We start from the raw sequence: 57,671 nt of genomic DNA on the forward strand, positions 1-57,671 counted from the left end.
AAAGGCGGTCGCGAAAAGATCAAGCTGGAGTCCACTGCGGGCACCGGCCATTTCTACACCACGAACAAAAACAAGCGCACCACTCCCGGTAAGCTCGAGTTCATGAAATATGACCCGAAGGCCCGGAAGCATGTGCTCTACAAGGAAACCAAGCTCAAGTGATTTGAGCTGACCTGGTTTGCCTCGATGAAAAACCCGCCTCTGGCGGGTTTTTCGTTTTGCGGGACACGCAGCGCGCTCATCGCGACGCGGCGCTTCAGAATTTCATGCTTGAGACATCGGCGCGCCAGCGGCATCAGGCTCTGATCCCTCGCCCCCTTCCGCCAGCTTCGGAGCCTCCCCCGAAGCGCCGCGCAGTGGCGCCCGCAACACTTCCAGCCTGACGCCGACATGGCCAAGCCGTTTGCGCAGCGCCTCCTGCTTTTCAGCCGAACACACGCCGACGCCGCGCCCCTCGACCACGATCACCACGCCACCCGGTGGAATCAGCGTTAGCGCAACGTCCAGCATCAAGTCCAGCGCACGCCCCGTTTCACAGCATTCCTTTTCAAGGCCACCGGGCACCAGTGCGCGTCGTTCGGCGGCGCAGAAGACAAGCCGGTCAACACCGCCCCATCGCCTCTCGACCTGACTCACGACCGACTCCAACTCGCCGAAGCGACCAAAATCAAGGGGAAGCATGAACTCCGCCCCGATGCCGCGCGCAAGCCCGGCGGTAAACGCCCTGACCTTTTCGTCCAGATAAGTCAGACCGAAACGCCCGCCTTGCTTCACCAGCGTTTGAATGAAATGCCCGGCGGGCGTGTCATCACGCTCCAGCCCGACCACCAGCGTGCGAAGCGCGGTCGGCGATGCGCGCGGAGGCAGATCTTGCGGAATCACGCCAAGCCTCGCCGCAACGCGAAAAATCCCGGTTCCGCCCACCCCAAACCGGCGAAGTGACGCCGGTCACCTGCAAATCGCCTTGATTCGCGCAAGACGGACAATCCAATACAAATCAGCATCTTGCACCCCTTCACGACGCACGCCGGCAGCGGAAACGGCGTTTCCTGCCGATCCACGATTGCAGACTAGTCCGGATTGTGCGGCGCAGCAAGAAAATCAGGTGTGCATGTGAAGAAAACCCACGGACTCGGCAGCGACAACAAAAACTGAGACTCCAATAAGCGGCGCCTATGATGTAACTCAAAAGCTTGATCGCGATTGCGATTTAGGGTTTACCCTATGTTCGGGTTTACCCCAATTTGATGACAGTTTCACCGCGGCGCTTCCCGGCCGGAGCCCCGAAAAGGAGACATTCAAATGCGTGCAAATGCACCAAGGCTGCAACTGATCGCCCCGTTGTCCGGCGTGCTGATTCCAATCGAGTCCGTTCCGGATCCGGTATTCGCCGAGAAGATGGTCGGAGATGGCATCTCGATCGATCCGACGTCGAATGAATTGCTCGCGCCGCTCGCCGGAACCGTGATCCAGCTCCATCGTGCGGGCCATGCGCTGACGATCCGCAGCGCGGAAGGCGTCGAGGTGCTGCTGCACATCGGCCTCGATACGGTCACGCTGAAAGGCGAAGGCTTTGCACCGCAAGTGAAGGAAGGCGATTCTGTCACTCAGGGACAGTCGCTGATCCGCTTCGATGCCGATCTTGTCGGCCGCAAGGCGCGTGGCCTGCTGACGCAGATGGTGATCGCAAACGGCGACAAGGTGGCCCGCATGAAGCCCGCCACCGGAAAGGTCGAGGCAGGCAAGAGCGAGGTGCTCATGCTGGATCTCGCGGGCAGCAGCGCCGCCCACACGACGAGTGCCGGCAGCGTTGATCTGGTCGCGCCACTCTCGGGCGTGCTCTTCCCGCTCGACAAGGTGCCGGACCCGGTGTTTGCGCAAAAGATGGTGGGCGACGGCGTTTCGCTCGACCCCACCAGCGGCGAACTGCTCTCCCCCGTCGCCGGTACCGTCACCAACATCCACAATGCCCATCACGCCCTGACGATCACGACCGCGGAAGGTCTCGAAGTGCTGGTGCACATCGGCATCGACACCGTGATGCTCAAGGGCGAAGGCTTCACTCCGCGCGTCAAGCAAGGCGACACGGTGGCGGTCGGCCAAGCGCTGATTTCGTTTGACGCTGACCGCGTCGCGCGCAAGGCCGCGAGCCTGCTGACCCAGATCGTGATCGCCAACGGCGACAAGGTCGCCGCCATGTACGCCAAGTCCGGCGCTGTCGAGGCTGGCCGCGATGTCGTGCTGTCGGTCCAGCTGGTTGGTAGCGAAGTGGCCGACGCCACGGCCGGCGGCAATGTGGAACTCGCCGGTCCGGTCAGCCTGCCCAACCCGTCCGGCTTGCACGCGCGCCCGGCCGCGGTGCTGGCGGCCGAAGCCAAGAAATACAAGTCCGATGTGCGCATCATGCGCGGCGCCGCCGAGGTCAACGCCAAATCGGTGGTCGCCATCATGGGCTTTGCGACAATGCAAGGGGATGCAATTTCCGTCAAAGCCACCGGCCCGGATGCCCGCGAAGCAGCCGCCGCCGTAGCCAAACTCCTGGCGGAAGGCTGCGGCGAGAAAGCCGGTGACGCGCCGGCACCGGCTGCCGCGCCCAAGGTCATTGCCCCGACCCGCGCCACGCCCACCGACCCCGATGAGCTCGCCGGCGTATCCGCCTCCCCGGGTCTGGCGGTCGGCCGCATCGTGCAGTACAGGCAGCAAGTCATCGAGGTCACGGAAAAGGGTGATTCGCCGCAGCGCGAACGTACGCGACTCGACGGCGCCCTGCATGAAGGCCGCGCAGCAATCGAAGCGCTAAAAGCCAATCTGAGCGACCGCTCGAAGGCGCAGATTCTCGATGCCCACATCGAACTGCTGGAAGACCCGGAACTGATCGACCTGGCGATCGAGGGCGTTTCCGCCGGCAAGAGCGCGGGCTATGCCTGGCGCGAAGCCTTCACCCGCTACGCCGCCCAACTAGAAGGGCTGGACAATGCGCTGCTTCGCGAGCGCGCCAACGACATCCGTGACGTCGGCCGCCGCGTGCTCGCGCTGCTCGCAGGCGTCACCCAGGCCAAGATCGATGTCCCGGCGGGCTCGATCCTGATTGCCGAAGAACTGACGCCTTCCGACACGGCGCAACTGGATCGCACCAAGGTGCTGGGCTTCTGCACCACCACCGGCGGTGCGACCAGCCATGTCGCGATCCTGGCCCGTTCGCTCGGCATCCCGGCCGTCTGCGGCATCGACGAAGCGGTGCTGGATCTGGCCGATGGCACGCAGGTCGTGCTGGATGGATCGCGCGGCACGCTGCGCAAGAACCCGAGCGAAGCGCAACTGGCCGATGCCGAGGCCCGCATGGCCCGCCAGGCTGCCAAGCGCGAGGCTGAACAGGCGGCCGCCCACAAAGCCGCCCAGACGGCCGATGGCGTGCGTATCGAGGTCGTCGCCAACGTGCGTAACGCCAAGGATGCACAGGAAGGCGTGGCCAACGGCGCAGAAGGCGTCGGCCTGCTGCGTTCCGAGTTCCTGTTCGACGACCGCGACACCGCGCCGGACGAAGAAGAGCAGGCTGCCGCGTACATTGCCGTGGCAGAAGCGCTCGGCACCGAGCGTCCGCTGGTCGTCCGCACGCTGGACGTCGGCGGCGACAAGCCCCTGCCCTACCTGCCGCTGGGCAAGGAAGACAACCCCTTCCTCGGCCTGCGCGGCGTGCGTGTGAGCCTTGACCGCCCGGACATGTTCCGCACGCAGCTGCGCGCGATCCTTCGCACGGCGCCGCTGGCCAAGCTGCACATCATGTTCCCGATGATCGCAACGCTTGAAGAGCTGCGCGAGGCCAAGGCGATCCTCGCCGAAGAGCAGGCCGCGACCGGACACACCGATGTGCAGGTCGGCGTGATGATCGAGGTGCCGTCGGCCGCCGTGATGGCCGAACAGTTCGCCCGTGAAGCGGACTTCTTCTCGATCGGCACCAACGATCTCACCCAATACACGCTGGCCATGGACCGCGGCCATCCCAAACTCGCCAAGAAGGCCGACGGCCTGAATCCGGCGGTGCTGCGCATGATCGCGCTGACCTGCGAAGGCGCGAAGAAGCACGGCAAGTGGGTGGGCGTCTGCGGCGGCATGGCTTCGGACCCGATGGCCGTGCCCGTGCTGATCGGTCTGGGCGTGACAGAACTGTCCGCCTCCGTACCGGCCATCCCCGCCATTAAAGCCACCGTCGCCCGCGTGACGATGCCGGAATGCGAAGCGCTTGCACAGGAAGTGCTGGCGCTCGGAACCGCTGCAGAAGTGCGCGCGCGGCTTGCCAAGTTTGCTGATTAAACCAAGTCCCTTGAGGAGTCATACAACCATGTTTGCAAATGCCTTTGCTGGCCTGCAGAAGATCGGCAAGTCGCTGATGCTTCCAGTGGCCGTCCTGCCGGTGGCAGGTCTGCTGTTGGGTCTCGGCGCGACCGATTTCCACACCACCAACTCCGTCTTCCTGGCGATCCTGTCGCTGATGAAGAATTCCGGCGACGTGATCTTCGGCAACCTGCCGCTGATATTCGCCATCGGCGTTGCGCTGGGCTTTACCGAAAACGATGGCGTTGCAGCCATCGCCGCGACCATCGGCTACCTGGTCATGACTGTCACGCTCGGCGTGATGGCCGGCATCATGGGCATCAAGCCGGACACGATCATGGGCCTGCCCTCGATCCAGACCGGTGTGTTCGGCGGCATTCTCGCCGGCGGCCTGGCGGCATACATGTTCAACCGCTACTTCCGCATCGCGCTGCCGGCGTACCTCGGCTTCTTCGCGGGCAAGCGCTTCGTGCCGATCGTCACCGCGATTTCGGCGATCGCGCTGGGCGCCGTGCTGTCCTTCGTGTGGCCCCCGATCGGTGGCGCCATCAAGGCCTTCTCGCACTGGGCCGCGGTCAGCGATCCGCGTACCGCCGCAACCGTGTATGGCTTTGTCGAGCGTCTGCTGATTCCGTTCGGCCTGCATCACATCTGGAACGTGCCGTTCTTCTTCGAAATGGGCAGCTTCCTCGACCCGAGCACCGGCAAGATGGTGAGCGGCGACATCAACCGCTTCTTCGCGGGTGACCCGACCGCAGGCGTGCTGGCTGGCGCCTTCTTCTTCAAGATGTTCGGTCTGCCGGCTGCCGCAATCGCGATCTGGCATACCGCCAAGCCGGAGAACAAGCTGGCCGTGGGCGGCATGATGGTTTCGGCCGCACTGACCTCCTTCCTGACCGGTATCACCGAGCCGATCGAGTTCGCCTTCCTGTTCGTTGCACCGGTGCTGTACTTCATCCACGCGCTGCTCGCCGCTTCGTGCCAGTTCGTTGCCAACACGCTCAGCATGCACATGGGCTTCACCTTCTCGCAGGGCGGCATCGACTTCCTGATGTTCAACCTGATTGGCAACAAGTCGCAGGGTGCCTGGTACGTCTTCATCCTCGGCCCGATCTACGCCGCGATCTACTACTCGGTGTTCCGCTTCGTCATCGTCAAGTTCAACCTGAAGACGCCGGGTCGTGAAGACGCCGCCGAAGAAGGCGCCACGCAAGCCATGGGCGAAGGCAAGGGCGGCAAGGCGCGTGACCTCGTGATCGCTTTCGGCGGCCGCGCCAACATCAAGAGCCTGGACGCTTGCATCACCCGTCTGCGTATCGCCGTGGCCGACCCGTCGCGTGTCGATCAGGCCCGCCTGAAGGCGCTCGGTGCATCGGGCGTCGTGGTTGTTGGCAACGGCATCCAGGCCATCTTTGGCCCGCTGTCTGAAAACATGAAGGGCGACATGGAGGACTACCTGAAGTCCACCGGCGCCGAGGCTGATCTTGCGGCGCCGGTTGCAACCGTCGCCACCGCCGCCCCGGCTGGTGCCAGCGCCCAGCAGAAGGCTCGTGCGGAGAAGATCCGCGCAGCCCTTGGCGGTGCAGCAAACGTGAAGGCGCTCGAAGCGCTGGCTGCGACGCGCCTGCGCGTCGAGCTCGCCGACTCGGGCAAGGTGGATGCCGCAGCGCTGAAGAACGCTGGCGTGCAGGCCACGATGCCGGTCGAAGGCGGTGCGATGCACCTGATCGTCGGCCTCGAAGCCGACGCGCTGGCCGCCGCGCTACGCTGATTCAAAGTTTCCTTTGTAGTTTCGAGGGCGCCTGCGGGCGCCCTTTTTGCGTGAATGCGCCGAAAGAAACGTCCTCGTCGGTTACGCCCGCAAAGATGTCGCCCTGGAGTCAACTCCTGCGGCGGAGGTGGCGCGGCCGCTGGCCCGCAACAGCTCAGCGTTGATCACCTGCCGCCATTGCAAGGCCACCGCGGCCTGGCTGCATTTGCGAGCCACAAAGGCACGCCCGGCGGCTGCGCGCTCTTTGCGTCCCTCCGCATCAAGGAGATAGTCCGCGACGGCGCCATCGAAACCGTTGAGAAAGCCGAACTCCGAGAAGACCTTGTAGCTGCTGATCGCATCGGCCACAACCGACAGCCCCTCATGAAGGGCGGTGGCGACCCGATTGCCGCTCTTGCACCGGGTGAAAGGATTGTCGGCAACGGGAATCAGGGCAACATCATGGAGGCGCAATGCCTCGAGAAAGGTCGTGCGATCCCAGTCCAGGTAATGGTGCGGTATCGACCAGTCCCGGAACAACGCTTGGTACTTCGGCGGATGGTTGCTGATCACCGAGAGCGAGACCGGGCAGCGTTCGCTGACACGATGTATCTGGTCGCGAACCGCAGCCAGATCGCCCATTCCACCTTCGGCAAAGCCCACCCCGTGATTGCCAAACCAAACCAGGGGGAGATGTCCGCGATCACGCCAGTACCCTACCCACCGCGCATGCTGGAGAAGCTTCCGCTTCGCGGGCCACCGCCGTGGATTCAGGTGTCGGCGCGCCCAGCTCTCTCCGGGCATGAGATCCGCATCGCCCTCGACCGCATCGCCCACCACGCTTACCGGCTGTTCAAACCCTTGCTCCCGGGTCACTTGCGCAAGCGCCTCGGTGGCACAGACAAGGTGATCCGCCATGGCCAGCAGTTTGCGCAGCCGATTGACCTGTGCTTCCCAATCGGGATTATTGGTGGGGTTGTAGAACTGGTTGTCGCAGTTATCGACAACGATGCGAACACCCTGCTGCTTTAGCCGCGCAACGGCAACGAGCATGGCATCCGGCGGGAGGCTATTGCGAACCGTCCCGAAGACCGACCACGCCTGGACGATTACACTGCAATAGCGCGCTTCGCATGCAGGATCATAGAGCTCCACTTCAACGCCGTCGCGTTGCAGCGCCGCCAAGGGAGTCAAGCAGCGCATGCGTACACCCGCTTTGAGCGGATCAATCGATTGGGGCCACCAGCCAACGACCTTATGGGTCGTCGCCGGAATCTCGCAGGTTACGGGCATCGATAGCATTCAGGGGGGTTTGCCATAGCGCTGAAATATCGTCGAAGAGGCAGCGCCAAACCATCGCGTACGCCACATGAACCCCAATTAGTTACAGAGATTGACAAAGTCTGGACAAGATTCGCGGCTGCTCCACTTGCCAAACCAGCACGTTGTCAGCGCACCATTTCAAAAACGCGGATCGAAGCAAAGCCATGACATCGCCGACCTCTCTCGATCGACTCGACGCCCAGATACGCTTCATTCTCGAGATCGACAAGCTCAAGGCGGTGCTTCGCCAGAGCTGGCTGCTGGATGGTGAGCGGCGCGAGAACTCGGCCGAGCACAGCTGGCATGTGGCGATGATGGCGCTGGTGCTGGCCGAACATGCGAATGCGCCGGTGGATGCCACGCGGGCCGCGATGATGCTGATGCTGCATGATGTGGTCGAGATCGACGCCGGCGACACCTTCGCCTACGACGTCGCCGCACACGCAGACAAGGCCGAACGTGAAGGCGCCGCTGCCGACCGCATATTCGGTCTGCTGCCCGCTGACACCGCTGCGCCGCTACGCGCGTTGTGGGATGAATTCGAAGCCGCAGAGACCATCGACGCGCGATTTGCCAACGCGCTCGACCGGTTGATGCCGATGTTGCACAACCTGCATACCGAAGGTCGCGCCTGGCAGGCCAACGGCGTTACCGCGGACAAGGTGTTCGCTCGGAATCAGGTCATCGCAGCGGGGTCGGTGCGACTATGGGAATACGCCAAAACAGTGATCGACGCCGCCGTCGCCAAGGGCTACTTGCCGCAAGCGCCTTCGTCGCTCGGCGACTGAACGCCGCTGTCAGCGCGCTTCGATTTCGCGTACCACCAGTTTCGCCAGGTCGCGTAGCAGATTGAGGTCTTCCGGCTCGAGTCGGCGCGGCTTGCGATCGATCAGGCACAGCGTGCCGATGCGGTGCCCGCTGCTCAACTCGAGCGGCATGCCGGCATAGAAGCGGATTTTCGGATCGCCTGTGACCAGCGGATTGTCGGCGAAACGTGCATCTTCAAGCGCGTCAGGAATGACCAAGGGTTCGGCCTGGAGAATGGCATGGCCGCAGAAGGAAATGTCTCGACCCGTCTCGCATGCGTCCAGCCCCTGGCGGGATTTGAACCATTGCCGGTTGGTATCCACCAGACTGACCAGCGCGATCGGCACCCGAAAAGCCGATGCGCAGAAACCCGTAATGGCGTCGAATTGCTCTTCCGGCTCGGTATCGAGAATAAGCAGATCGTGCAAAGCCTGAACACGCGCTGCTTCGTCGGAAGGAAAAGCCGGTGTCCGCATGAAGTCTCTCCTTTCAATCAGTCGCAATGCCTTCGCACCCTCACGTTAACGACGTCAGGCGCCCTGACTTGACCGCCAGCCGGATGTCGTTGCGGCCAATATGCCGATCATCGCGGCGCGCACTCGGTGTGGCCAGTTGCCCATGGCCTTGCGAACTGCCATGATCCCGCAGTTTCGCCGTTGCTGCACGGCGTTCCGCGATCAGCGGATCGCATCAGATCGCGCGCCGAGCGCGGCCCGCGCATGCAATTCCCTATGGACGCTGCGAGGGCGCTAGACAGATTCTTCAACCGACTTGAACGCGCTGCGCGCCGGATTGCACTGCATTGCCCTTCGAACCGAACGCCTCGACACCAAGCGCAGCCAGCCTCGGCGCCGCTCCCCACCGCCGCATCGGCGTCCGCCTGTTGGACCGCGCCCTGCTCGGCATCCTCCGCGTGCTCAGCGGACGCCGCGCGGCAAGGTTGGCACTGCGATTCGGATGGCGGATCTATCGTTCGGGCAGTCGCTCAGACGCTCGCAACCGTTCGCGCTTCATCCTGCGATCAGCGTATTACCGCAGCACCACCAAGACCTGGTTCGCACGCCTGAACGCCGACCCAATGCTGCGTACCTTCGTTCGACTGCAGCCCGAACTTGCGGAGAAATTGCACCGCCCCTACGCCCGCGCCGACCACCCGGCGACGACGCGCCTTCAGGCGCTGGACGAGCATTACCGCATCTGCCGCGAACAGAGGTGGGCACCATTGCTGGCGCAAGTCGGGCGCGGCCCGGTCACGCTGGCGACCTGGCAGGGCAAGGATGAGGTGCCGCTCGTCCTGACGTTGACGGTACCCGGGCAGTTTGCCAAGGAAGGTGAGATGGCCGTGCACCTGATGCGCAATGATGTCCGCCAATGCACCGTTCTCGTTTCTCTGCGCGGCGACGGATCCGGCCGCTGGCTTGATATCGCCTGCCTTCAGGGCCCCGCCGGCGGCGAAGGCGGAGAGGGTCGCGATGCGATGCGCGAAATCACCAAAGCGTGCCATGGCCTGCGCCCCCGCTCGCTGCTGCTCGAAGTCGCCCGCCTGATCGCTGGTCTTGCCGGCTGCAGCAACATTGTCGGCGTTGGCAACGCACGCCACATCTACCGCAACGCGCGCAAACGCCGCGACATCGCCTTCGACTACGACGCCTTCTGGGCCGAGTCTGGCGGAGAGCGCCGCAACGATGGGGACTGGAACCTGCCCTTGGCGGCTGCCGTCAAACCGATGGAGGACGTGCCGTCGAAAAAGCGGGCCGAAGTCGTTCGCCGCCGTCAGATGCAGGCCGCCATCCTCGCGCAAGCGAGCCACTGCTTGGCGCCAAGCGCGGGATAGCCATACCCGCTTCGGCTTGGGAATTGGGCGGTGCGGCAGGCGCGTGCCGTACCCGTTTCTACGCGGCCGATGCGTCCTTCAAATTGGCGCAAGCCTTGGCAAAAGGCTTCGCGCAGGGAGCCACCAATGCGGTTTTCCTGCGATTCCATCCATTCCCAAACCCGTAAGGACGTCGCAAGGCGAGTGCATGCGGCAGCCCGCTTCGCACAAGGGTCCTTAGCCAATGCACCTTGACGGGTGCCGCTGGTTTCCGGAACAGGTGGTTTCGCTGCCGCCGACGTAGCCGCTGGACATTTCACGTCAACGAAAGGGAAGGCTTGCGCGAACGGCCATCACTGTATATGCTTACAGCACCCAATCAGTAGCCGCCCCCGACCGGAGAATCGCCATGTCCCGCTTCAATCGAGCCCTGCCTGCATCGCTATTCCGTGCGCCACTGCGCGCCTGCGAAACAGCACTCAGTCTGCGATCGCTCGCGATGCTCGACGTGGTTCGCCGCCGTGGCCGCACCTGGGGCCTGCTTGCGACTTACGAAGAAGGCCGACTCGGCCTGCATTGATTCGAAGCGACGCAGCGGGCGCTCAGCCCGGCGCCGATCGGACCTCTTCCCGCGCCGATAGCACACCTTTTTCAAGATGCATGATCGCCTGCGCGTGCTCGGCGGCGCGCTGGTCGTGGGTCACCATCACGATGGTCTTGCCGGTATCGCGATTGAGGCCCTGCAACAGGTGAAGAATCTCGGTCGCGGATTCGCGATCCAGATCGCCGGTCGGTTCGTCGGCGACGATCACGGTCGGGTCGGTAATCAGCGCACGTGCAATCGCGACCCGTTGCTGCTGGCCACCCGACAGTTCCGACGGGTAGTGATCCATGCGATCCGACAAACCCACCATTTCCAGCGCCGTTTCCACATGCGCGCGCCGCGCGGCGCGCGACAGGCTGGTCAGCATCAGCGGCAGTTCCACGTTCTCGTAGGCGGTCAGGACCGGCATCAGGTTGTAGAACTGGAAGATGAATCCGACGTGCTCCGCACGCCAATCTGCCAATTGCCGCTCTGACAGCTCGCCGATCTCGACGCCGTCTACCTTGAGCGATCCGCCATCGATCGAGTCGATGCCCGCGATCAGGTTCAGCAGAGTACTCTTGCCCGAACCCGAAGGGCCCATCAATGCCAGGAACTCGCCTGCTGCGATGTCCAGGCTGATGCCGTCGAGTACGGGGATCGTCTGGCTTCCGCGGCGATAGGCTTTGTAGACCTCGCGGACGGAGATCAGCGGCCGCCTGGGGTCGGGAGTCGCGCTCACTTGCTGCTGACCTCGACGCGTGCGCCATCCTTCAGTGTGTCGGCTGGCTTGCGCACAACCCGATCGCCCGCCTTGAGTACTGAAACCTCGACCTGATCACCAATCGCCGCACCGCGCGTTACTGCGACACGGTGCGCGAGATCCTGATCAATCCGGAAGACAGCGGACGCAGCGCCTTCACCGACCAGCGCATCCTTATGCACGACCACACGCGGGTTGCGTTCGTTGGCCCCCATCGCCCGCGACAGGAAGGCAACCTTGGCGCTCATTTCCGGGAGGATGCGTTCGTCGCGATCCAGAAAACGGATCTTGGTCATCACGCTGGCCTTGGAGCGATCCACCGTCGGCACGATACGGATCACTTCGCCGCGAAACCGCATGTCCGGGAAAGCGTCGAGCTGGATCTCGCAGGGCTGCCCGATGCGGACCTTGCCGAGCACGCTTTCTGACACATCGGCCTCGACCTCAAGCGTGGCCATGTCCGCCATCGTCACGACCGCGCCCTTGCTGTCGGCGGCGGCCGAGAAGGTCGTGACGATATCGCCGACGTTGGCGCTCTTGGTCAGCACGACGCCATCGAACGGCGCGCGGATGTTGGTCTGATCGAGCGAAACATTGGCCGCCCGCGCGCCGGCTTCGGCCGCGCGAATCGCCGCCTCGGCACTGGTGACCGCAGCCCGGGCGCGCTTGGCACGCGCTTCAGCCTCGTCAAGCGCCGATACCGATACGTAGTTGCGATCCGCCAGGTCCCGCGCACGGCGTAGCAGCCGTTCTGCTTCGAACAACTCGGCCTGCGCCTGCACCTGGCTCGCGCGCGCCACACCCACATTGGCCTCGGCCTGGCGTGCCTGCGCTTCGACGTCCTTGCTCTCGATCCGCGCCAGCACCTCACCCGCCTTCACCACCGAGCCTTCGCGCACACCCAGCCATTCGAGCCGACCGCTCGCCTTGGAGCCGACGGCCGCCTTGCGCTGTGCAACCACATAGCCGGTCGCGTTCAGCAAGGTCACACCCTGGTAGGGATAGGCGGCTGCGACGGTGAGCACCTCCACCGTCGCTGGCGCCAGGGCACGTTTGGCGATGCCCGCACCAACCAGCAACACGGCTGCGAGCCCAGCGTAAAGCCACCCGCGCCCGCGACTGCGACGTGCGCCCCCGGCACCCTTGTCAAGGCGGAGCGGCGCTTTCTTCTCGATACCGGATTCGCTCATGGACCTCTCCAGACGTATCCGGCGATTCTAGCGGAAGCCAAGAAATGCGACGGCACCTAATCCGCTTTCACCACGTTGCGATGGCGCCGCTCAAATGGACTGCTTATGCCGATCGCGATACACTCCGCCCGTCATTGGGGAGTAGCCGCCCTTCGCACGAAGGGGCCTGCGTCAACACACTTGGCCAACCCGGCCATGGCGCAGGCGGTTCCCGTACTTGGCAAGACCTTTGACCACGTTGCTGCCGGACTGGCCGGGGCGCGCGTGGTCATTGGAAACGCCGGCCAGGGAGTTCAAATTGGAAGCATTCCTCATTTCCACCGGTATCGTCGCGCTCGCGGAAATCGGCGACAAAACGCAATTGCTCGCCTTCGTCCTCGCCGCAAAATTCCGTCGCCCACTGCCCATCGTTCTGGGCATTCTTGTCGCAACGCTGGCTAACCATGCCTGCGCCGGCGCGCTCGGCGCCTGGATCACCTCAATGGTCAGCCCGGAAGTGATGCGCTGGGTGCTCGGCGTATCCTTCATTGGCATGGCGGCTTGGACGCTGATCCCCGACAAGCTCGACGACGAGGATACGAAACTCGCGCGCTTTGGCGTCTTCGGCACCACAATCGTTGCCTTCTTCCTCGCCGAGATGGGTGACAAAACACAGATCGCCACCGTCGCGCTCGCGGCACAGTACAAATCGGTATTCGCGGTGGTCGCGGGCACCACGCTGGGCATGATGATCGCCAACGTACCGGCGGTGATCCTCGGCGACCGCATCGCGAACAAGATCCCGGTGCGCGTGGTGCACGGCATCGCGGCGGCAATCTTTGCGGTACTTGGCATCGCCACCCTGCTCGGCGCCGGCGAACGTCTCGGCTTCTGATCTGAACGCCATTGGCGGGCACGAGCTACATCCGCCCGCCAATACAACGGAGAGTGACATGGGCATCGAACGCAAACCGATCAATCGCGGCGGCATCCGCTCGGCGGGCTACGACCGTTCCGCACGGGCGCTCGAAATCGAATTCGACAACGGTTCGATCATCCAGCACAGAGGCGTCGGCGAAGAGATCGCCCGACACTTCCTGAGCAGCAGCTCGCCGGCGAGCTACTACAAGGACACGATTCAGGAAGAGTTCTCGCAGCGCCGCATCAAGTGACACTCACTTTCGATTACCAGAGGCGCGGATCAAGCCGGTAGTAGGCGCTCAGTTGCTGGTACAGGCCGGGGTGCAGCGCGGCCATTTCGCGAGGCCGCTCGAAAAACACTTCGCTGGCGACGGCAAAGAATTCACCCGGATTGGTCGCCCCGTAGTCGTCGAGCAGCGAGGTTTCACCTTCTGCGGCGCGCGCACGCAGCTGCTCGAATTCCGCACCGAGTACCTGCGCCCAGCCTGCGTACATGCGACTCACCGGCAACTCGGGCGTGCCGTTGGCCGCACCGGTTTCCTGGTCGAGCTGGTGCGCAAACTCGTGGAAGACGACGTTACGGCCGTCATCGTCGATCGCAGCGCCATCGAGGGTGTCCTGCCAGGACAGCACGACCTGACCGAGGGACCAGGATTCGCCGGCCAGCACCTGCCGTTGCTCGCGCTGCAGACCGAACGGATCGGTTGTCTTCTTCGTGACGGCAAACGCGCCGGGATAGACGAGCACGCGCTGCAGCTTCGGGTAGCAATAGTCGTCGCCATGATTGAGGATCAGCAGGCAGGCTTGCGCCGCGATCGTCACCCGGATCTCGTCGTCGATCTCCAGCCCGGCGCAACCGACAAACGCCTTCTCCGCAATGAAGACCTTGATCCGCTCCTTGAGACGAAGTTGCAGATCTGCCGGCAACCTGCGGAAATAGGGCACGCGCCGGCGCAGGATGTCGCGCCAGGCATCCGGACACGGTGCCCGCAGCACGGCGCGCCGACGCCAGGCGACACGCTGCGGCTCGAAGAACATCCAGCTTGCGAACACCAGGGCGGCGAGGGTAATAATCAGCAGGGGCACGCGATACCTCGCCGGGTCGGCTGTGTGACCTCTCCTATTTCGGTACGGGGTGAGGGATTTCAATCGTTCCGCAGAAAACAAAGGGCGGCCCGCAGACCGCCCGCAAGTGATCAATCCCAGCCAGATCAGAGGAATCGGTCGAGCAGGCGCCGACTATGCCGATCCAGCGCCATCGGGTCGCGGATCAGGAACTGGATGCCGTGTGCATCCGCCACCAGCATCGTGGCGCCGGAGAGCCGGCGGATGTCTTCCTCGCCGCGCAGTACGAAACTCGTCTCGCCGCGGTCGGTGTCGACCGTCCACGTCGAGGGCGTTGCGAAACTCGACACCTTGATCAGGCGGCGGATCTCCGGCACGAACTCGCGCGCCGCCAGTTCGCGCTCAATTTCTGCCCGCGGCCCTTCGGGCAAGGCTGACAGGTGGCTGATCCAGGCCAGTTCATGACCGTCCTGACTGACGAGCGAGATACCATCGTCAGGTGCCGCAATCGGGAAGGCGCGCACCGGCACCATGTTCTCGTGCCGCTGCCCTTGCGTGTCGATGAACACAAGACGCCCGAAGGCGTTACGTTCGATTTGCCAGTCGATCATTCGCCAGCTCCTTCCAGCAGCTTCTCGGCGTTGCGGGCCTGCGCCTGGTACAGCCGCCAGTAGGCGCCCTGCTTCGCCATCAGTTCGTCGTGATGGCCCACCTCGACGATCTGGCCGCGGTCCATCACCACCAGGCGGTCGGCCTTGCGCAGCGTCGACAAGCGATGCGCAATCGCTATCGTCGTGCGGCCCTGCACCAGGTTGTCGAGCGCGCGCTGGATTTCCTTCTCGGTTTCGGTATCCACCGACGAAGTCGCCTCGTCGAGTATCAGCATGCGCGGGTTGATCAGCAGCGCACGTGCAATCGAAATCCGCTGACGCTCACCCCCGGAAAGCCCCTGCCCGCGCTCGCCGACCAGCGAGTCGTAGCCCTGCGGCAGCCGCAGGATGAACTCGTGCGCGTGCGCCGCGCGCGCCGCGGCGATAATCTCGTCCCGCGTCGCCCCCGGCTTGCCGTAGGCAATGTTCTCGGCAATCGTGCCAAAGAACAGGAAGGGCTCCTGCAGCACCAGGCCGATGTTGCGGCGGTACTCGGCAACCGGCAGCGAGCGCGTATCCACACCATCCACCTTGATCGACCCCTCGCTCACATCGTAGAAGCGGCAGATCAGGTTCACCAGCGTGCTCTTGCCCGAACCGCTGTGGCCGACGAGCCCGATCATCTCGCCCGGCTTGATCGTCAGCGATAGCCCACGGATCACCGAACGATTGCCGTAGCGGAAGCCGATGTCGCGCATCTCGATTTCGCCGCGTACGGTTTCAAGATGCACCGGATTGGTCGGTTCCGGCACGTTGGAGACATGGTCCAGCACATCGAAGATGCGCTTGGCGCCCGCCGCTGCTTTTTGCGTCACCGAGACGATGCGGCTCATCGAATCGAGGCGGCCGTAGAACCGGCCGATGTAAGCGAGGAAGGCCGTCAGCGTACCGACCGTGATTTCGCTCTTGGAGACCTGCCAGATACCGAAGGCCCACACCACCAGTAGACCAATCTCGGTCAGCAGCGACACGGTCGGCGAAAACAGCGACCAGGTCTTGTTCAACCGATCGTTGATCAGCAGGTTGTGGCGGTTGGCTTCGCGGAAGCGCTTGGCTTCGCGGTGCTCTTGCGCAAAGGCCTTGACGACGCGGATACCGGGAATCGTGTCGGCAAGGATGTTCGTTACTTCGCCCCACACCCGGTCGATCTTCTCGAAACCGGTGCGCAAACGATCGCGCACCAGGTGAATCATCCAGCCAATGAAAGGCAAAGGCAGCAGCGTCACCAGCGCGAGCGCGGGATTGATGCTGAACAGGATCACCGCCGTCATGGTGATCATCAGCACATCGGTAATGAAGTCGAGCGCATGCAGCGACAGGAATACGCTGATGCGATCCGACTCGGAGCCGATACGCGAGATCAGGTCGCCGGTGCGTTTGCCACCAAAGTACTCCAGCGAAAGCTGCAGCAAATGCTCGAAGGTTGTCGTCCGCAAATCAGCACTGATTCGTTCGGACGCCAGCGCGAGGATGTAGGTCTTGGCCCAACCCAATGACCAGGACACCAGCGCCGCAGCAAATAGCCCGCCGAGATACCACGCCACCTTGGTCGGTTCGATGTGCTGACCGTTCTGGAACGGAATCAGCACTTCGTCCATCAGCGGCATGTAGAGATAGGGCGAAACCAGCGTCGCCGCGGTCGCACCCAGCATCAGCAGGAAACCCGCGAGCAATTGGCCCTGATAAGGGCGCGCGAATCGCCACAAGCGGAACAGCGTCCAGGTCGAAGGCGGCGTGTGCAGCTCTCGGGTGCAGATCGGGCACTCGTCCTCGTCCGGCGGCAACGGCGCCTTGCAGGTCGGGCACAGATCCTCGCCTTCCTTTTCCACCGGGCGGCCAGTCAGCAGCAGCTGAAGCTGGGCCTCGAACTGGTCGATCAAGCGCAAAGCGGCAACGTTCTGGCCAAGCGTGTATCGCCAGCACGCCAGCAGGGACTTTTCGTCTCGAAGTTCGAGCGTACCGACCCCGGCATGATCGAAATGAACCAGGCTGAGGCCCGCCCGCAAAGGCCACGCCTGCCATGCGTTGCTGCCGGGCGCGCGCGCGATCAATCGGCGCTCGGTTACCGCCAGCACGCCGCTTGCAAAATGCAGGCGCGCATCAAGGTCAACCTCAAGTGCTGCGAGAACGTTCTCTTCCCGTTCGAGGCGCGCTGCAAGTTCGCCGCGCCAGGCCTCCGGAATAGCCAGTCTCGCACTCGCCGCGGCAAGGGGTTCGGTCGTCATCGGGTGCTGTTTCGTCTTGTTTTGGTGATTGGAGTGGAAGCTGCGATGCAATCGTCACAGGCGAAACGGCCAGAACGCGCGGGCCGGAATGCGGGTTGACCGGATGAACGAATCGGCTGGACGGGAGAGAATCGCGCAATTGCGATATTCTGGCGGGTCTGGGCTTCCGGCCTCGCACAAAGGCAAGGAAGTATACCGCATCGCCCCATTGGCCCAAGCCTGCGCGCTGGCAGGCCTGAAGGCGGAACACGAAGCACCCGCGACCCGGGGAAAAGGCTCCGGCGGCTGAACTGTCCGGACCAAACGACTGGAACATGAAGAAGAAAGACATCACGTTTCTTCGCGTCACGCATCTGCGCGGACCGAATATCTGGACCTACCGCCCGGTCATCGAAGCCTGGCTCGACATCGGTGCGTTCGAGGAGCTGCCGACAAACAAGCTGCCCGGTTTCACCGAGCGCCTGACTGGCTGGCTGCCCGCCCTGAGGGAGCACCGCTGCGGTGTCGGGGAGCCGGGTGGCTTCCTGCAACGCCTTGAGGAAGGCACCTGGATCGGCCATGTGCTCGAACATGTCGTGCTCGAGCTCCAGATGCGTGCCGGCATGCAAACCGGGTTCGGGAAGACGCGAGAAACCGCGGAAGGCAGCGGTATCTACAAGATGGCCTTCCGCACCCGCAACGAACAGGTCGGGCGTGCCGCGCTCGAAGCCGGGCGCGAGTTGGTCATGGCCGCGGTTGAGGATCGTCCCTACGATCTGCCCGTGACGATCGAACGTCTGACGGACATGGTCGACTCGCTATGCCTCGGCCCAAGCACCGCCTGCATCGTCGATGCCGCTACCGCACGCAAGATCCCTTCGATCCGCCTGAACGACGGCAACTTGGTCCAGCTCGGCTACGGTGCGCGCCAGCGACGCATCTGGACGGCCGAAACCGACCGCACCTCGGCGATCGCGGAGAGCATCTCCAGCGATAAGGATCTGACCAAGAGTCTGCTCGCCTCCTGCGGCGTGCCGGTGCCGGAAGGCCGCATCGTCGAGAACGCGGCCGATGCCTGGGAAGCCGCCGAGGACATTGGCCTGCCGGTGGTCGTCAAACCGGTCGATGGCAACCATGGCCGCGGCGTATCACTGGACCTCTCGCGGCGCGAGGATGTCGAACAGGCCTTCGAATTTGCATTGCGCCACGGCAGTGAAGTGCTGGTGGAACGCTTCGTGCGCGGATCGGAGCACCGCCTTCTGGTGGTCGGCGACAAGGTGGTGGCGGTCGCCCGCGGTGAAGAAGCGTGGATTACCGGCGACGGCGAAGCCAACATTCTTGAACTGGTGGAAACGCAGATCAATTCCGATCCACGCCGCGGCACCACCGAAGATTTCCCGCTCAACCGGCTCAATCTCGAGTCGGATACCGCGATTCGCAATGACCTTGCGCGCCAGGGACTCACGCCGGAATCCGTTCCGACAAAGGGCCAGCGCGTGCTGATCCAGCGCAACGGCAATGTCGCGTTTGATTGCACCGGTGAGTTGCACCCTGAGTTGGCAAGCGTCGTCACGCTCGCTGCAAAAGTGGTCGGACTGGACATTGCCGGCGTCGACATGGTCGCCGAAGACATCTCCAAGCCACTCGCCGCACAGGACGTTGCGGTGGTCGAAGTCAACGCCGGCCCCGGGCTGCTGATGCATCTGAAACCCGCCAACGGCGAACCCCGCCCGGTGGGCGCCGCCATCGTCACCCACCTTTTCGGTGAAACCGACCCCGGAAGAATTCCGCTGGTCGGCATCACTGGCAATCGCGGCACCACGCAGATCGCCCGCCTGGTCGCGTGGCTGGTGCGACTTTCCGGCCGCCATGTCGGGCTCGCCTGCGCCGACGGCCTCTTCCTCGACCGCCGTCAGGTCGATCGCCGTCGAGGCGTCAACTTTGACGCCGGGCAGCGACTGCTGATGAACCGCAACGTCGACGCTGCGGTCTTCGAGCACAACCCCGACATGATCCTGCGCGAAGGCCTGCCCTACGACCGTTGCACGGTAGGCGTGGTGACCGATTCGACCGGACTGGAAACGCTCGACGAGTTCTACATCAATGACATAGATCGCCTGAATGCGGTCTTGCGCACCCAGGTCGACGTCGTGCTGTCCGACGGACACGCCGTCCTCAATGCCGACGACGAACATGTCGTCGAAATGGCCTCGCTCTGCGACGGCTCGGTCATCTTCTACGGCACCTCGGTGGAGCAGCCCGCGATCATCGCGCATCGCGCCAAGGGGGGCCGCGCCGTGTTCGCGCGCGAGGGCCGCGTCTACCTCGCCGAAGGCATGCAGGAAGAACGGCTGGACGAACTCGCGATGCTGGCCACCGGCTCCTCCGGTTCGCTGCCGATCGAAAGCATCCTTGCTGCGGTAGGCGCTGCGTGGGCCCTCGGCATCTCGCCGGATCTGATCGGCGCCGGCATCGAGACTTTCGAGGCGGAACAAACCGCCGCGCGCGCCCGCACACATTGATAGACAGTCCCGAAGACGACTGGAACAGCTACAGGAAGACTGTTTGATGGAAGTTTCCCGCATCCGCGCCCTCAGAGGCCCCAACCTGTGGAGCCGCCACACCTCGATCGAGGCCATCGTGGCCTGCACCGAGAGTGAGTGCGAGATCGATACGATCCCCGGCTTCGAAGCCCGCCTGCGCGCGCGTTTTCCTGACCTTGGGCAGTTGCAGCCGCGCGGCCACACCGAGTCGGTTGCGATGGCACATGTGCTCGAAGGTGCGGCGCTCGGCCTGCAAGCACAGGCAGGTTGCCCGGTGACCTTCAGCCGCTGCCATTCGACGCTGGAAAAGGGCGTCTTCCAGGTGGTGGTCGAATACAGCGAGGAGCCGGTCGGCCGCCTCGCACTCGAACTCGCGGAAGAACTGATCCGCTCCGCACTCGAAGACATCCCCTTCGATCTCGCGGCCGCCCTCGCGCGCCTGCGCGAGGTGGACGAAGACGTACGTCTGGGGCCCTCCACCGGTTCGATCGTGCAAGCCGCCGTCGCGCGTGGCATTCCTTTCCGCCGGCTGACCGAAGGCAGCCTGGTGCAGTTTGGATGGGGATCGAAGCAGCGCCGCATCCAGGCCGCCGAGATGGATAGCACCAGTGCCATCGCGGAATCGATCGCACAGGACAAGGAACTCACCAAGCGTCTGCTGCTGGCTGCCGGTGTTCCCGTACCAGTCGGCCGGCCGGTCGTCGACATCGAAGACGCCTGGGTCGCGGCCCAGGAAATCGGCCTGCCCGTGGTCGTCAAGCCGCAGGACGGCAACCAGGGCAAGGGCGTCACCGTCAACATCACCAGCCGTGAGCAGCTGGAGATGGCCTACAAGGTGGCTTGCGAATTTCGCGACGACATCATGGTCGAGCGCTACCTGCCCGGCTACGACTACCGCCTGCTGGTCGTGGGCGACAAGCTCGTGGCGGCCGCACGACGCGATCCGCCATTCGTGATCGGCGACGGCGTGCACACCGTGCGCCAGCTGGTTGAGCAGGTGAACGCCGACCCGCGCCGCGGCGACGGTCATGCCACCTCGCTGACGAAGATCCGCTTTGACGAAATCGCGATCGCGCGCCTTGAAATGCAGGGCCTCACGGCGGATTCCGTGCCGCCGAAAGGCAAGCGTGTCGTGCTGCGCAATAACGCCAACCTGTCGACCGGCGGCACCGCCACCGACGTGACCGACGACGTGCACCCGGAAGTGGCCGCACGCGCCGTGGCCGCCGCACAAATGGTCGGGCTGGATATCTGCGGCGTCGACGTGGTTTGCGACAGCGTGCTCAAGCCGCTGGAAGAACAAGGCGGCGGCATGGTCGAAGTGAACGCCGCGCCGGGCCTGCGGATGCACCTGAACCCCTCGTTCGGCAAGGGCCGAGCGGTGGGCGAGGCGATCATCGGCAGCATGTTCCCGAACGGCGAAGACGGCCGCATTCCGGTCGTCGCGGTCACCGGCACCAACGGCAAGACCACCACCGTGCGCCTGATCGCCCATCTCTTCATGGCGAACGGCCAGACGGTCGGCATGACCAATACCGACGGCGTGTATATCCAGGGTCGTCGCATCGACACCGGCGACTGCTCGGGCCCGAAGAGCGCACGAAATGTGCTGCTCAACCCGCTGGTCGACGCCGCAGTGTTCGAAACCGCCCGCGGTGGCGTGCTGCGCGAAGGCCTCGCCTTCGACCGCTGCCAGGTCGCGGTGGTCACGAACATCGGCCTCGGCGATCACCTGGGCTTGAACTTCATCACTACCGTCGATGAACTGGCGGTACTCAAGCGCGTCATCGTGCAGAACGTCGCGGACGACGGCACCGCTGTGCTGAATGCAGCCGATCCGATCGTCGCGGCGATGGCCGACAACTGCAGCGGCAAGATCACCTTCTTCGCTGCCGACCGCCACCTGCCGGTGATGGCCGCGCATCGCGCCCAGGGCAACCGGGTGGTGTACGTCGATGGCGATACCATTGTGGCCGCGGAGGGCATGGTCAAACACCGCGTGCCGCTTGCCGAGATCCCGATCACCCGCAACGGCACGATCAGCTTCCAGGTCGAGAACGTCATGGCCGCGGTCGCGGCTGGATGGGCGGCCGGTCTCGATTGGGACGTGATTCGCAAGGGGCTCGCGACTTTCCGCAACGATTCCGACAACGCGCCGGGTCGCTTCAATGTCTTCGACTACCGCGGAGCCACCGTGATCGCCGACTACGGCCACAATCCTGACGCCATGAGCGCGCTGGTGCGGGCCGTCGAAGCCATGCCGGCCAGGCGTCGCAGCGTGGTCATCAGCGGTGCCGGCGACCGTCGCGACGAGGACATCACTCAACAGACCGAAATTCTTGGCGCGGCGTTTGACGATGTCCTGCTCTATCAGGATGCGTGCCAGCGGGGTCGTGAAGATGGTGAAGTCATCGCGTTGCTGCGCAAGGGCCTTGAGGGTGCTGCGCGGACCAGCCATGTCGATGAGATCACCGGGGAGTTCATCGCAATCGACAAGGCGCTCGCGCGACTTGAAACCGGTGACCTTTGCCTGATCCTGGTGGACCAGGTTGAAGAGGCATTGGCCCACATCGCGAAGCGGATTGCCGAAGGCTGACGCGCGCGCTCTTCGCCCGCGAATGCCCCGCTCCGACGGGGCATTCTTGCTTCTGACGCACGACTTGAGCTGACATGCCGACCATTCGCCGCCTGCCTGAACTCCTGATCAATCAGATCGCCGCAGGCGAGGTGGTCGAACGCCCCGCGTCGGTCCTCAAGGAAGTGCTGGAGAACAGCCTGGATGCCGGCTCGCGAGCCATCGAAGTCCAACTCCAGCAAGGCGGCGTCAAGCAGATCCGCATTGCGGATGATGGCTGTGGCATCGACAAGGACGAACTAGCCATCGCGCTGGAACGCCACGCCACCAGCAAAATCGCATCGCTGGACGACCTCGAATGTGTGGCGACGATGGGCTTTCGTGGCGAGGCGCTCGCCTCGATCGCATCGGTCGCGCGCGTCACGCTCACCAGCCGGGCCCTGGGTTCGGCACACGCTTGGCGTATTCACGCCGGCGAATCCGCCCCGGCGCCTGCCGCACTCAATGGCGGCACGGTGGTGGAGGTTAGCGATCTGTACTGGAACGTGCCGGCACGCCGCAAGTTCCTCAAGAGCGAAGGCACCGAATTCGGGCATTGCGACGATGCCTTCCGGCGCATCGCGCTGGCACGGCCTGAAGTCGCCTTCCAGCTGCAGCACAATGGCCGCATGAGCTTGCGGCTGACGCCAGGCGACATGCGCCGCCGCTGTGGCGACATTCTCGGCGAGGAATTCCTGCAACATGCCCGTGAGATCGACGTGGCGGCCGCCGGGCTTCGAGTGACGGGCTTTGCCGCCTTGCCGGCTTACGCACGCGCCAGCCGTGATGCGCAATACTTCTTCGTCAACGGCCGTTTCGTGCGCGACAAGCTGATCCAGCATGCGCTGCGCGAGGCCTACGCCGACATCCTGCACGGCAGCAAGCATCCGGCTTTCGCGCTGTTCCTCGAACTCGATCCCGCTGGCGTCGATGTGAACGTGCATCCGGCGAAGACCGAGGTGCGCTTCCGGGAAGCGCGCGCGATCCATCAGTTCGTCTATCACGCGGTAAGTCGCGGCCTCGCGGCAACCATCAGCGCAGTCGCCAGCGCAAGGCCGGAAACCGCCGATCCCATCGTCACGTATCCCGCCGCACCGGAACAGTATCGCCTTGCCGTCGAAGAGCCGCGCTCAAGCTATCCGTTGCCACAAGGCGAATCGTCACTCACCGCATCGACGAGCGCCATGAGCGCCTTCTTTCGAGCGCCCGAACTCAACATCCCACCCCCGCAAACACTGCCGCTCGCGGCAGCCGACCGCGACGGTGCGCCGCTCGGCTATGCGCTGGCCCAAGTGCATGGCGTCTATGTGCTGGCGCAGAACAGTACCGGCTTGGTGCTGGTCGATATGCACGCCGCGCATGAGCGCATCCTCTACGAGAAGTTGAAGAACGTGCTTGACGGCGCGCCGAGCACCCAGCGTCTGCTGATTCCGGCCGTCTTTGGTGCCAGCGCGAAAGAAATGGCCTGCGCCGAAGCGCAGCGCGAGACACTCGACCGCATCGGATTCGATATCGCGCCGGCGGGCCCCGCCGAGCTCGCAGTGCGCAGCGTACCGGCGCTGCTGGCGCGAGCCGACATTGTTGCACTCACCCGAGCCCTGCTCGGCGAGCTGATCGACTTTCCCGCCTCGGATGTTGTCGCCACCCGCCGCAACGAGCTGCTGGCTACGCTCGCCTGCCACGGTGCCGTGCGCGCCAATCGCGCGCTGACGCTACCGGAAATGACCGCCCTGTTGCGCGAAATGGAAGCCACGGAACGCGCCGATCAGTGCAATCACGGGCGTCCGACCTGGGTGCAGCTTTCGATGGCGGAACTTGATCGGCTGTTCCTGCGCGGTCGCTGACGGCGGTCATCTGGCACGTAACGACAACACGCTGGTCCGGCACGACAAGACTTGATTTGTCCGCTGGACGGACAATCCCCCTCGCCGTTGAAAGTGACGGCTGTGCGAACAAGTGGGCGCCACCTGACACCTCGCGCCTGTAGCGGCTCCGTGCACGCCTTGCAGTTTGTGTTCACCCAAACATGATCGACATCACACATGTCGCGCTAAGGTGTCGCGGCCTCGCACAATGCACTTGGCATAATCTGGTACATGTCATTGGTTTGTCATGCTGGCGATCAAGAATCATTCCCTTGGATTACGCAGATCGCTGCTTGCCATGGGAACCGGGGGAGAACTATGGACGCATTGATTCACGCAATGGCAATCAGCCAGAGCGCTGAAGCCGCACGCCACGCTGGCATCCGCGTGGAGCCTCATTTCACGAGTCAGGAAGCGCTCAGCATCCATTCCGAACAGGGTGTCATCGAGCTCGCTGGGCCGCGCGCCGTCGAATTTCTCGAGCGTGCGCGCAAGCTGTGGGGCTTGGCAGGTGTCGTCAGCCTGCACATGGCGATGCTGCATTGCGCGTCCGAAATCCTGGCCAAACAGACGGCCGCCTGAGGTACTCCGGATCAGTCGCCGGAATTGAGCTGGCGAACCCGGTAGCCGCGGCGCGCAAGCAGGTCTGGAATGGCCGCCTTGCCGGCCAGGTGACCGCTGCCAATCACCACGAAGACCGATCGACCCTCTCGCGCAAGGCGCACGATGGCATCGCTCATTTCACGGTTGCGTTTGTCGAACAGATCTTCGAACATCGCGCGGCTCGAAGGGTCTGCGGATTGCGCCTTGCGCAGCGCCTCCGACAAGCCGGCCGCGTCGCCGCGACGCCAGGCACCAACCAGTTCATCGAGTGACGCGCGCAGGGTGCCGTCCTCGGCAGCGCGCAGGCTGGCCCGCAGTGAATCCACCTGCTCCCGCTCGGAGCCAGCCGAAAGTGCCTGCATCTGTCGCTCTACCGTTTCCAGTTCGACCAGTCGCTTGCCCTGACTCTGCGCCAGATTGATGAAGTGCAGATCGGTGCCATGCATGGGCGAGAGCCCCGCACGTTGCGCAGCAGAAACTGCCACAAAGACATTGGCCATCGCAGGCGAAAGCGCATCGAGCGCCTCCTCCGGCATCCCCATCGTCGAAAGTTGGCGGTTTAGTCTTCGCCAGTCGCTGCTGCCGAGTTTGTCGTGCAGACTGCCTTCCTCGCCGCCGCCAAGGCCGGCCAGCATGCCAGTCAGATCCGAACGGGTCGGGTCGATCTCCACGGCCAGTACGTCGGCACGCCGAAAGCGCGACTCGACTGACGCTGGCAGCGGGAAGCAGTCGGCGCGACAAACATGCACCGATCCGAACAGCCACACCGGAGCGCCTGCGCCACTGACTTCCCACAGCAACAGCGGCGCCGCACCTGCGAGCAGCGACACGGCAGACAGACAGAGCGCAACGAACGCGCGCAGCCACAAGCGCCAGCCACTAGAATTGCGCACCCAGCCTTGTTTTCCTTGCAACGAGTTCATTCTTGTCAGCCTCCTCCGCCCGCCCCGATGCTATCGCGCTGATCGGCCCGACCGCCAGCGGAAAGACCGCATGCGCGCTTGATCTCGCGCGTCACCTCCCGTGCGAGATCATCAGCGTGGACTCTGCGCTGGTGTTCCGCGACATGAATATCGGCACCGCCAAGCCGACGCATGAAGAGCTCGCGTCGTGCCCGCACCACCTGATAGACCTGATCGACCCGACCGACGCGTACTCGGCCGCGCAGTTCCGCGCCGATGCGATTCGCTTGATCGGCGAAATCCGGGCCCGCGATCGCCTTCCGCTCCTGGTTGGCGGAACGATGCTGTACCTGAAAGCGCTGCACGACGGCCTTTCCGATCTACCTCAGGCGGATGCGGATCTGCGTCGCGCGATCGACCGTGAAGCAGCGACACGGGGCTGGCCCGCCCTCCATGCCGATCTTGCGAAGCTCGACCCCGATGCCGCCGCGCAACTCAAGCCGAACGATGCGCAGCGTATCCAGCGTGCGCTCGAGATTGTGCGGCTTACCGGCCGTTCACTCGCCGAGAATTACGCCCGGCGCGAGGACGACAGCGATACGCCTTCACTGGCCATCATCGCGCTGGAGCCTTCGGACCGCGGCGTCCTGCACGCACGAATCGCCGCTCGGTTCGGGCAGATGCTCGCGGCGGGACTCGTCGGCGAGGTTGAGGCCTTGAGAGCACGCTACCCGCTTCAATCCGGCATGCCTTCGATGCGCTGCGTGGGCTACCGCCAAGCTTGGGAACACCTGGATGGCGAATACGGGACCGACGAACTGCGCGATCGCGGCATCTTCGCCACCCGACAGCTTGCCAAGCGACAGATCACGTGGCAGCGCAAATTCGCCAGCACTTGGTCAGAACTCCGCGTGATTGATTGCCTTCGCGAAGATCTAACGGATGCCGTGCGTGAAGAGGCACTCCGCGCGCTCGCGGGTTGAACCCGCCCAACCGCACGACGAATCCCATCGCATGTGCGTTTGAGCATCCAGCAATCAAGACTCGGCGAGCACGCGCAATCGACGCTGCAATTCTCGTTCGCGAGACGCCTGAGCGTCGGCCTCTTCCGACAGCGCACGCCAGGTCGCAACACAGAATCCCGTCAGCACAAGCACGCATGGCAGATCCGGGACGATGGACATTGCAGCCCTTGGAGTGCGCCAGCCTCGAGCCAAACAGCCGCGATAGGCGAATTCAGGGCACCCCAGAACTCAGCCCGATTCCCATCCGGGCTGAGAACAGAATAGCGAACCACCAGAACACGTCATGCCAGGCCGGAGAACTTCCCCAACGGGACTTTGCTGCAGCTTGCGGCACTGCCCGGCGCGTGCGTCAGAAGCTTCCTTGCGACCCATGGTTGATTCTGCTATTAACGCAGCTTTCTCACATCGACCGGGGAAGCCATCATGGCTGAGGAGATCTACCGCCACTTCAAGCCCTACGAGCCAAAGAAGGGCGAGCAGTACATGAACGAGAAGCAACTGGCTCATTTCCGTTCAATCCTCGAAGCGTGGAAGCTGGATCTGCAGTCCGACATTGAACGCACGGTCCACACCATGCAGGATGAAGCGACCGCTTTCGCCGACCCCAACGACCGTGCCAGCCAGGAATCGGACATCGCACTGGAGCTGCGCAACAGGGACCGCGAGCGCAAGCTGGTCAAGAAGATCGACCAGACGCTCGCGCGGATCGACGCCAACGATTATGGCTATTGCGATAGCTGTGGCGTGGAGATCGGATTGAAGCGTTTGGAGGCGCGCCCCACCGCGACCCAATGCATTGACTGCAAGACACTGGACGAACTGCGGGAACGTCAGGTCGCGCGTTAAAGGGTGAAGTGGTTTCCGGCAGCGCCCAACGCCAGGCGGGCGCTACCGGGATAGTGGCATCCCCTGACGGGAGCAGCAGCGCTCGCTGTGTCAGTTTTCAGCAATTAAAGGTCGACAAAAAAGGGCGCCTTACGGCGCCCTTTTCATTGCGTTACGTCCGAGATCAGAACGTGTGGCGCACGCCAAGGTTGAAACCTGCGCGGTAGCCATTACCCGAGTTGGTCGCATCAGCCACTTCGTAGCCGCTCTTGACCGACGGATCCGTGTTGATCTTCGAATAAACCGAGTAAACCGTGGTGCGCTTCGAGAGGCTGTAAAGGCCGCCGAAACCGATCTGCTCAGCTTTTTCCTTCAGGCTGTTGCGATCCTTCGAATAGGAGTACTGGGCCAGAAGCGACAGGTTGCCCATCGGCACCGTGCCAGCAACGTTCCAGCGATCCCAGCCGCGGGTCGAGCCGTTCACCTTCGCCACCGTTTCATCCTTCACACGGGCGTATGCGAGCGTTGCCTTGACAACCTTGAAGTCAGCTGCGACGCCGGCATCCACGGAGCCCTTCTTGGTGGTCGCGTTGTGGACGTTCTGCTGAGTGTAGTCAACAAAGAAGGTGGCCGGGCCGAACTTGAGTTTCGGCTGGATGTCGATCAGGCGCGTATCGCCCGCATTGGCCGCAGCTTCGTCGCCCGATGTCTTGGTCGAGTACATCGCTTCCACGGCAAAGACGTTGCCGAAGAACGGGGTCGTCACGTAGACGGCGTTGTCCGCACGCGCAACGATGTGGGTGAAGATGTTGTTGGTTTCTGCAACCGAACCCAGACCGAACGGGTCGATATTGTCGGCGTACATGTTGAACTTCGGGGTGTACATGCGGCCGAGGCGCATTTCCGCGTAATCACCCTGCAGGCCAACCCAGCTGGCACGACCCCAGACACGCTGGTTCGTGGTTTGCTCAGTCGTCACCGCATTGGCGGTCGTTGTGCAAGCTGCATTGGTGCAAACCTTGGTGGTCTTTTGGCCGGTGCTTACCGTGCCCTGGTTGCTACCGCCGATGTCCGCGGCGATGCCAGCCTCAAAACGGAAGTTAGCCTTCAGCCCCGGCATGATCTCTTCAGAACCGCGAACGCCCAGACGGGAACCGTTCATCTGACCGCTATCCACGCCAGTCCGTGCAGCAGTGGCGTTGTCGTAGTTGTTACCACGCCACGAAGCGCCCATGTCGATCAGGCCGTAGAGGGTCACGCTGGTGTCAGCAGCAAAGGCCGGAACAGCAGCCAGGCCGGCAATTGCCACGGCGATCAGTTTCTTTTGCATACGATTCTCCATTAACTCAAAGTTGCGACGCGGATCTACCTGCTTGCCGCTGTTCGACTTGCACTCTCATTACCTGAGAAACAGTCGAAATTGTTTCAGGGCGTCATCTTTGAGGCAACGCCTTGCGGGCAATCAGACCGCGCGATAGGAACTTTTGTTGCCAAACAACAACAGATCCGTTGCTGTTACACACCATCCGCTCGTCGAAACGTTGTCGCTCGATGGCTAGCAATCCGTCCGACATGATCGTTGCAAGAGGTTACAGATTTCTTGCAGTCATAATCGTTTTTGTCATTTTTGCAACATTTACCCTTCGCCACAACACTCAAAAGGCAACCGCTAATGTGAAGTGAAGGCGGAACTTGCGATCTTCATGGCCGTAACCAACATCGATGCCAAGCGGCCCTGCCGGACTCTTCCACCTTCCACCAAGCCCGTAACCGAGCTTGAGTCGCATGTCTTTCCAGGTGTCCTTGGCATCTCCGGTATCGACAAAGGTGGCGACCCCCCAAGGTCCGCTGAGCCAGTAAACGTATTCCGAACTGAGCACCAACAGCGTCCTGCCGCCCACGATGGCATCGCCCTGCTTCACCCCGAGGCTCTGATAGTCGTATCCCCGCACGGACTGGGAGCCGCCGGTACGAAAGAGAAAATCCTGCGGGATGCCGCTGCTCGATGGCGCGATCGTGTAGCCGGTTTCGCCACGCACGATCAGCATGCCACTGGCACCGAGCGGCTGGTAATACTGCGCACGCCCGTACAGACGCAGAAAGTTCTGATCAGAGAGCAGCACGCGGGCCCCGCCACCGATCTGAAACCCCAGGCTGTAGCCATGTTGTGGATCAATGGGATTGTCCACCGTGCGCAGGTCCGCCCCATAGTTAAGGGTGAGAGCACTGCTGATCTGTTCTTCGGCCCCCTGCGGATGGGTGATCTCGCGCTGGTAGTTGAGGCTTGTACGTACCGTGGTTCGTTGAAGGGTGCGCATGCGCTGCACACCAATCGAAAATCGGGTTGTTTCCAGGTTCTCGATGTTTTCGGTCAGCATCGTGACGCCCAGCGCATCCCGGAAGCCCGAGGGCGTTTGCGGAAGGAATACGTCGGCAAACGCCGACTGGCGCTTTTCTTCCAGGCGCACAGAACTGTTGAGTTCCCAGGCCCGCGCAAAGAGGTTTGCGTCGCGATAGTTGAGTTCGGATCGCGCGCCGGTATTGCTGCTGTAGCCCACGCCCACGCCGAAACGCCGTGGCGTTGCCTCCGTAATCGCAATGCGCACCGGCGATGCAGCGGCCATGGCGGGATCACGATCGATTTCCACGATTGCGCCGGAGAAATAGGCGGTCCCCTGCAGCGCGTTCTGCAACGCAACAAGGCGGTCGTAGTCGTAGGGCTCGCCCTCTTGTAGCGTGTTGTAGCGCTCCAGCAAGGATCGGTCGTACAGCGCGAGACCCTGTACGTCGATTTTCCCCAGCCGGAAAGCCGGCCCCGAATCGATCACGACGAGGAGACGCGCTGCGCCGCGCTCAGGATCGATATCTACCGCTGAGTGCGCGATGCGTGCCGCGGCATAGTCGCGACTCGATACATCCGCAAGCAGCCTGGATTTGGCCGACGACCAGCCGGCCTGGGTAAACGGTGCCGACTCCGGGAGACTCCAGCCCGCAATCAACGCTGCGCGCCGTTTGCGGCTCACCTCATCATCAAGCGCAATCTCGCCCTCGAATCGGATCGACACCTCTTTGACCAGCGCTCGCCGCCCCACCTCGACGCGGATGGTGGCTACCTCTCCGGGCGGCTGTTCGACCTCCAGACGGGGCGAGAAATAGCCTTCCGTCTCGAGCAGTGCGGGGATTTCCTTCCGTGCGCGACGAATACGGGCGAGCGTGTCGCCCTCGTCTGACACCTGATCGGACTCCGCGTCGCCCGTCTGATCGCGATCGAATGCAGAAACGTGCTTCAGGATCAGGGGACGTACAGATCCAGGGGCGATCAACTGCAAGGGCGCGGCGCTCAGGCCAACGGCTGCCATGCCGAATGCAATCACCACCGCAAGCCGAGCGTAGCGGTTGATCCGCGTCGAGCGGACGGAGTTTCGGGCCGGGGTGAGAGCGAGCACGGGCGGATTCTAACCGCGCCACCCGCCACCGCGGCAGGTTCGGCTCAGGCTTCCGCGTAGTATTGGGCGACGCGCTCCACCTCGTTGCGAGACCCAAGCACAACCGGAATACGCTGGTGGAGTTGCTCCGGCTGCACATCAAGAATCCGTTGATAACCGGTAGATGCTGCCCCGCCCGCCTGCTCCACAATCATCGACATCGGGTTGGCTTCGTACATCAGGCGCAAACGCCCGGGCTTGCTCGGATCGCGCTTGTCGCGCGGATACATGAAGATGCCGCCGCGCGTCAGCAGCCGGTGTACGTCAGCCACCATCGACGCCACCCATCGCATGTTGAAGTCCTTGCCGCGCGGCCCCTCTTTCCCCGCCACCAGTTCGCCGATGTAGCGACGGATTGCGGGGTCCCAGAACCGGGCGTTCGAGGCATTGATTGCGTATTCACGCGTATCTTCGGGAATCCGCATGTCAGGGTTGGTGAGCACCCAGGTGCCGAATTCGCGATCGAGCGTAAATCCGACCACACCGTCGCCCACGGTGAGCACGAGCAGGGTCTGGGGGCCATACAGCGCATAGCCGGCGGCCACCTGCTGCGTGCCCGGCTGCAGGAAGGCACGTTCATCCGCTTCGGCGCCTTCGGGGCACCGCAAGACCGAGAATATGGTGCCGACCGAGATGTTCACATCGATGTTCGAGGAGCCATCGAGCGGGTCGAACAGCAGCAGGTATTCGCCCTTGGGGTAGCGGTTCGGGATCGCATACGGCAGCGGCATTTCCTCGGAGGCCATCGCAGCCAGATGCCCGCCCCACTCGTTGGAGAGCAACAGGATCTCGTTGGCGACCACGTCGAGTTGCTTCTGCGCCTCGCCCTGTACGTTGTCGGTACCCGCCTCGCCCAGCACGCCGGCGATCGCGCCTTTGCCGACGTTGACGCTGATCGCCTTGACGGCGCGCGCCACCACTTCGATCTGCAGGCGCAGATTCACTGGAATCCGTTGATGCTCGCGCTGCTGCTCGATCAGGTATTGCGTGAGTGTGACACGACGCATGGCTTCCCCCGTTTTGGACCGCGCACGAGACACAGGCACCAAGCAGCGATTCGACCCCCCGATCGAACTGCAGCCCATTCAGAATGCACCCCTGTCACCCGGCACGATTTCGATTGTGCGGTGCAATTATCCGGCGCGCCCCGGCATCGGAACATTAGAGCGACTACCTATCCGCGCAGGCTGCTCGACCAGCGGCGGGTACAATCGCCTCTCACGGCGGGACGAAGAAACCCCGCGCAAGAACGGTCACATGAGAATTGTCATAGTCGGCGCCGGACTCGAAGGCGTAGTCAGCGCGTGGTATCTGGCAAATAACGGCCATGAAGTTACTGTCGTGGAGCGCCGCGAGGGGCCAGCCCTGGAGACGAGTTTCGCCAACGGCGGCCAGGTATCGGTGAGCCACCCCGAACCATGGGCCAACCCGCGCGCGCCGATGCAGATCCTGCGCTGGCTCGGACGCGAAGATGCGCCTTTGCTGTTCCGCATGCCCGCCGAATGGGCGCGCTGGCGCTGGGGCATGGCCTTCCTGCGCGAATGCACGCCGGGGCGGACCCGGCGCAACACCGAAGCCATCGCCCATCTGGCGGCATATAGCCTGCAATGCCTGCGAAGCCTTCGGGCCGAAGCGGGGCTCGAATACCATGCCGAGCGCCGCGGAGTGCTGCATCTTTTCTTTGACCGCGACGAATTCCGACGCGCGCCGCAGCGCGCCATCGAACTCAAGCGCTGCGGTTTACACGCAGCGGTCGTGACTACCGCCGAGTGCATTGCGCTCGAGCCTGCACTGCAGGCGTGCAAGGACAGGCTTCTTGGCGGCCTGCATGGCCAGGACGACGAATCCGGCGATGCCCACCTGTTCGCCGAGCGACTCGCCGATCGACTCGCCTCCCGAGGTATTCGCTTCATCTACTCGACGACGGTAGCGGCGGTCACGCGAGACGGCGACCGCGTCAGTGGCGTTCGCCTCGTCACTGCGGACGGCGAAGACACTGCGCTCAGTTGCGACGCGGTCGTAGTCTGCGCCGGCCCGTGGAGCGAACAACTCCTCGCCCCCTTCGGGCTGCGCCTTCCGATCTACCCGGTGAAGGGATACTCGGTGACCCTGCCGGTCGTCGATGAGGCGCGCGCACCGCATGTCAGCCTTACCGACGAGACGCGACGGATCGTCTGCTCGCGATTGGGCGATCGCCTGCGTGTCGCCGGAACAGCCGAGTTGAATGGCTTCGACACCGCACCGAACCCGGCCCGCACCGCATCACTGCTGCGCTGGGTGGAAACGCACCTGCCGGGCGCGACGGATACGACGGCGGCAGAGGTCTGGAACGGGTTGCGCCCCGCTACGCCGAACAACCTGCCGCTGATTGGCGCGACCCCACTGAAGGGGCTGTGGCTCAACACCGGACACGGCACTCTGGGCTGGACGCTTGCCTGCGGCTCAGGGGCAGCTCTGGCCGACCTGATTGCGGGGCGCAAGCCACAAGTCGCAGGCTTCCCCTTCAGCTAGCACGCGGGGTTAACGCATCATGCCGGGCAGCATGCCCTTCATCGAGCGCATCAGCTTGCCCATGCCGCCCTTGGAAAGCTGCTTCATGACTTTCTGGGTCTGTTCGAACTGGTTCAGCAGGCGGTTGACTTCCTGCACCTGAACCCCGGCGCCCGCAGCAATGCGACGCTTGCGGCTGGCCTTGATCAGTTCCGGCTTGCCGCGCTCATTCGGCGTCATCGAATTGATGATGCCTTCGATGCGGCGGATCGCCTTCTCCTCGACACCGCCCTGCAATTGCGAAGCGGCCTGCGCAAACTGAGCGGGCATCTTGTCCATCAGCGACGACAAGCCCCCCATCTTGCGCATCTGCGAGATCTGGTTCTTGAAGTCGTTCAGATCGAAGCCCTTGCCGCTCTTGAGCTTCTGCGCAAACGCTTTGGCCTGCTCCTCATCGACGTTCTGTCGGGCTTCTTCGACCAGCGAAAGAATGTCGCCCATGCCGAGGATGCGGCTGGCCATGCGATCCGGGTGGAACTCGTCGAGCCCGGTGAGTTTTTCGCCCACGCCGGTGAACTTGATCGGTTTGCCGGTCACATGGCGCACTGAAAGCGCCGCACCGCCGCGTGCATCGCCATCGAGCTTGGTCAGCACAACACCGGTGAGCGGCAACGCCTCGTTGAAGGCGCGCGCAGTATTCACCGCATCTTGCCCAAGCATGGCATCGACCACGAACAGCGTTTCGATCGGGTTGATCGCGGCGTGCAGCGCCTTGATCTCGGCCATCATGGCTTCGTCGATCGCCAGACGACCTGCGGTGTCGACCAGCAGGATGTCGAAGTAGTGACGGCGCGCGTAATCGATCGCCGCGTTGGCGATGTCGATCGGCTTCTGTTCAATGTTTGACGGGAAGAACTCGGCGCCCGCCTGCTGCGAAACGGCCTGCAGCTGATCGATGGCGGCCGGGCGATAGATGTCGCACGATACCGTCAGAACCTTCTTCTTCTGCTTCTCGCGCAGCATCTTGGCGAGCTTGCCCACGGTCGTGGTCTTGCCTGCGCCCTGCAAGCCGGCCATCAGAATGATCGCAGGCGGTTGCGTTGCAAGATTTAGCGCCGATTGTGTACCGCCCATCAATTCGGCGAGTTCGCGATGCACGACGCCAACCAGCGCCTGGCCCGGTGTCAGCGATCCGATAACGTCCTGGCCAACCGCCTTTTCCTTCACCCGATTGATGAAGTCCTTCACGACCGGCAAGGCGACGTCGGCTTCGAGCAAGGCAAGCCGCACCTCCCGCATCATTTCGGAGATGTTGTCTTCGGTCAGGCGGGCTTGACCGCGCATGGTCTTGACGACCTTGGCAAGCCTTTGAGTCAGGTTATCGAGCATGGTCCGGGCGCAATCCGCGCCGTGTTGAGCACACGGCGCTTCGGGTAAACTGCAGAGATGCCCCCGATTCTACTTCATCTGCCCGCCGCCTCGATTTACGTGGGCTTGGCCCTCGTGTACCGGAAGCTGCAGGGGGAAACCACGCCTTCCCAGCGACGCTGGGCGAGTATCGCCCTTGCGCTGGCGCTGATCCTGCACGGGGCTGCGCTGGCCGACGACATCATGGACGGCGCCACGCCCCGATTCGGATTCTCGGCAGCGCTCTCGATGACACTCTGGCTGGCGTTGCTTTTCTATTGGATCGAGAGCTTCTTTACCCGACTCGAAGGCCTGCAGGCGCTGGCGATGCCAGTAGCCGCAGCGGCGGCATTGCTGCCCACCGCGTTTCCGAGCGAACACGCGCTTCCGGATACCGGATCGGTCGCGTTTCGCCTGCATTTTGTGGTAGCGATGCTCGCCTACAGCCTTTTCACTTTGGCAGCGTTGCACGCCTTGTTGATGGCGGCCGCGGAGAAGCAATTGCACAGTGCGCGGATGACCAAGGCGCTCGCCGCTCTGCCGCCGTTGATGACGCTTGAGAGCCTGCTGTTCAAACTGGTTGGCGCCGGCTTCGTCCTGCTGACACTTACGGTCGGATCGGGCGTGCTGTTCTCTGAAGCACTGTTCGGCAAGCCAATCTCGTTTTCGCACAAGACAGTCTTTGCCATCGCCGCGTGGCTGCTGTTCGGCATCCTTCTAGCCGGGCGGCGACTCTGGGGGTGGCGTGGTCGCCGTGCGTTGCGCCTCACGTTGGCAGGTTTCACTTGCCTTTTGCTGGCGTACGTCGGCACCCGATTCGTTCTCGAAGTCCTGCTCGGTCGCCCTTGAGCCGACGCGCGGATTGACGCCAGCGCACGCGACCGGCACTCTGCGTATCAGTTCAACGCACGCGACTTCACTTGGATTCAATACCTTTATCCGGACAGCTCGGCCTTCTGGCCGCCCTGTTGGTCATTTCGGGCTTCTTTTCGCTGTGCGAAACAGCGATGATGGCCACCAATCGCTACCGTCTTCAGTCATCGGCCGCGGCCGGCCATCGCGGCGCGGCACTGGCGCTCGCGATCCTTGCCCAGACCGATCGTTTTCTCGGGACGGTGCTGCTGTTCAATAACCTGGTCAATGCCGCAGCGGCGACGCTTGTCAGCGTCATCACGATTCAACTTTTCGGTGACAACGAATGGGCGCTCGGTCTGGGGACCCTCGGCGTCACATTTCTGATTCTGGTTTTCTCAGAAATCACACCAAAGGTCATCGGCGCCAATTACGCCGATCGCCTCGCGCCCAACATCGCGTTTGTGCTGGGCCCGCTGATGCGGGGCACGCGCTGGCTGGTCGCGAGCCTGAACGTTTTTGTGTCGGCGTTGCTTCGGCTAGCCAGGCTTGAACGTGGTGGCACCGAGGGGCCGCCACGGCTATCGATGCAGGAATTGCGCACGCTGGTGCTGGAAGCCGGGCATTTCATCCCGTCCAAACACCGGACGATTCTGCTCAATCTGTTCGAACTCGAATCCATCACAATCGAAGACGTGATGACGCCGCGCGGCAAGATCGAGGCGGTTGACCTGAGCCTGCCCTTGGCCGACATCCGGGAACGGCTCGCAACGGCCTATCACACGCGGCTGCCGGCCTTCGTTGGCGATCCAAACGACGTTGTGGGAATCCTGCACATCCGCCGCATGCTCAATGCAGTGATGGACGAAAACCTCACGGTCGCACGTTTGCAGGAATTGTGCTCAAAACCCTATTTCATTCCCGCCAGCACGCCGGTCTATTCGCAGCTGCAGTTCTTTCAGGAGAACCAGCAACGATTGGGGGTCGTAGTCGATGAATATGGTGAAGTCCTCGGCTTGGTCACGGTGGAAGACATCATCGAGGAGCTCATCGGCAAATTCACGACCAGCCTTCAGGATGAATCGGCGAGTCTGCGGTGGGGCGAAGATGGCACCGTCGTCATTGACGGGGCGCGAACGATCAGGGAACTGAACCGCGCACTGGGCCTCAACTTTCCGACGGACGGGCCGAAAACGTTAAACGGACTGCTGCTGGAATATTTGCAGGACATTCCGGAATCCGGCTTGTCGGTAAAGATTTGCGGCACTCCGATCGAGGTGGTCCAGACGCATGACCGACGTGTTCGGACGGCGCGCCTGTTCCGCACGGCGAACCCGGCGTAGACCCGCGCCGGGCGCGGCTTTACAAGGCGTATGAGCTAGCGCATGATCGCGCACCGGTCGATTTTCCTTGTCGAGACAGCAGTTTCATGGTTGCTAATCCCCAGCAAATTGCATTGAGCGGGCTTGCCCGGGCCTTGGTGCAAAACGGTCGAATGACCGAAACACAAGCGACCGAGATCGCCGAACACGCACGAACGTCAAAACTGCCTTTTGCGGCCGAACTGGTGCAGCGAGGCGGAATGAGCGCGCGCGACCTTGCGCGCTTTTGCGCGGAAACCTTCGGCTTTCCGATGCTCGACATCGGCGCATTTGACGAGAACCAGATTCCACGAGAGGCCATCGACAGAAAACTGATTGGGCAGCATTCGGTGGTCCCGCTTGCGAAACGAAACAACAAGTTGACGGTTGCGATTGCCGACCCGACCAACCTTCGTGCGCTGGATGAAATCCGTTTTCAGACCGGTCTCGCGGTCGATGCCATCATTGTCGAAGTCGACAAGCTGCTGAAACTGGCCCAGAAGCTCGGCGAAACAACCAACGAAGCGCTCTCCAACCTCACCGGCAACATCGATGAGGAACTTGGCGAGATGGCCGATGCCGAAGCAGGCGCCGCCGAGGCCGACACTGCGGGTAGCGCGGACGTTGATGACGCGCCGGTCGTCAAGTTCATCCAGAAGATCCTCGTCGATGCGATCAATGAAGGCGCATCCGACATCCATTTCGAGCCCTACGAAAAGTATTACCGCATCCGCTTCCGCACGGACGGCATCCTGCGTGAAGTGTCGCAACCGCCCCTGGCGCTGCGCGAAAAGATCGCCGCACGGATCAAGGTGATCTCGCGACTGGATATTTCGGAAAAGCGCATACCGCAAGACGGCCGCATGAAACTCAAGCTTTCTGCGACCAAGGCGATCGACTTCCGGGTGAGCACACTTCCCTGCCTTCACGGCGAAAAGATCGTGATGCGGATTCTCGATCCAAGCTCCGCAATGCTCGGGGTCGACGCGCTCGGTTACGAGCCAGAGCAACGCAAGGCGCTTCTCGATGCGGTGGAGCGCCCCTACGGCATGGTTCTGGTCACCGGGCCAACCGGTTCGGGAAAGACCGTTTCCCTGTACACCTGCCTGAACCTGCTGAACAAACCCGGTGTAAACATCTCGACAGCAGAAGACCCGGCGGAAATCAACCTGCCCGGGATCAATCAGGTCAACGTCAATGACAAGGCCGGACTGACCTTTTCGGCCGCGCTGAAATCGTTCCTGCGGCAAGATCCGGACGTAATCATGGTCGGCGAAATCCGCGACATCGAGACAGCCGAAATCTCGATCAAAGCGGCGCAGACCGGCCACCTAGTGCTGTCGACGCTGCACACGAACGATGCGCCGACCACCTTGGAACGGTTGAAGAACATGGGCGTTGCGCCGTTCAACATCGCGTCGAGCGTCATCATGATCACGGCCCAGCGCCTAGCGAGGCGTCTTTGCTCTTGCAAGCGACCGATCGAAGTGCCGATCGAGGCTTTGCTGCAGGCAGGCTATACCGACGAGGATCTGGACGGTTCCTTCGAACTCTACGGCCCGGTTGGCTGTGACCGCTGCAAGGGGACAGGGTACAAGGGGCGCGTCGGCATCTATCAGGTCATGCCAGTCGGCGACGAGATCGCGCATATAATTATGACAAACGGCAACTCGATCGATATCGCTGCGGAGGCCCAACGCCAGGGCATACGTGATTTGCGCCAATCGGGGCTACTAAAGGCCAAACAAGGGGTGACTTCCCTTGCAGAGGTTCTGGCATCCACCAACGACTGATAACAGGGCAGGCAGATGGCTACAGCAGCAAGAACAGTCCGCAAGCCAGCAGGCAGTGGAGAAAGCGTCTTCACCTGGGAAGGCAAGGACAAGAACGGCCGTGTCGTGCGTGGTGAAACTCGAGCGGGCAGCGCCTCGATCGTTCAGGCCAATTTGCGCCGTCAAGGCATCAGCAATGCCAAGGTCAAAAAACGCTCGTTTTCAAAAGGCGGCAAGGTTACCGACAAGGACATTGCGCTGTTCACGCGACAGCTCGCAACGATGCTGCGTTCCGGCGTCCCGCTCTTGCAGACCTTCGACATTGCCATCAAAGGCGCTTCAAATCCGGCCCTCGCACGGCTTCTGAACGAAATCCGCTCAGACATCGAGAGTGGCGCCGGCCTTGCAAACGCGTTCCGCAAGCACCCGGTGTATTTCGACTCGCTGTACGCCAACCTGGTGGCGGCCGGCGAGCAATCTGGCGCGCTGGACGCGTTGCTCGACCGCCTCGCGACTTACAAGGAAAAGATCCTTGCAATCAAGAGCAAGATCAAAGGCGCCCTGTTCTATCCAATTTCGGTCGTTGCTGTCGCATTCGGCGTTGTAGCAGTCATGATGCTGTTCGTGATTCCGCAGTTCAAATCGGTATTCACGAGCTTTGGCGCGGAATTGCCGGCACCGACGCTCCTCGTCATGTCGATGTCGGACTTCTTCATCGCATACTGGTACCTCGTCTTTGGGGGCATATTCGGGGCGATTGCGGGGCTCACGTTTGCCTACAAGCGCTCGCCTCAAATGCAGTTCACCATGGACCGCCTGATCCTGCAGTTTCCCGTGATCGGCGCCATCATCCGCAAGGCAACCGTTGCGCGCTGGACAAGAACCTTGGCAACAATGTTTGCAGCCGGGGTGCCTCTGGTGGAAGCGCTGGATTCGGTGGGCGGCGCTGCCGGCAACCGGGTGTATGAACTGGCGACGAAGCAGATTCAGAACGAAGTCAGTACCGGCACCAGCCTCACGATTTCGATGCAGAACTCGAACGTATTCCCGACGATGGTGGTTCAGATGGTTTCGATCGGAGAAGAGTCGGGCCAACTGGACTCTATGCTTGGCAAGGTCTCCGACTTTTTCGAACGCGAAGTCGATGATGCCGTGGATGCGCTGTCGCAACTGCTTGAACCGCTCATTATTGTTTTCCTCGGCACGGTGGTTGGTGGTTTGGTGGTGGCAATGTATCTGCCAATCTTCAAGCTCGGCCAGGTTGTGTGACGCACAGGCAGGAGTCTGACGATTCATCCGACTATTCTTCAAGGCTGGACGCCGGACGCTTTCGTCGTCGTTGCAAGCATTCTGGGACTGTGTGTTGGCAGCTTCCTGAATGTCGTCATTCACCGACTTCCGAAAATGATGGAGCGGGAATGGCATGAGCAAGCGGCTGAACTGCGGGGGGAGGCGCCGCCCGAAGGAGATCCGATCTCCATTGCACGGCCGCGCTCCCGCTGCCCGCACTGCGGCACCCAGATTGCGAGCTGGCAGAACGTCCCCCTCCTGAGTTATGCCCTATTGGGCGGCCGCTGCGGACATTGCAAGGCGCCAATCGGGCTGCGATATCCGTTTGTCGAAATTCTCGGGGGACTTGCCGGCGGATTTGCCGCGTGGCATTTCGGTTTGAGCTGCGCGGCGGCCGGGGCAATGATCTTCAGCTGGGCAATGCTTGCTCTGACCTTCATCGATCTCGATACACAACTGCTGCCCGACTCGATCACCCTGCCGCTGCTTTGGATCGGACTGATCCTCAACATACCCGAAACCTTCGTTGCGCTCGAATCGGCGGTTCTCGGTGCAGTGATCGGCTATCTTGCGCTGTGGTCGGTCTATTGGGCCTTCAAACTCCTGACCGGCAAGGAGGGGATGGGCTTCGGGGACTTCAAGCTGCTTGCCGCCATTGGCGCCTTTGTGGGGTGGCAGCAGTTGCCTTTGGTTATTCTGGTTTCTTCCGTGATAGGCGCCGGCGTCGGCATTGCGCTGATCGTATTGGCGAAACATGGCCGCAGCACGCCTATCCCGTTCGGCCCTTACCTGGCGGGCGCTGGTCTCGTCGCGCTTTACTGGGGGCCGGCCTTGACACAGCGTTACCTCAGCCAAGTCTGAACGGTCGCAGTCACGCGTCTTTTCCGCCGCGAATTGGCGCGCGGCGCCGCGCTTGCAATATGCGCGGACGCCCACATATGCCCCAAAGTCCCGTGCAACACGCCGGCGCGAGCATTCACCGCCCGGTTGCGCTAGAATTTTGGGCTTGATTTTCAGGAGCTTAGCCATGCCGATCTACGAATATCGCTGCGCGGATTGCGGGCATCAGAAAGACGTACTCCAGAAAGTGTCGGATGCTCCGCTCTCGACCTGCCCGGCCTGTGGGCACGAATCCTTTGGCAAAGCACTGACGGCCGCCGGATTCCAGCTCAAGGGATCCGGCTGGTATGCGACCGACTTCAAAGGCGGTAGCACCACCGCCACCGCAAAGACTGAAGCTGCTGCGAGCGAGACCGCAAAACCGGCTGGCTGCGGCGGCAACTGCGCCTGTCACTGATGCCGTTCAAGAAATACCTCATTGCTGGCTTGCTTGTCTGGGTGCCACTGACCATCACGGTCTGGGTGCTGCACTTGATTGTCGGTACGCTCGATCAGTCCTTGCTGCTGCTGCCTTCCGAATGGCGCCCAGCGCACCTGATCGGCGTAGATATTCCGGGCTTCGGAGCAATCCTGACCCTGCTGGTGGTCGTGATGACCGGCGTCGTCGTTGCCAACTACTTCGGGCAACGCGTGATCGGGTTCTGGGAGAGCCTGCTTGCACGCATCCCGGTCGTGAAGTCGATCTACTCGAGCGTCAAGCAGGTCTCCGACACCTTGTTCGCGCCGAACGGCCAGGCCTTCCGGAAAGCGCTGCTGGTGCAATACCCGCGCGAAGGCAGCTGGACGGTAGGCTTCTTGACCGGCGCACCGAGTACTGAAGTTGCACGGCATTTGCCCGGTGAACACGTCAGCGTTTATATCCCGACCACACCGAACCCGACTTCGGGATTCTTCCTGATGATGCACAAGGAGGCCGTGGTCGAACTCGAAATGAGCGTCGACGACGCACTCAAGTACATCATTTCGATGGGTGTCGTTGCGCCGGGCGTTACGAACTCAAACTCGAAGCGCTAACAATGCTTGCTGCTTCCGATTTCCGCACCGGGGCTGCCTGTTTGAATCCCCAAGACGGGATTTCAAACGTGGGCGCAAATACCCCTGGGCCACACGCACGAAATCGGGTGGGCTGAACGTTTGGCACCTGTTCAGCCCTGAGCGTCCCTTCGACGCACGAAGCGCCCCATGACAACCAACACGCCCTGATCCCGGCGTGAAAACGAATCAGAAAGACCGGAGTTCCCGATGCGTACCTGTTATAGCGGCCAAGTGAGTGCCGCCCACCTTGACCAGATTGTCACCCTCACCGGCTGGGCCCATCGTCGTCGCGACCACGGCGGCGTGATCTTCATCGACCTGCGTGACCGCGAAGGCCTCGTGCAGGTCGTCTGCGACCCTGACCGTGCAGACACCTTCAAGATCGCCGAATCCGTGCGCAACGAGTTCTGCCTGAAGGTCGTCGGCAAGGTCCGTCGCCGACCGGAAGGCACCACCAACGCCAACCTCGTCTCCGGCGAGGTCGAGGTGCTGTGCCATGAGCTGGAAGTGCTCAACCCGTCGGTCACGCCCCCGTTCCAGTTGGACGACGACAACCTCTCTGAAACCGTGCGTCTGACGCACCGCGTGATGGATCTGCGCCGCCCGTACATGCAGAAGATCATGCAACTGCGCTACCGCACTGCACGAGCCTTCCGCCGCTTCCTCGACGATCAGGGCTTCATCGACATCGAAACGCCGATGCTCACCAAGAGCACGCCGGAAGGCGCACGCGACTACCTGGTGCCGAGCCGTGTCCACGACGGCCAGTTCTTCGCGCTGCCGCAATCGCCCCAGCTCTTCAAACAGATGCTGATGGTCGCGGGTTTCGACCGTTACTACCAGCTGACCAAGTGCTTCCGCGATGAGGACCTGCGCGCCGACCGCCAGCCGGAATTCACGCAGGTTGATATCGAAACCTCCTTCCTGACCGAGACCGAGATCACGGCGATCATGGAAGAGATGTTCCGCACCGTGTTCAAGGAAGCGGCCGGCATCGAACTACCGAACCCCTTCCCGCGCATCAGCTACGCCGAAGCAATGGCGAAGTACGGCTCCGACAAGCCCGATCTGCGCGTCACGCTGGAACTGGTGGATGTCGCCGACGCGCTGCAGGATGTCGCATTCAAGGTCTTCGCCCACGCCGCTGCCGACCCCACCTGCCGCGTCACTGCGCTGCGCATCCCCGGCGGCGCGGCACTGTCGCGCGGCGAGATCGATGGCTACACCGAGTTCGTCAAGATCTACGGCGCCAAGGGCCTTGCCTACATCAAGGTCAACGATGTCACGCAACCGAACGAGACCGGCCTGCAGAGCCCGATCGTCAAGAACATCCACGAGCAAGCGCTGCGCACGATTCTTGAGCGCACCGGCGCGCAGTCGGGCGACCTGATCTTCTTCGGTGCCGACAAGGCAAAGATCGTGTCGGACGCTCTGGGTGCGCTGCGCATCAAGATCGGCCACGAGAAGGGCCATGTCGATGGCCGCGCATGGGCCCCTGCGTGGGTCGTTGACTTCCCAATGTTCGAGTACGACGAAGACGAGAAGCGCTGGAACGCCTGCCACCACCCCTTCACATCGCCGAAGGACGAGCATGTCGACCTGCTCGCCACCGACCCCGGCAAGTGCCTCGCCAAGGCCTACGATCTGGCGCTGAACGGCTACGAAGTAGGCGGCGGCTCCGTGCGTATCCACCGTGAAGACGTGCAGTCCAAGGTCTTCTCGGCGATCGGCCTGACCAAGGAAGAAGCCGAGTTGAAGTTTGGCTTCCTGCTTGACGCGCTGCGCTACGGCGCGCCGCCCCACGGCGGCCTCGCGTTTGGCCTCGACCGCGTCGTGATGCTGCTCGCGGGCACCGATTCGATCCGCGACGTGATTGCGTTCCCGAAGACCCAGCGCGCGCAATGCCTGCTCACCCAGGCCCCGAGTCCGGTCGACGAGAAGCAGTTGCGCGAGCTTCATATCCGCCTGCGTAACGTCCAGCCGGCCACCTGACGGACATTCCGCCGATCGCGCAAGGCCCCAAAACGGCCGCGCCTCCTCCGGGAGCGCGGCCGTTTTCATTTGGCTCGCACTCAGGGGACTTCAACCCGAGATGCAAAGAACAGCGCGCCCGCCTCAAGCTGATTGGGTTCGGTGCCGTTGACCCGTCCACTTGAGCGGGGGATGGAGCATGGCGGGCAAGGTCGAGGATCTCACCGTCCTCGTGGTCGAAAACCAGAGCAACATGCGCACGCAATTGCGCAACATGCTGGCGATGTGCGGCATCGTCAAGCTGCAGGCTGCGCAGAGCGCGGGCGCCGCGATCCGCAAGCTGCGCGACGAGACCTTCGACATCATCCTATGTGAATACCACCTCGGCGAAGGCCAGGACGGCCAGCACTTTCTGGAAGACATCCGCAGTCACCACCTGATTCCGCTGTCGACACTGTTCATCATGGTCACAGGTGAGCGCAGTTACGAGCGCGTCGTCGGCGCTGCCGAACTGGCGCCGAACGATTACATCCTCAAGCCCTTTGCGCCGGAGCTGCTACGCACCCGGCTGGAGCGCGCACTGAACAAGCGCGAGGCGTTCATGGCCGCATGGCAGTTGGTCGAGGCCGGCAACGCGGCAGATGCGATCGCGGCGTGCGAGGAAGGCGAGATCAAGTACCCCGTATACGCCATCGACTTTCTGCGCCTGCGTGCCGAACTGCTCGCCACAACCGGGCGCGCGGAAGAGGCGCAAGCCGTCTACGAAAAGGTGCTGGAGCGGCGCGCCGTACCCTGGGCGCGCCTGGGACTCGCGAAGGCGTTGTTCATGCGCAAGCGCTTTGAGGATGCGGAGCAACTGCTTGTCGCGCTGCTTAACGAAAGCGACGAATACCTCGACGCATGGGACTGGCTCGCGAAGACACGAGAAGCGGTCGGCGCCCTGAAGGAAGCGCGCGAGGCCCTGGAAAAAGCCTCGTCGCTCTCGCCGCACACCTTGCGGCGAATGCGTCACATTGGCGAAGTATCGCTGGAACTCGGCGATCTGGAATCTGCCGAGAAGACACTCAACGAGGTCGTCCGACGTGCCAAGTACTCCGATTTCCGCGATCCGGAAGACCACGTGAGGCTGGTCAAGGCTCAACTGGGTGTCGGCGCTGCGGACCGTGCCAGCGCAACGATCCGCGACCTGGAAAAGTCCATGCAGGGACTGCCGAAAACCGAACTTTGCAAGGCGCTGTCGTCGGCAATGGTTTTCACTCAGCAGGGCGACAAGTCGCGGGCAACGGAGGCGGCCGAACGCGCCGTATCGCTGCTGGATTCACGCCTTGGGGCGACGACGAATCTGAAGAAGGATCTCGCGAAAGTCTGCATCGAACACAAACTCGACAGTCAGGCCGCTGACGTGGTCATGGACATCATGCGCCATGCTGCCGACGATGCCGCGGTAGACGACATCACCAAGATGCTGGGTGATCTTGGGCGACCAGAGCTTGGGGCTTCGCTGGCGCAGCAGATGAAATCCGAAGTGAAAGACATGATGGGCGAAGGCGCGCGCATGGCACAGCGTGGCGACTACGAAGGCGCCGTGACCCACATGCTGGAAGCGGTGCGGCGCATGCCAGGCAACACCATGGTGACCTACAACGCCGCGCTGGCCTTGCTCAAGTACATCGAACACAGCGGTTGGGACGCGCACTATGCGGAGCAGGCGCGTGGCCTGATCGAGCGCATCCAGCGCAGCGATCCGGGCAACCCGAAGCTCGGCGCCCTGCACCTCTACTTCGACGGCCTTGCCAAGCGATTCGGCGCGCGTGCCGCCAAATAGGCATGCGTTGTAGCGGCGAAAGAAGCGTCACCTCAGCCTGATACACTCGGAGCGCACATTCCCTGCGAGGTAGGTTGATGGCGCCAGGCTTCTTCAAGGTACTTGTCGTTGCGGCGGCCTTAGCTGTCGCCGGCGTGGCCAGCGCGCGCACTGCGCCGGCGCTCGGCGACATTCAGCAAGCGGATCTGCCCCCCGAAGCACGCCAGACGCTCAAGCTGATTGAGCGCGGGGGGCCGTTCCCGTATCGCCGCGACGGAATCGTCTTTCAGAATCGGGAAGGACGCCTGCCGTATCGCGATCGGGGTTGCTACCGCGAATACACCGTCCCGACACCCGGCGAGCGAGATCGGGGCGCCCGACGCATCATCAGCAGTTGCGATGGTCCGCGCTACTACACCGGCGACCACTACCGCAGTTTTCAGAGGATTCGACCGTGAGCCCATTTCAGGCCTCTGCCGGACTCAATGGCGTGTTCCGCTGCACCACCGAGCAGGCAACGGCACTCCAGCGCGCCGCCGAACAACGGCGCTACATCACCGCCGCCATCGATCTGCCTCGCGACGTCAGCCCACCAACGATTTTCGAGGGATTTGCGTCCGCGATGCGCTTCCCCGAGTGGTTCGGCAACAACTGGGATGCGTTGGCGGACTGCCTGTCGGATCTGAGCTGGCTCGACGAAGAGGGTTACCTCATCATCCTGCGCGGCTGCGGTCGTGCATTTCCGAAACACGAAGGCAACTGGGCGATGCTGATGGACATTTTGAAGGAGTCCGCCGCGTTCTGGCAGCGCGAAGGCGTCCCGTTCTGCGTGCTGGTGGACGAAGGCCCCCAGGACTTGCCGCCGCTTCCGATCACATGAACTACAAAACGCCTGTCTCGGTCCTCGTCGTCATTCACTCCGCAGCGCTCGAAGTGCTGCTGATCGAACGCGCCGCGCACCCCGGATACTGGCAGTCGGTGACCGGCAGCCAGGAAGGCGATGAAACGCTGCGCGAGACGGCCGTGCGTGAAGTCGCAGAGGAAACCGGCATCGTGGCCGCAGCCGATGCGCTTGTCGATTGGCAACTGAGCCAGCAATACGAGATTTTCCCGCAGTGGCGCCATCGCTATGCCCCTGGCGTCACACACAACACCGAACACGTCTTCAGTTTGTGCGTTGCGCGCGACACGCCGATCGTGCTGGCCCCCGACGAGCACCGTGCGTGGCGCTGGCTCCCCTGGCAGGAAGCCGCCGAAGCCTGTTTCTCATGGAGCAACCGCGACGCAATCCTCGCCCTGCCGACACGGCTGGCGACGGATTAGTCCGTTCGAGGCAGCCGCTCCCTAGCTTCAGCCTCGCGTCTCGCGCACGGTTGACGGGAAGCAACATCTTCAGAATAAGACTTTGCATTCAATGCCTTACCCCCTAGATTGGAAGTAGGGGCTGGGCCTTCAACGGCCGTTTCCCCTCAACTCAACGGAGGTAATCATGGCAAATCTGCTCAGGCACGATCCGCTGGACGACCTCTTCCGCGGCTTCTTCGTACGCCCGGTTGAGTTCGCCCAAACTCCCGACGCGCCGAGCATCACGCTCGACGTCAAGGAAGGGCCCGAAAGCTTCACGGTCCATGCCGAACTGCCCGGCATGAAGAAAGACGACATCCATGTGCATATCGACGGCGCCATTGTCTCGATCAGCGCCGAGCGCAAGGGTGAAAAGGAAATCAAGGATGGCGAAAAGGTGCTTCGCACCGAACGTTACTTCGGCAAGGTCAGCCGCAGCTTCCAGCTCGGCACCGACATTGACGACGCACGCGCCATGGCGAAGTTCAATGACGGCGTCCTTGAACTGACCTTGCCCAAGAAGGCCACCACCCAGGCGCGCCGCCTGACGATCAACTGACCTTCATCGCTTGAAACACTCACGGCGAAGGGTCTATGCCTTTCGCCGTTTTTCTTTGCGCTAAACTTCCGGCGTTTGTCCGCTCACTGGAATCTTCATGTCCGACCTCGAATCCCTCGCCCCCGCGCTCAAAGCGAGCGTGCTCGCCGAAGCCCTGCCCTACATCAAGCGCTTCTTCGACCGGACCATCGTGATCAAATACGGCGGCAACGCCATGACCGACCCGATGCTCAAGGACTGCTTCGCACGTGACGTCGTGCTGCTCAAACTCGTCGGCATGAACCCGGTCGTCGTCCACGGCGGCGGACCGCAGATCGACGATCTGCTCAAGCGAATCGGCAAGCAAGGTCAGTTCATCCAGGGCATGCGCGTCACCGACGAAGAGACCATGGATGTCGTCGAGATGGTGCTCGGCGGGCACGTCAATAAGGAAATCGTGAACCTGATCAACCGCCACGGCGGCAAGGCGGTCGGGCTGACCGGGCAGGACGGCAACTTCATCCGCGCCCGCAAGCTGCTGATGCCGAACAAGGACAAGCCGGAAGAGATGATCGACATCGGCCTGGTCGGTGAAATCACATCGATCGACCCGAGCCTGATCAGCTTCCTCGACCAGGGTGACTTCATTCCGGTGATCGCCCCGATCGGCGTCGGCGAAGACGGCGAAACCTACAACATCAACGCTGATGTCGTTGCAGGAAAGCTCGCCGAGATCCTCAAGGCTGAAAAGCTGGTGCTGCTCACCAACACCCCCGGCGTACTCGACAAGGAAGGCACACTGCTGACCGGCATCACGCCGCGAGAAATCGACGAAATGGTCGCCGACGGCACACTCTCAGGCGGCATGCTGCCCAAGATCCACTCGGCCCTCGAAGCCGCCCGCAACGGCGTGCGCTCGGTACACATCATCGACGGCCGCGTCGAGCATTGCCTGTTGCTCGAAATCCTGACCGACCATGGTGTCGGTACCATGATCAAGAGCCATTGACCGCACTGCGCGGCGCCGGCGAGATCATGCTGGACGCCGCCGCGAGTTCCCCTTTCGCCGTTTCCGCAGCGCCTTAGATCGACCACAGGACGCCCTCCATGCCCCGCGTTTCGATTGTCGTACCGGCCTACAACGCCGGGCCCTTTCTCGAAAAAACGCTGAAGAGCGTGTTGGCCTCGAGTTACGACGATTACGAAATCGTGGTCGTTGATGACGGGTCGACCGACGACACGGCCGCCATTGCTGCCGCCATGGGCCCCAAGGTACGCCTGATTCGCCAGGAGAATCAGGGCATGTCGAAGTCTCGAAACAATGCTGTGGCTTCGGGTGACAGCGAGTTCATTGCTTTGCTGGACAGTGACGACATCTGGCATCCGGACAAGTTGCGGCTTCAGGTCGCCATGATGGACGAATCACCGGAAGTCGGCCTGAGCTATACCGAGTTCACGGTGTGGGACGGTGCCGACGCCACCGCAACTTTTGAGCCAACCGTGTCATCGGAGCGCGACACGGCGCTGTCAGGCTGGATCTACCCGAAGATGCTGCTGACGAACTTTGTTTTACCCTCGTCCGCTCTTTTTCGGCGAACACTCTGGAATGCATTGGGCCCCTTTGTCTGCGAAGACCACCAGACCGACGACTGGGAGTATTTTGTTCGCGCCTCCAGACAGTTTCCATTCGCAAAACTCAAATCGCGCTTGGTGCTCTACCGGCAGCACCCCACGTCACTCTCTCGCGCCTTGCCGAAAGTAAACAAGACCGAAGCCATGCGTGAACGCCTGATCGCGCGCTTCGGGCTCGAATGCGAAAACGGTGGGCCGGCAGACCTCGCCCAGCTTGCTGCTCGCCGACAGCGGGGGCGATGCCATTTCGCAGACGCCCATGTTGCAAGGGGTGATCTCGCACTGGGGTTGCGTGAGTTCAGCGCGCTGCTGGCATCCGGGCCGAACCGCCTCGACTCATTTCTCAGTCTCCTGAAAGCCCTTGCTTCAAGAGTCCGCCGGAAACTTGCACGCGCCTAGAACCCTCGCGCCATCCAAGAAGGACAGGCGATATCATCGGACCCATCGCGCTCCTCGGCAATGCAGCTAACGAAATCGTCCCGCAGGCCTACTCTGCCGGCGTAAACATCGCACTTGTCGCAGCATCAGGCAGAAGTCACGGTTTGCGGCCGGGAATTGTCCAAACTCTCTGCGGCGAAATGGCATCATTGACGCTCAGCCACCCGCTTGCAGGCTAACGGTTCAGCGGCATTTCGACGCGCTCCCAGCTTGGAAGCACGCCGCAACGCTGGCGGTGGGGCCGGCGATCACCAGAGGAAGTGCATGGATACCGTTTGCAATCGGCACCAGAAACGCGCCTGCAAAACCCGTACGGCCGCGATACCCATTCTCGCTGGCGCTTCCCTCATTGCCGCGTGCCTCACCTTGCCCGCGCAGGCCGAAGACGTCGATCTTGCATGCCCGGTCCTGAGGCATGGATACGGCCCCTACGATTACCGGAAAATCACTGAAGAACAGAAGCACTTGGTCGAAGGCGCCCACTTTTTCCCCGACGTAGAAAACCTGAAGCGGGGAGCGATCCACCCCAACCGCGGGTACGTCGTGATCCCCGGCGCAGAAATCGATTACACCTTACGCGCTTTTCCGAACCACCCCCGCGCCTTGCTTTCCCTGGCCAGGCTGAGCCAGCGCGACAAGACGCCACACCCTCAAGGGGTTAAGGCCAACGTCGCCTGCTACTTTCAATCCGCGATCAATTTTGTTCCCGACGATGGCACCGTCAGAATCATCTATGGGATGCACTTGCTCAGGACCGGCAACCGTGACGAGGCGGTGAAACAACTCGAAAAGGGGCAGGAACTCAGTGACGAGAGCCCGTCGGGCCACTACAACCTCGGACTTGCCTACTTTGAATTGAAACGCTACGACGATGCCCTCAAGGAGGCGCACAAAGCGTATGCCTTGGGATTCCCGTTGCCCGGCCTGAAAGAAAAACTCAAACAGGTCAATGCATGGAAGGACCCGGTCAAGGCAGCGGCCCCCTCCGCGCCCATTGCCGATCAGTCCGCGCCTTGAGAGGCAGCCTGTAGTCGCGGGTCAATCCGTTCGGCAATCCAGGCCACGGTAGCCGACTCCACCCAGCGGCGCCAAGCCAAAGACGAGAAGGTGTGATTGGCGTCCTGAAGGTCCCTACGTGTCACGTCACACTGCTTGATGCCTTCCGCCAGTCGCCCAGAGTGCGCGGCACTGATGAACTCCGCGGCGGTCAAATCGTTGCCTGACAAGATCAGCAAAACAGGCCGTCGATAACGCTGCAAACTGGCGCCAAGGCGATCTGGCAGACTCGATTTCTGGCCTGCAGTGGAATGGCCGCCCCGTGACTTGCGAAGATTGACGATGAACTCCGCGGCGCGTTTGCGGAAATCCAATTTGCCGCTCAAAAACTTGCTCCAGAAAGCAAGCGAGAAGACCCGCTTGCCGTAATAGCTCGACACCAAGGCAGCGGCCTCGCCAGCCTCGGATCTCACCCACGGATTCAACATGACCAGGCCCGTTATCTGGTCATTCGCCGCGGCATGGAACGCGGCCGCCGTGGCACCATCACAGAGCCCCCACAGCACGACTTTCTCGATCCCCGGCACGCATGCCTTCAGGCCAGCCACCGCGACACCAATGTCGTCGTCAACCTGCTCGAAATCGCGTGCAGCCCCACTCGCGTCTCCCATCCCGCGGTAGTCGAAGCGCAAACAGGCAAGGCCAGCCGCCGCGAGCGCACGGGCCAGCAATACGAATTGTCGGTGCGAGCCGACCCGCGTTTGCGGCCCGCCTACAATAACCAGCACGCCAACCGTCGCCGTGCCATTGTCCGGCCGGGTCACGATCGCAGGCATTGCGTCGCCCGCACAATCGAGCAGGATTGCATCCTCAATCATTGAGCGGGCACCCCGGTCAGTTCTTGCAACATGGCAAGGCAGGTCTGGGCCAGGTCGGGCACCCGCTCGATCTCCTGCGTTTGCCAGAACGCCGGGCCTTTCAGCGTGGCGGTCGCAACCTGAGCCCCCCCCGTTTCGTGGATCTTCGCCAGTTGTCGTGCGGCGGCCGGCGAGAGAACCTCAGCGTCCGGTCCGACCTCAATCCAGCCAAGACGTGAAACCATCGAATTGGGCGCGAATTCAGCCGACTCCAGTTCGTTTGCAAGGGCCGGCGAAAGCGCGTAGCCCGCAATTTCAACCGACTCGCCAGCGGACAAGCGCTGACGCAGGAAACGCGTGTCGATCCGTGCCGTCGTGTCTTGGGCAAGTTCAGATGCAGCCCCCAACCGGAGGAATTGGGTCAGTGCCTGCTTTCCGGATACGACGGGGTTGATCGCGACCAGAGCCGTCGGCCTCAGCCCTCCCCGAACCGCCTCATCAGCAAGCAAGGCCCCAAGCCGCAAGGCGCAGAGCACCAGGGGCAAGGACGAAGCACCGGCAAGATTCGCAAACAAGGCAACGTCATCGACCCAGTCGCGCCAAGTCGCGTCGCCGAAATCACCGGCGCTGTCCCCTGTACCCAGGTAATCGCCGAGCACAACATTCCACCCCGCTGCAGCCGCCGTGCGCGCAATGTCGGCGAGCTGGCGGCGCGACTTGTTTGCCTCTTCGGCAAATGGCTGAAGCAGCACGAGCCGCCCCCGCGCCGGAACGCCATGCGGCTCGAACCGCATAAGGAATCGCTGCCCGCCCGGTGCGGGAGCGAATTCCGGCGAACAGACAAAAGTCATCAACCGATTTTGGATTCAATCAGCGAAACGAGCCGCCCAAAACTCGCAAACGCGGCACCGTCGATCTCATCGTCGTCGAACACGATACCGAACCGCTCCTCGATCGCCCCGATGACCCCCACCACCGCCATCGAATCCAACTCGGGAATAGCTCCAAGGAGTGCGGTCGCATCGTCAAACCCGGCAGCACGGCCGCCAAGACTAAGCAGTTCGTCCAAAATGGCGGCCAGTTCAGTGCGCGTATTCAAAACATTCCCCATTCAAAGGTAAACGGACCGACGCCAAGGACTTAACGGCAGTCCGGATTGATAGCCTTTTATTATAGGGAAACGGGGGGATGTCCCTCGTGACAAACTTCCAGCACTCTCGGCCACGATGCGCATTCCTGCCCCTGCCATACCGATTCCCCGGCTACCCGTGCTGTCGTGGCGCTATTTCTTTGATCGACGCGCCTGTCCGCTTCCTGCCGTGACCGATGCGGGCCGGGTGATACCAACCACCAGCGGACGCGCAGCAATTGCAATCGCGCTAAAGACGCTCGGATGCGGCTATGGTGACCGCGTGCTGGTGCCCACTTATCACTGCCCGACCATGGTGGCCCCCATCGTCGCGCTTGGTGGCGAGCCCGTCTTCTACCCCATCGACGAGAGCGGCAGCCCACAGCTGGAAGTGCTTGAAACTCTGCTGCGCGCGGGGGCTCGGGCGCTTATCGTGCCGCACTACTTCGGACTTCCGCGGCCGATGCGCGCGGTGCGCACGTTGTGCGACACCTACCACACGGCACTGATCGAAGACTGCGCCCACGCTTTCTTCGGTCGCGTCGAGGGTCGCGGCATCGGCGGCTGGGGCGATTTCGCGATAGCGAGCCTGACAAAGTTCTTTCCGGTTACAGAGGGGGGGTGCCTGATCCAGCGGCAGACCGGGCTGAACACCGCATCGCTCGGGCGGCGCGGACATACGGTGAGTCTCAAGGTGATCGCCGACGCGATTGAATTGGGCGTCATGCACCAGCGGCTGGGCGGGCTCAACCAACTGCTCGGCGCAGCCTATCGTGCGAAATATCGCCGCCGGGGAAGTCCGTCCCAAGCGTATCTGGCGCGCACAGAGTCCCCGACGCTTGAGACTGCGGTCCGAAGAGCCAAGGCCGACTTCGCCGATGAGTCCCTGCCTTTTCGCCGCATTGCAGCAGCGGCGTGGCATCTGGTCCGCATGGGCGGCGCCGGGCGCATCGTCGCGAAGCGACAAGCCAATTTCAACTGGCTGGCCGCGCGTCTCTCGACCCTCTCTGGCGCACGCCCGCTGGTCAGGCAAGCCGGCGACGAGTCAGCGCCCTATGTTTTCCCACTTTGGGTCGATGAACCGGAACGGGTGTATCAATCAGTCAGAACCAGCGGTGTGCCGGTGTTCCGCTGGGACGACCGCTGGCCGGGCACCCCGCGCTGGCCGGGGGACGCCGGTGAAGCATGGTCGCACCATGTGTTCCAGATCGGTTGCCACCAGGATCTTCGGCCGCAGGACCTCGAGTGGATCGCCGGCACACTGGAACAGATCATCGACGGCCGGCCGGCATGACACGCCGTCGGATCCTGATGGTTGCGTACCATTTCCCGCCCCACGCGGGCAGCAGCGGGATACAGCGCACGCTCCGCTTCGCCCGGACCTTGCCTCGCTATGGCTGGGATCCCGTGATCCTGAGCGTCGCCCCGTTTGCCTATGAGCAGACGAGCGACGCGCTGCTGGCCGACCTGCCCGCCGACGTACCGATCTACCGCCCCTGGGCGCTGGACGCCAAACGACATCTATCCTTGTTCGGACGCTATCCGGGCCTGTTCGCCCGGCCCGACCGATGGCGCTCATGGTGGCTCCCCGGTGTAGCGGCAGGCCTTGCCGCAACCTGGCGTCACCGCCCCGAAGTGATCTGGAGCACCTTCCCGATAGCGACCGCACACCGTATCGGCGCGACGCTGGCCGGGCTCACCGACCTGCCATGGGTGGCCGATCTGCGCGACCCGATGGCCCACGATGGCTACCCACAAGACGCGAAACTTTGGACTGCCTATCAAAAGGTCGAACGACGCGTATTTGCGACCGCCCGCGCAGTGGTTACCGTAACGCCCGGGTGTGCCGCCTACTACGCCAACCGCTATCCGGATGCGGCGGGGCGAATCCATGTCATCCGCAACGCCCATGCGCCAACGGATCCGGGACCGCCCGTCGCACGGACCGACAATGACGGCGGCAGCGACGGCCGCATCACGCTGCTGCATAGCGGCATCGTCTATCCTTGGGAACGTGATCCGACTGCGTTACTGCAGGCCATCGCCCGCCTCTTGGCGCACGACCCCCGCCTCGATGAACGTCTGCGCGTCATATTCCGGGCCCCGGGTGATGAGTCGTGGCTGCGCGCAAAGGTCGCGGCTGCGGGCGTGCAAACCGTCGTCGAGGTTGCACCGCCACTGGCGTATCGGGCGGCCCTTGAGGAAATGCGCCGCGCCAGCGCGCTGCTGCTGCTGCAGGCCGACAACTGCAACCTCCAGATTCCCGCAAAACTCTATGAATACGCCTACAGCGGCCGTCCGGTGCTGACTTTGTCGGACCCGGCAGGAGAAACCTGGCGCGAAGCGACGCGTCTCCAACTGGGTCCATGTGCTCGCCTTGACGAGCCGGTCGCGATCGCTGCGCTGATCAAGGGCGTACTCGACCAAGCCTTGCCAGCCCCACCCGAGGTCAACGGGGAAGACTACGAAAACCGCAGCGCTGCACTGGCAAGCTTGCTCGACCGACTCGCCGCTCCGTCACGGCAATAGTTCCTGTGCAATACCGGGCCGAGCCCCTAACATGGATCGCCTTATGGGGAAGGCAGACTCACCGATGAGCATAACCTGGGACATCTATCCGGCTTCGGAGCTTGAATCAGCGGCCTCCGAATGGAATGCCCTCTGCACCGCCACCGCTGCGATGCCCTTTCTCGAGACTTTGTATCTTCTCCCGCTGCTTCACTATTTCGGTGACGGTCGCGAACGCCTGTGCCTCGGACGCCGGGACGGCGAGTTGGTCGCAGGCGCGCTGGTCACACCTGCCGCGCTGGGTCGATGGCAAACCTTTCAACCGTCGCAGCTACCGCTCGGCGCCTGGATCCAGAAATCTGACGAAATCCTGGAGGAGTTGCTGGCGACGCTCACGCGCCAGCTGCCGGGATTTGCGATCAGTGTCGGCGCCACTCAAATTGACCCCCGCTTCACCCGCCGCCCGGCCAACGGCCGGCAGCTCGCGTCGATTGACTACATCGAGACCGCCTGGATCGATGTCGAAGGCAGCTTTGACGACTTTTGGGCCCAACGCGGCAAGAATCTGCGCACCAACGTGCGCAAACAGCGCGCGAAACTCGAGGACGAGGGGATCCAACTCAGCCTCGACATCCTCACCGACGCCGCATCCGTTGAAGCAGCCGTTCGCGAATTCGGCAGCCTCGAAGCCAGCGGGTGGAAGGCCGGCGCGGGCACCGCGGTTCAGCTAGGCACCCCGCAGGGCGACTTCTATCGGGACATGCTCACCGCATTTTGTGCGCGCCAACGCGGCGAAATCTGGCGATACCGCTTCGGCGAATCGGTGGTTGCCATGGATTTTTCCATCCTGTCAGGCGATACGATCGTCGTGCTCAAGACGGCGTTCGATGCAACGCACAAGACCGTGTCGCCGGCGACATTGCTGCACCATGACGCATTTCGCGCGCTGTTCGAGCGAGGAACGATCCGCCGAATCGAATTCTATGGCCGCGTGATGGAATGGCACACTCGCTGGACGACCCAGCAGCGCACGCTGTTTCATACCACTTTCTTCCGTTGGCCCCTGCTGCTTGCACTGCGTGAACGCGTTAACGCGCGGCGGACGGACGGTGCGGCCGCGACTGAGCCAACGTCCACATGAAACCGAGTTTCGGAACTTGGCTGCGCTACCAGACGTTCCGCCTGATCGACCGCGCCGCTCGGCGGGGTCGATCGCCGCAAACGACGCTTGCGCTCCCTGACACCGCGGTTCGTCGCAGTCTTTGGCTGTTTGTATCGACCATTGGGGAGCTCAATGCCATCGCCCCCCTGCTTGATGCGCTCGCCCCTCAAACAACGCCACTGCATTGGGTCTTGCTGACCGACCGGCGCATCTATGCCGAAGCTTATCGCGCACGCTACCCCGACGCGGACATCGTCGAAATTGGCGACCACCCAGCGGAGGCAAGTCGGCTGTCGCGCTTGCGGCCACCGGCACTCGCATTGGTCGCCGAGATCCCGTTGTTGCCGAGCGACGCACCGTGTCGCCTGCCCTTTGCTTGGCTTTATGAAGCCGCACGGCATGGAGCCCCGGTCGCATCCGTCAATGGGTGGCTCTATGGCTATGCAACCTCGTGCCGGATCGACACGATCGAGCGAGGGCTGCTGTTGCGAGACTGGCTGGCGATCCAATCGGTACTCTGCGTGCAATCGGAGGCGGTGCGAAATAGTCTGCTTGAAGCGGGTGCCCCGCCGGATAAGTTGGTCATTACCGGCAACATCAAATTCGATGCGCTCGACCGTGCAAGCTGGACCCCGGCAGGCACACGAAGCCCCACCCTGATCGGCGCCCTGATTGCGACCCATCGCCATGTGGTGGTCGCTGGATGCGTCACCGATGAAGATGAACAGACGCTGGTACTCGACGCCTTCGTCAACCTGAAGTCAAAGCGCCCTCACTGCCTGATGGTGCTCGCCCCGCGTCACCCAGAGCAACCCGAAGTCATGGCAAACCTCGCGCGGGCCCTTGCAGCGCGTGGGCTCCTCGCGGTTCGGCGAAGCGAACATGGAGACCAGCCTGTGCCAGGCACCATCGACGTGCTGACCTTGGACACCATGGGCGAACT

At 62.6% G+C, this 57,671-nt stretch carries 52 protein-coding genes and 1 riboswitch (2 of these 53 cut by a window edge); of the genes, 35 read left to right on the plus strand and 17 right to left on the minus strand.

Annotated features, from left to right (window positions below; all coding sequences use genetic code 11):
- Positions 1-162, plus strand: the 3' portion of a protein-coding gene (rpmG, locus tag GGR36_RS08020; RefSeq protein ID WP_172198374.1) for a 50S ribosomal protein L33. It extends 6 nt beyond the left edge of the window; the window shows 162 of its 168 coding nt (coding positions 7-168); its start codon lies beyond the left edge, outside the window; its stop codon occupies positions 160-162.
- A gap of 102 nt (positions 163-264) precedes the next feature.
- Here rpmG and GGR36_RS08025 read toward each other — a convergent pair whose 3' ends face one another.
- Positions 265-882, minus strand: coding sequence for an SDR family oxidoreductase (locus GGR36_RS08025; protein WP_183634077.1), 618 nt, complete (start codon positions 880-882; stop codon positions 265-267).
- Between the two features lie 420 nt (positions 883-1,302).
- Between GGR36_RS08025 and ptsP the strand changes: the two genes are divergently transcribed.
- Positions 1,303-4,311, plus strand: coding sequence for a phosphoenolpyruvate--protein phosphotransferase (gene ptsP, locus GGR36_RS08035; protein ID WP_207064279.1), 3,009 nt, complete (start codon positions 1,303-1,305; stop codon positions 4,309-4,311).
- A gap of 28 nt (positions 4,312-4,339) precedes the next feature.
- The gene (gene ptsG / locus GGR36_RS08040; RefSeq protein ID WP_183634079.1) at positions 4,340-6,103 is read left to right on the plus strand and encodes a PTS glucose transporter subunit IIBC; all 1,764 of its coding nucleotides are present in this window, start codon (positions 4,340-4,342) and stop codon (positions 6,101-6,103) included.
- Between the two features lie 81 nt (positions 6,104-6,184).
- Here the strand turns inward: ptsG and GGR36_RS08045 are convergent, their stop codons facing one another.
- On the minus strand, positions 6,185-7,384 hold the full coding sequence (locus GGR36_RS08045; RefSeq protein WP_183634081.1) for a glycosyltransferase family protein: 1,200 nt from the start codon (positions 7,382-7,384) through the stop codon (positions 6,185-6,187).
- Positions 7,385-7,569: 185 nt separating this feature from the next.
- Between GGR36_RS08045 and GGR36_RS08050 the strand changes: the two genes are divergently transcribed.
- On the plus strand, positions 7,570-8,193 hold the full coding sequence (locus GGR36_RS08050) for an HD domain-containing protein (RefSeq protein WP_183634083.1): 624 nt from the start codon (positions 7,570-7,572) through the stop codon (positions 8,191-8,193).
- Between the two features lie 9 nt (positions 8,194-8,202).
- Here the strand turns inward: GGR36_RS08050 and GGR36_RS08055 are convergent, their stop codons facing one another.
- Positions 8,203-8,688: a GAF domain-containing protein gene (locus GGR36_RS08055; protein ID WP_183634085.1), complete on the minus strand. Its 486-nt coding sequence runs from the start codon at positions 8,686-8,688 to the stop codon at positions 8,203-8,205.
- A gap of 326 nt (positions 8,689-9,014) precedes the next feature.
- Between GGR36_RS08055 and GGR36_RS08060 the strand changes: the two genes are divergently transcribed.
- Together GGR36_RS08060 and GGR36_RS08065 are read left to right on the plus strand one after the other, a co-directional pair.
- Complete coding sequence (locus tag GGR36_RS08060) at positions 9,015-10,046, plus strand: VirK/YbjX family protein (RefSeq protein ID WP_183634087.1); 1,032 nt, start codon at positions 9,015-9,017, stop codon at positions 10,044-10,046.
- 388 nt (positions 10,047-10,434) lie between these two features.
- Positions 10,435-10,605 (plus strand): hypothetical protein, encoded by a 171-nt coding sequence (locus GGR36_RS08065; protein ID WP_183634089.1) that lies wholly within the window; start codon positions 10,435-10,437, stop codon positions 10,603-10,605.
- Between the two features lie 22 nt (positions 10,606-10,627).
- Here GGR36_RS08065 and GGR36_RS08070 read toward each other — a convergent pair whose 3' ends face one another.
- Positions 10,628-11,350: an ATP-binding cassette domain-containing protein gene (locus GGR36_RS08070; RefSeq protein ID WP_207064277.1), complete on the minus strand. Its 723-nt coding sequence runs from the start codon at positions 11,348-11,350 to the stop codon at positions 10,628-10,630.
- Positions 11,347-12,561, minus strand: coding sequence for an efflux RND transporter periplasmic adaptor subunit (locus GGR36_RS08075; protein WP_183634091.1), 1,215 nt, complete (start codon positions 12,559-12,561; stop codon positions 11,347-11,349). Before GGR36_RS08075 ends, GGR36_RS08070 begins: the two co-directional genes overlap by 4 nt.
- Before the next feature lie 124 nt (positions 12,562-12,685).
- A riboswitch (yybP-ykoY riboswitch) is annotated at positions 12,686-12,856 on the plus strand.
- Between the two features lie 3 nt (positions 12,857-12,859).
- Here GGR36_RS08075 and GGR36_RS08080 point away from each other — a divergent pair.
- Positions 12,860-13,435: a TMEM165/GDT1 family protein gene (locus GGR36_RS08080; RefSeq protein WP_183634093.1), complete on the plus strand. Its 576-nt coding sequence runs from the start codon at positions 12,860-12,862 to the stop codon at positions 13,433-13,435.
- Between the two features lie 58 nt (positions 13,436-13,493).
- A complete protein-coding gene (locus GGR36_RS08085; protein WP_183634095.1) occupies positions 13,494-13,712 on the plus strand; it encodes a KTSC domain-containing protein in 219 nt (72 codons plus the stop codon).
- A 13-nt stretch (positions 13,713-13,725) separates the two neighbouring features.
- On the opposite strand, the gene GGR36_RS08090 is transcribed toward GGR36_RS08085, so the two are convergent.
- The 3 genes from GGR36_RS08090 to GGR36_RS08100 form a co-directional block, all read right to left on the minus strand.
- Positions 13,726-14,547, minus strand: a complete 822-nt coding sequence (locus GGR36_RS08090) for a zinc-dependent peptidase (RefSeq protein WP_183634097.1) — start codon at positions 14,545-14,547, stop codon at positions 13,726-13,728.
- Between the two features lie 125 nt (positions 14,548-14,672).
- Positions 14,673-15,137: a cyanophycin metabolism-associated DUF1854 family protein gene (locus tag GGR36_RS08095; RefSeq protein WP_183634099.1), complete on the minus strand. Its 465-nt coding sequence runs from the start codon at positions 15,135-15,137 to the stop codon at positions 14,673-14,675.
- Positions 15,134-17,401 carry a cyanophycin metabolism-associated ABC transporter gene (locus GGR36_RS08100; protein WP_183634101.1) on the minus strand — a complete coding sequence of 756 codons (2,268 nt, stop codon included), beginning with the start codon at positions 17,399-17,401 and terminating at the stop codon, positions 15,134-15,136. The genes GGR36_RS08095 and GGR36_RS08100 overlap by 4 nt, the downstream gene beginning before the upstream one ends.
- Positions 17,402-17,715: 314 nt before the next feature.
- Here GGR36_RS08100 and GGR36_RS08105 point away from each other — a divergent pair, with 314 nt between their 5' ends.
- From GGR36_RS08105 to GGR36_RS08120, 4 genes are all read left to right on the plus strand, one after another.
- Positions 17,716-19,902, plus strand: coding sequence for a cyanophycin synthetase (locus GGR36_RS08105; RefSeq protein ID WP_183634103.1), 2,187 nt, complete (start codon positions 17,716-17,718; stop codon positions 19,900-19,902).
- A gap of 46 nt (positions 19,903-19,948) precedes the next feature.
- The gene (gene cphA, locus GGR36_RS08110; RefSeq protein WP_183634104.1) at positions 19,949-22,519 is read left to right on the plus strand and encodes a cyanophycin synthetase; all 2,571 of its coding nucleotides are present in this window, start codon (positions 19,949-19,951) and stop codon (positions 22,517-22,519) included.
- 74 nt (positions 22,520-22,593) lie between these two features.
- On the plus strand, positions 22,594-24,381 hold the full coding sequence (mutL, locus tag GGR36_RS08115; protein ID WP_183634105.1) for a DNA mismatch repair endonuclease MutL: 1,788 nt from the start codon (positions 22,594-22,596) through the stop codon (positions 24,379-24,381).
- Positions 24,382-24,741: 360 nt separating this feature from the next.
- A complete protein-coding gene (locus tag GGR36_RS08120; RefSeq protein ID WP_183634106.1) occupies positions 24,742-24,984 on the plus strand; it encodes a hypothetical protein in 243 nt (80 codons plus the stop codon).
- A gap of 11 nt (positions 24,985-24,995) precedes the next feature.
- On the opposite strand, the gene GGR36_RS08125 is transcribed toward GGR36_RS08120, so the two are convergent.
- On the minus strand, positions 24,996-25,928 hold the full coding sequence (locus GGR36_RS08125) for a TraB/GumN family protein (RefSeq protein WP_183634107.1): 933 nt from the start codon (positions 25,926-25,928) through the stop codon (positions 24,996-24,998).
- Positions 25,929-25,930: 2 nt separating this feature from the next.
- On the opposite strand from GGR36_RS08125, the gene miaA reads away from it, so the two are divergent.
- Positions 25,931-26,890 carry a tRNA (adenosine(37)-N6)-dimethylallyltransferase MiaA gene (miaA, locus tag GGR36_RS08130; RefSeq protein WP_183634108.1) on the plus strand — a complete coding sequence of 320 codons (960 nt, stop codon included), beginning with the start codon at positions 25,931-25,933 and terminating at the stop codon, positions 26,888-26,890.
- Between the two features lie 54 nt (positions 26,891-26,944).
- On the opposite strand, the gene GGR36_RS08135 is transcribed toward miaA, so the two are convergent.
- On the minus strand, positions 26,945-27,091 hold the full coding sequence (locus tag GGR36_RS08135) for a hypothetical protein (protein ID WP_183634109.1): 147 nt from the start codon (positions 27,089-27,091) through the stop codon (positions 26,945-26,947).
- Positions 27,092-27,355: 264 nt separating this feature from the next.
- Here GGR36_RS08135 and dksA point away from each other — a divergent pair, with 264 nt between their 5' ends.
- Positions 27,356-27,778, plus strand: coding sequence for an RNA polymerase-binding protein DksA (gene dksA, locus GGR36_RS08140; protein WP_183634110.1), 423 nt, complete (start codon positions 27,356-27,358; stop codon positions 27,776-27,778).
- Positions 27,779-27,941: 163 nt separating this feature from the next.
- Here the strand turns inward: dksA and GGR36_RS08145 are convergent, their stop codons facing one another.
- The 3 genes from GGR36_RS08145 to GGR36_RS08155 form a co-directional block, all read right to left on the minus strand.
- Positions 27,942-29,087 (minus strand): porin, encoded by a 1,146-nt coding sequence (locus GGR36_RS08145; protein WP_183634111.1) that lies wholly within the window; start codon positions 29,085-29,087, stop codon positions 27,942-27,944.
- 325 nt (positions 29,088-29,412) lie between these two features.
- Positions 29,413-31,203, minus strand: a complete 1,791-nt coding sequence (locus GGR36_RS22250; protein WP_183634112.1) for a BamA/TamA family outer membrane protein — start codon at positions 31,201-31,203, stop codon at positions 29,413-29,415.
- Positions 31,204-31,247: 44 nt separating this feature from the next.
- A complete protein-coding gene (locus tag GGR36_RS08155; protein ID WP_183634113.1) occupies positions 31,248-32,249 on the minus strand; it encodes a class 1 fructose-bisphosphatase in 1,002 nt (333 codons plus the stop codon).
- A gap of 250 nt (positions 32,250-32,499) precedes the next feature.
- Here GGR36_RS08155 and GGR36_RS08160 point away from each other — a divergent pair, with 250 nt between their 5' ends.
- On the plus strand, positions 32,500-33,753 hold the full coding sequence (locus tag GGR36_RS08160) for a D-amino acid dehydrogenase (RefSeq protein ID WP_183634114.1): 1,254 nt from the start codon (positions 32,500-32,502) through the stop codon (positions 33,751-33,753).
- A gap of 9 nt (positions 33,754-33,762) precedes the next feature.
- Here GGR36_RS08160 and ffh read toward each other — a convergent pair whose 3' ends face one another.
- Entirely contained in the window at positions 33,763-35,121 is a 1,359-nt protein-coding gene (ffh, locus tag GGR36_RS08165) for a signal recognition particle protein (protein ID WP_183634115.1), read from the minus strand.
- Between the two features lie 57 nt (positions 35,122-35,178).
- Between ffh and GGR36_RS08170 the strand changes: the two genes are divergently transcribed.
- The 16 genes from GGR36_RS08170 (at position 35,179) to GGR36_RS08245 (ending at position 51,093) form a co-directional block, all read left to right on the plus strand.
- A complete protein-coding gene (locus GGR36_RS08170; protein WP_183634116.1) occupies positions 35,179-35,988 on the plus strand; it encodes a cytochrome C assembly family protein in 810 nt (269 codons plus the stop codon).
- A 119-nt stretch (positions 35,989-36,107) separates the two neighbouring features.
- Entirely contained in the window at positions 36,108-37,334 is a 1,227-nt protein-coding gene (locus tag GGR36_RS08175; RefSeq protein ID WP_276509994.1) for an HlyC/CorC family transporter, read from the plus strand.
- An 86-nt stretch (positions 37,335-37,420) separates the two neighbouring features.
- Positions 37,421-39,145, plus strand: a complete 1,725-nt coding sequence (pilB, locus tag GGR36_RS08180) for a type IV-A pilus assembly ATPase PilB (RefSeq protein ID WP_183634118.1) — start codon at positions 37,421-37,423, stop codon at positions 39,143-39,145.
- A 15-nt stretch (positions 39,146-39,160) separates the two neighbouring features.
- Complete coding sequence (locus GGR36_RS08185; RefSeq protein WP_183634119.1) at positions 39,161-40,393, plus strand: type II secretion system F family protein; 1,233 nt, start codon at positions 39,161-39,163, stop codon at positions 40,391-40,393.
- A 33-nt stretch (positions 40,394-40,426) separates the two neighbouring features.
- The gene (locus GGR36_RS08190; RefSeq protein ID WP_183634942.1) at positions 40,427-41,275 is read left to right on the plus strand and encodes a prepilin peptidase; all 849 of its coding nucleotides are present in this window, start codon (positions 40,427-40,429) and stop codon (positions 41,273-41,275) included.
- Positions 41,276-41,441: 166 nt separating this feature from the next.
- The gene (locus GGR36_RS08195) at positions 41,442-41,711 is read left to right on the plus strand and encodes an FmdB family zinc ribbon protein (protein WP_183634120.1); all 270 of its coding nucleotides are present in this window, start codon (positions 41,442-41,444) and stop codon (positions 41,709-41,711) included.
- The gene (locus tag GGR36_RS08200) at positions 41,711-42,328 is read left to right on the plus strand and encodes a DUF502 domain-containing protein (RefSeq protein WP_183634121.1); all 618 of its coding nucleotides are present in this window, start codon (positions 41,711-41,713) and stop codon (positions 42,326-42,328) included. Before GGR36_RS08195 ends, GGR36_RS08200 begins: the two co-directional genes overlap by 1 nt.
- A gap of 228 nt (positions 42,329-42,556) precedes the next feature.
- Positions 42,557-44,341 carry an aspartate--tRNA ligase gene (gene aspS, locus GGR36_RS08205; protein ID WP_183634122.1) on the plus strand — a complete coding sequence of 595 codons (1,785 nt, stop codon included), beginning with the start codon at positions 42,557-42,559 and terminating at the stop codon, positions 44,339-44,341.
- Positions 44,342-44,519: 178 nt separating this feature from the next.
- Entirely contained in the window at positions 44,520-46,145 is a 1,626-nt protein-coding gene (locus GGR36_RS08210) for a response regulator (RefSeq protein WP_183634123.1), read from the plus strand.
- A 77-nt stretch (positions 46,146-46,222) separates the two neighbouring features.
- On the plus strand, positions 46,223-46,582 hold the full coding sequence (locus GGR36_RS08215) for a guanyl-specific ribonuclease (protein WP_183634124.1): 360 nt from the start codon (positions 46,223-46,225) through the stop codon (positions 46,580-46,582).
- The gene (locus tag GGR36_RS22095; RefSeq protein WP_338086641.1) at positions 46,579-47,004 is read left to right on the plus strand and encodes a barstar family protein; all 426 of its coding nucleotides are present in this window, start codon (positions 46,579-46,581) and stop codon (positions 47,002-47,004) included. Before GGR36_RS08215 ends, GGR36_RS22095 begins: the two co-directional genes overlap by 4 nt.
- The gene (gene nudB, locus GGR36_RS08225; RefSeq protein WP_183634125.1) at positions 47,001-47,447 is read left to right on the plus strand and encodes a dihydroneopterin triphosphate diphosphatase; all 447 of its coding nucleotides are present in this window, start codon (positions 47,001-47,003) and stop codon (positions 47,445-47,447) included. Before GGR36_RS22095 ends, nudB begins: the two co-directional genes overlap by 4 nt.
- Before the next feature lie 166 nt (positions 47,448-47,613).
- Positions 47,614-48,027 (plus strand): Hsp20/alpha crystallin family protein, encoded by a 414-nt coding sequence (locus GGR36_RS08230; RefSeq protein ID WP_183634126.1) that lies wholly within the window; start codon positions 47,614-47,616, stop codon positions 48,025-48,027.
- A gap of 97 nt (positions 48,028-48,124) precedes the next feature.
- Positions 48,125-49,015 carry an acetylglutamate kinase gene (gene argB / locus GGR36_RS08235; protein WP_183634127.1) on the plus strand — a complete coding sequence of 297 codons (891 nt, stop codon included), beginning with the start codon at positions 48,125-48,127 and terminating at the stop codon, positions 49,013-49,015.
- A 98-nt stretch (positions 49,016-49,113) separates the two neighbouring features.
- Positions 49,114-50,037 (plus strand): glycosyltransferase family 2 protein, encoded by a 924-nt coding sequence (locus tag GGR36_RS08240; protein ID WP_183634128.1) that lies wholly within the window; start codon positions 49,114-49,116, stop codon positions 50,035-50,037.
- 303 nt (positions 50,038-50,340) lie between these two features.
- Positions 50,341-51,093 (plus strand): tetratricopeptide repeat protein, encoded by a 753-nt coding sequence (locus GGR36_RS08245; protein ID WP_183634129.1) that lies wholly within the window; start codon positions 50,341-50,343, stop codon positions 51,091-51,093.
- Here the strand turns inward: GGR36_RS08245 and GGR36_RS08250 are convergent.
- The 3 genes from GGR36_RS08250 to GGR36_RS08260 are packed head-to-tail and all read right to left on the minus strand — an operon-like array spanning position 51,078 to position 53,028.
- Positions 51,078-51,950 carry a hydrolase 1, exosortase A system-associated gene (locus tag GGR36_RS08250; protein WP_183634130.1) on the minus strand — a complete coding sequence of 291 codons (873 nt, stop codon included), beginning with the start codon at positions 51,948-51,950 and terminating at the stop codon, positions 51,078-51,080. The two genes, GGR36_RS08245 and GGR36_RS08250, sit on opposite strands and share 16 nt — an antisense overlap.
- Positions 51,947-52,780 carry a hydrolase 2, exosortase A system-associated gene (locus tag GGR36_RS08255; RefSeq protein WP_207064275.1) on the minus strand — a complete coding sequence of 278 codons (834 nt, stop codon included), beginning with the start codon at positions 52,778-52,780 and terminating at the stop codon, positions 51,947-51,949. The genes GGR36_RS08250 and GGR36_RS08255 overlap by 4 nt, the downstream gene beginning before the upstream one ends.
- Complete coding sequence (locus GGR36_RS08260; protein WP_183634132.1) at positions 52,780-53,028, minus strand: acyl carrier protein; 249 nt, start codon at positions 53,026-53,028, stop codon at positions 52,780-52,782. Before GGR36_RS08260 ends, GGR36_RS08255 begins: the two co-directional genes overlap by 1 nt.
- 127 nt (positions 53,029-53,155) lie before the next feature.
- Here GGR36_RS08260 and GGR36_RS08265 point away from each other — a divergent pair, with 127 nt between their 5' ends.
- The 4 genes from GGR36_RS08265 to GGR36_RS08280 all read left to right on the plus strand — a co-directional run.
- The gene (locus GGR36_RS08265) at positions 53,156-54,352 is read left to right on the plus strand and encodes a DegT/DnrJ/EryC1/StrS family aminotransferase (protein WP_183634133.1); all 1,197 of its coding nucleotides are present in this window, start codon (positions 53,156-53,158) and stop codon (positions 54,350-54,352) included.
- On the plus strand, positions 54,349-55,587 hold the full coding sequence (locus GGR36_RS08270) for a glycosyltransferase (protein ID WP_183634134.1): 1,239 nt from the start codon (positions 54,349-54,351) through the stop codon (positions 55,585-55,587). Before GGR36_RS08265 ends, GGR36_RS08270 begins: the two co-directional genes overlap by 4 nt.
- 64 nt (positions 55,588-55,651) lie before the next feature.
- Positions 55,652-56,707 carry a GNAT family N-acetyltransferase gene (locus tag GGR36_RS08275; RefSeq protein WP_183634135.1) on the plus strand — a complete coding sequence of 352 codons (1,056 nt, stop codon included), beginning with the start codon at positions 55,652-55,654 and terminating at the stop codon, positions 56,705-56,707.
- Positions 56,704-57,671 carry the 5' portion of a 3-deoxy-D-manno-octulosonic acid transferase gene (locus tag GGR36_RS08280; protein ID WP_183634136.1) on the plus strand. 352 nt of this gene lie beyond the right edge of the window, so only the first 968 of its 1,320 coding nucleotides appear in the window; the start codon lies at positions 56,704-56,706; its stop codon lies off the right edge, out of view. Before GGR36_RS08275 ends, GGR36_RS08280 begins: the two co-directional genes overlap by 4 nt.

The organism is Niveibacterium umoris (genome assembly GCF_014197015.1).
In the GTDB taxonomy this organism is placed as follows: domain Bacteria; phylum Pseudomonadota; class Gammaproteobacteria; order Burkholderiales; family Rhodocyclaceae; genus Niveibacterium; species Niveibacterium umoris.

Coding starts and splice junctions, on each gene's coding strand:
- ptsP (WP_207064279.1), top strand. CDS start 1,303: ATGCGTGCAAATGCACCAAGGCTGCAACTGATCGCCCCGTTGTCCGGC.
- ptsG (WP_183634079.1), top strand. CDS start 4,340: ATGTTTGCAAATGCCTTTGCTGGCCTGCAGAAGATCGGCAAGTCGCTG.
- GGR36_RS08045 (WP_183634081.1), bottom strand. CDS start 7,384: ATGCTATCGATGCCCGTAACCTGCGAGATTCCGGCGACGACCCATAAG.
- GGR36_RS08050 (WP_183634083.1), top strand. CDS start 7,570: ATGACATCGCCGACCTCTCTCGATCGACTCGACGCCCAGATACGCTTC.
- GGR36_RS08055 (WP_183634085.1), bottom strand. CDS start 8,688: ATGCGGACACCGGCTTTTCCTTCCGACGAAGCAGCGCGTGTTCAGGCT.
- GGR36_RS08065 (WP_183634089.1), top strand. CDS start 10,435: ATGTCCCGCTTCAATCGAGCCCTGCCTGCATCGCTATTCCGTGCGCCA.
- GGR36_RS08075 (WP_183634091.1), bottom strand. CDS start 12,561: ATGAGCGAATCCGGTATCGAGAAGAAAGCGCCGCTCCGCCTTGACAAG.
- GGR36_RS08085 (WP_183634095.1), top strand. CDS start 13,494: ATGGGCATCGAACGCAAACCGATCAATCGCGGCGGCATCCGCTCGGCG.
- GGR36_RS08095 (WP_183634099.1), bottom strand. CDS start 15,137: ATGATCGACTGGCAAATCGAACGTAACGCCTTCGGGCGTCTTGTGTTC.
- GGR36_RS08100 (WP_183634101.1), bottom strand. CDS start 17,401: ATGACGACCGAACCCCTTGCCGCGGCGAGTGCGAGACTGGCTATTCCG.
- GGR36_RS08105 (WP_183634103.1), top strand. CDS start 17,716: ATGAAGAAGAAAGACATCACGTTTCTTCGCGTCACGCATCTGCGCGGA.
- cphA (WP_183634104.1), top strand. CDS start 19,949: ATGGAAGTTTCCCGCATCCGCGCCCTCAGAGGCCCCAACCTGTGGAGC.
- mutL (WP_183634105.1), top strand. CDS start 22,594: ATGCCGACCATTCGCCGCCTGCCTGAACTCCTGATCAATCAGATCGCC.
- GGR36_RS08120 (WP_183634106.1), top strand. CDS start 24,742: ATGGCAATCAGCCAGAGCGCTGAAGCCGCACGCCACGCTGGCATCCGC.
- GGR36_RS08125 (WP_183634107.1), bottom strand. CDS start 25,928: ATGAACTCGTTGCAAGGAAAACAAGGCTGGGTGCGCAATTCTAGTGGC.
- GGR36_RS08135 (WP_183634109.1), bottom strand. CDS start 27,091: ATGTCCATCGTCCCGGATCTGCCATGCGTGCTTGTGCTGACGGGATTC.
- dksA (WP_183634110.1), top strand. CDS start 27,356: ATGGCTGAGGAGATCTACCGCCACTTCAAGCCCTACGAGCCAAAGAAG.
- GGR36_RS08145 (WP_183634111.1), bottom strand. CDS start 29,087: ATGCAAAAGAAACTGATCGCCGTGGCAATTGCCGGCCTGGCTGCTGTT.
- GGR36_RS08155 (WP_183634113.1), bottom strand. CDS start 32,249: ATGCGTCGTGTCACACTCACGCAATACCTGATCGAGCAGCAGCGCGAG.
- GGR36_RS08160 (WP_183634114.1), top strand. CDS start 32,500: ATGAGAATTGTCATAGTCGGCGCCGGACTCGAAGGCGTAGTCAGCGCG.
- ffh (WP_183634115.1), bottom strand. CDS start 35,121: ATGCTCGATAACCTGACTCAAAGGCTTGCCAAGGTCGTCAAGACCATG.
- GGR36_RS08170 (WP_183634116.1), top strand. CDS start 35,179: ATGCCCCCGATTCTACTTCATCTGCCCGCCGCCTCGATTTACGTGGGC.
- pilB (WP_183634118.1), top strand. CDS start 37,421: ATGGTTGCTAATCCCCAGCAAATTGCATTGAGCGGGCTTGCCCGGGCC.
- GGR36_RS08185 (WP_183634119.1), top strand. CDS start 39,161: ATGGCTACAGCAGCAAGAACAGTCCGCAAGCCAGCAGGCAGTGGAGAA.
- GGR36_RS08195 (WP_183634120.1), top strand. CDS start 41,442: ATGCCGATCTACGAATATCGCTGCGCGGATTGCGGGCATCAGAAAGAC.
- GGR36_RS08200 (WP_183634121.1), top strand. CDS start 41,711: ATGCCGTTCAAGAAATACCTCATTGCTGGCTTGCTTGTCTGGGTGCCA.
- aspS (WP_183634122.1), top strand. CDS start 42,557: ATGCGTACCTGTTATAGCGGCCAAGTGAGTGCCGCCCACCTTGACCAG.
- GGR36_RS08210 (WP_183634123.1), top strand. CDS start 44,520: ATGGCGGGCAAGGTCGAGGATCTCACCGTCCTCGTGGTCGAAAACCAG.
- GGR36_RS08215 (WP_183634124.1), top strand. CDS start 46,223: ATGGCGCCAGGCTTCTTCAAGGTACTTGTCGTTGCGGCGGCCTTAGCT.
- nudB (WP_183634125.1), top strand. CDS start 47,001: ATGAACTACAAAACGCCTGTCTCGGTCCTCGTCGTCATTCACTCCGCA.
- GGR36_RS08230 (WP_183634126.1), top strand. CDS start 47,614: ATGGCAAATCTGCTCAGGCACGATCCGCTGGACGACCTCTTCCGCGGC.
- argB (WP_183634127.1), top strand. CDS start 48,125: ATGTCCGACCTCGAATCCCTCGCCCCCGCGCTCAAAGCGAGCGTGCTC.
- GGR36_RS08240 (WP_183634128.1), top strand. CDS start 49,114: ATGCCCCGCGTTTCGATTGTCGTACCGGCCTACAACGCCGGGCCCTTT.
- GGR36_RS08245 (WP_183634129.1), top strand. CDS start 50,341: ATGGATACCGTTTGCAATCGGCACCAGAAACGCGCCTGCAAAACCCGT.
- GGR36_RS08250 (WP_183634130.1), bottom strand. CDS start 51,950: ATGATTGAGGATGCAATCCTGCTCGATTGTGCGGGCGACGCAATGCCT.
- GGR36_RS08255 (WP_207064275.1), bottom strand. CDS start 52,780: ATGACTTTTGTCTGTTCGCCGGAATTCGCTCCCGCACCGGGCGGGCAG.
- GGR36_RS08265 (WP_183634133.1), top strand. CDS start 53,156: ATGCGCATTCCTGCCCCTGCCATACCGATTCCCCGGCTACCCGTGCTG.
- GGR36_RS08270 (WP_183634134.1), top strand. CDS start 54,349: ATGACACGCCGTCGGATCCTGATGGTTGCGTACCATTTCCCGCCCCAC.
- GGR36_RS08275 (WP_183634135.1), top strand. CDS start 55,652: ATGAGCATAACCTGGGACATCTATCCGGCTTCGGAGCTTGAATCAGCG.